Source organism: Bradyrhizobium sp. LTSP885 (genome assembly GCF_000938305.1).
Taxonomy (GTDB): Bacteria; Pseudomonadota; Alphaproteobacteria; order Rhizobiales; family Xanthobacteraceae; genus Bradyrhizobium.
Map to the genome: position 1 here is coordinate 326,663 of NZ_JYMT01000043.1, position 54,929 is coordinate 381,591.

A 54,929-nucleotide genomic window follows, 5' to 3' on the forward strand; every position below is an offset into this window, starting at 1 on the left:
CCTGGACGCGGCCGCGCTCGGCTTTCTCGGTCTCGGTGCGCAACCGCCCTTGCCGGAGTGGGGAACCATGTTGGCGGACGCGCGCGAATTCGTGCTGCGGGCTTGGTGGGTCGTCACGCTTCCAGGCTTGGCGATCCTCGTGACCGTGCTGGCCTTCAACCTTCTGGGCGACGGACTGCGCGATGCGCTCGATCCCAAGCTCAAGCGATAGCGTGTGATCACTGTCGAAAGTCGATCTGATGCCGCTCCTCGAGATTGAAAATCTATCGGTCACGTTTCCATCCCAGAACGGAATGGTGCGCGCCGTGGATGGCGTCAACATCATGCTCGAAAAAGGCGAGGTGCTGGGGATCGTTGGCGAATCCGGCTCCGGCAAGAGCGTCGGCATGTTGGCTCTGATGGGACTCGTGCCCTATCCAGGGCGCGTCCAGGCCGACAAGCTGTTGTTCGAGGGGCGGAATCTGCAGACCTTGTCTGACCGCGAACGGCGCGCGCTCACCGGCAAGGACGTCGCGATGATCTTCCAGGAGCCGACGACATCGCTTAATCCTTCTTTCACGATCGGCTATCAGCTGGCCGAGACGTTGCATATCCATGAAGGGATGGATCGCAAGGCTGCGCGGCGGCGCGTGATCGAACTCCTGGATCAAGTCGGCATTCCGGCTCCGGAGAGCCGGCTGTCGGCCTATCCGCACCAGCTCTCGGGCGGCATGAACCAGCGCGTCATGATTGCGATGGCGATCGCCTGCAATCCGAAGCTCCTGATCGCCGATGAGCCGACGACGGCGCTCGATGTCACTATCCAGGTGCAGATTCTCGATCTTCTGCTGTCTCTGCAACGCGATCGTGGCATGGCGCTGATCCTCATCACCCATAACATGGGAGTGGTCTCGGACACCACCGAGCGGGTCGCCGTCATGTATGCGGGCCAGATCATGGAACAGCGCCCGACGCAGAGCCTGTTCGCGTCGCCGCAGCATCCCTATACGGCCGCGTTGCTGGCGGCACGCCCGGAGGCGAGCGACGGCGGGCGGCTCGCTACCATTCCGGGGGTGGTGCCGGGACTCCACGATCGGCCACGAGGGTGCCTGTTTGGTCCGCGTTGCGCCCATGCGACGCTGCTGACCGACGAAGTGCGTCCCGGCCTGCGCCCCTGGATGGACGGACTGATCCGTTGTCATTATCCGCTCGGCGATCCGACACGGGACGGACGCATCGCGGCCGATCGGGGCGGCGCGCCGATTCTCAAGCGCGGGACGGTGTTATGACGGCGCTTGTCACCGCAACCGATCTCAAGCGCAGCTACGAAATCAAGCAGGGCTGGTTCCGCCGCCCGGCGCATCTGCAGGCCGTGGGCGGGGTTTCTTTCACGCTTGAAACCGGCAAGACGCTGGCAGTCGTAGGCGAATCCGGTTGCGGCAAGTCGACGCTCGCGAGGCTTGTGACTCTCATCGAGAAGCCGAGCGGCGGCAGACTGATGCTCGACGGGGTCGATGCGGTTGATCCTCCGGCCAGCACTGTGAAGACGTTGCGCCGAACCGTGCAGATTGTGTTTCAAAACCCCTATGGGTCGCTCAACCCCCGCAAACGCATTGGCGCCATACTCGAAGAGCCGCTGATCATCAACACCAAGCTGTCAAAGCCGGACCGGCGGGCGCAGGCGCTCGACATGATGGCGAAGGTCGGGCTGCGGCCGGAGCAATATGGCCGCTATCCGCACATGTTCTCGGGCGGCCAGCGTCAGCGTATCGCGATCGCGCGCGCCTTGATGTTGCGGCCGAAGCTGTTGGTTGCCGACGAGCCGGTCTCCGCGCTCGACATGTCGGTGCAGGCGCAGGTTCTCAACCTCCTGGTCGATCTGCAGCGCGAGCTGGGGCTGGCTTATCTCTTCATCTCGCACGATCTCGCCGTGGTGCGTCACATCGCCGACGACGTGATGATCATGTATCTGGGGATCGCTGTGGAGCATGGGCCGAAAGAGCGCATCTTTGCGCGGCCGCTGCATCCCTATACGCAGGCCTTGCTTGACGCGACGCCTGGCCTTCGCAAACGCCAGCGGATCGTGCCGAAGGGCGAGTTGCCTTCGCCGCTCGATCCGCCGAAGGGCTGTGTCTTTTCGACCCGCTGTCCCTCTGTGACGGATCTCTGCCGCGCGCAGCGTCCGCTCTTGCGCCCACTCGACGGCCGCCTCGTCGCCTGCCACTACGCCGAGCGTTTCCTGGAAATACAGCATTACGGTGACAGTGCACTAAACTGACGCGTTGAAGCCGGACAAGGGTTGACGGGTCGCTAATCGTCGAGCGAGGAGTTTGGTGCACTGGCACCGTAATTCGAGGGCGGTGCGAGAGGCGTCTGCGTTATTTCGGAATAATGGAAGTGTGGCTCTGAGTTGCCCGACGTGTCAAGCGGTTTCGGAACATGCGCGAGGCGTCGCCCGCGCGATCCTACTTTGCATGGGGTTGTTTTGCGGATTTTTGGGGGGCCGCCTGCACCAGCGGCCGCTCGAACGAGTCCCATCGGTCGGAGGTGGCTGCGCCAGGCGTAGCCCGGGCCAGTCCGTCTTCGCTCTCGCGCTGCTCGAGCTTCGCCGGACACGCTTCGCCGTCGCGGCCGTTTCGTGGCTGCGCCACGCGGAGCCCGCGAGGGCGTAGCGTGGTGCCCCTGGCCGGAATCGAACCAGCACTCCTTGCGGAACTCGATTTTGAGTCGAGCGCGTCTACCAGTTCCGCCACAGGGGCATTCGCGATTCAAGCCGTGAACGGCCGGGGTCGCGAAGCGGGCGGGACTATAGCGGCCGGTCGGTTGCGGTCAACCCGCGCGGATGTGATTGTCCCGCGCCTCGACAGCGGTATTTGCGCGCGATACCACCCGGATCGGGCACGGAATCCGGGTCATCCCCACCGGATCGGGTGCCTGCAGGAGACCAGCCGTGACGCTCGCCACCGCTCACCCGTCGCACGCCCCCGCCGCCGCCAATCCGGCCCTGACGGCGTCGGCGGCCATTGCCTTGATCGCGGCGGCGACGCTGGCCGGCGCCTGGTTCTTCCAGCTGGTGCTGGAGATCCTGCCCTGTCCGCTCTGCCTCGAGCAGCGCTATGCCTATTACGTCGCGGTCCCGCTCGGTGCCGTGGTCGCGTTGGCGGCCGCCCGGGGCGCGCCGCGCCCGGTGCTGCTCGCCGGCCTTCTCATTCTCGGCCTTGCCGCGCTCGCCAACGCCGGGCTCGGCACCTATCATTCCGGCGTCGAATGGGGGTTCTGGCAGGGGCCGACCGATTGCACCGGCCCGATCGTCAATCTCGGCAGCGCCGGCAGTCTCCTGGAGCGGCTCGACAAGGTGAAAGTGGTCCGCTGCGACGAGGTGCAGTGGCGCTTTCTCGGGCTCTCGCTCGCCGGCTACAACGTGCTGATCTCGCTGCTGATGGCCGTGATCGCAGGCTGGGGCGTGGTGAAGACGGCGAAGGTCTGACTACCCAATCGTACAATTCCGCCCCTAATCGTCGACGTCATCCTGCGGCCGTCCGAACAGATGGATGATGCCGGGCGTCGTGACGGTGACGAAGACGAAGCGCGACAGATGGTGCGCGCCGACGAAGATCGGGTCGATGTGCAAGGTCAGCGCCAGCGCCAGCATCGCGTCCATCGCGCCGGGCGCGAAGGCGACCACGACGTCGGACAGCCGGACATGGGTGGTGAAGGCGATCACCGCGACGAAGGCGGCGGAAACCAGGATCGCGATCACGAACGAGCCGAGCCCGGCATTGACATGGCTGAGCAGGGTCGATGTCTTCATCCGCGAGAAGCGGGTGCCGATCACGGCGCCAATCCCGACCAGGGCCACGCCGCGGAGCCAGGGCGGCAGGCCGCCATCGACCATGCCGGAGCCGTGCAGCAGGCTGGAGGCGAGCATCGCGCCGAACATCCAGCTCGCCGGAAATTTCACCCAGCGCAGCAACAAGGCTACGACGATCGAGCCGCCGACCAGGGCGGCAAGGCCGAGCGGGGAGGCGACTGCCGTCGGCAGCGGTGGCGGCGTGGCGTGCGTCACCCCGGTCAGCGCCAGCACCAGCGGCAGCGCCGCGGTCAGGATGATCACCCGGATGGTCTGCACCACGGCGATCGCCGCGACGTCAGCGCCTTTCTCGGCGGCGAGGATGGTGATCTGCGAGAGCGCGCCCGGGCTGCCGGCAAGGAACGCCGAGGTCTGGTCCCAGCCATGCACGCGCTGCAGATAGAAGCTTGAGCCGAATGTCGAGCAGAACGTCGCCAGCGCCAGTAGCCCAATGGTGAGCGGATAGGAGCTCATATGTTGCAGCAGTTGCTGCGACATCAGCGAGCCCAGCGAGATGCCGAGCAGCACCAGCACCGACTGCGTCAGCACGGCCGGCACTGTGAGCGGCCGTCCCGCGAGTGCTGCGATCGCGACCGCGGCCATCGCGCCCGAGATCAGCCCGCCCGGCAATTCCGCCCACAGGAACAGCAGGCCGCCGGCGGCCCCGATGACGAGAGTCTCGAGCCCGTTCAGGACTTTGTTACGATTGGGAATGGCCGTTGCCATCGAAGCGCGGATTGAGGTCACGCTGCGTTATGGCAAATCCGGAGCGGTGGAACAATTGCAACAGCGCGGTGCAGCAATGCGTCCGAATTCAGGATACGCGCAAAACCTTCACCCTCCCCGGTGGGGAGGGTGCAAGCCTTGAATATGTCTCTTGAAGATGTCTGAGTGCTACTTCGCCGCCGGGGCCGCCGCGGGCGCCGCACCACCGGCCGACTTCTTGCATTCGGAGCGGAATTTCTTGCGCTCCTTGCCGTGCAGCCCCTTGGCGTCGGCTTCCTTCGAGCATTCCAGCGAGGCGGCGGTATGCGGCTTGGCCTCCTTCGGCGCTTTGGCCGTGGTCGCTGCCGGGGCGGCGTCCTTGGCGGCCGGCGCTGCGGTTTGCGCGAAGGCGCCACCCATCAGCAGCAGGGAGGCAAGGGCAGTTGCGGTCGCAAGCGAGGAAATTGTCTTCATGTGGCACCTCTAGGGAAGGGAGCGGAACCGTCGCGCGGCGATGCTGAACCGCGGATGAACATGCGGCGGTTTGGCCGCCACAATATTTTGACGGCCGGGCGGGCCCGCGCGTTGTCGCACCCGCGGGTTGCGCTAGGATCATGGTCTTACGCCAATGCCCCCCAAGGGAGACCAGGGATGACCATCCAGACCAGATTGTTCACCGCGATTGCACTGTCGGGCTTTGCAGCCCTTGTGGCGAGCGCGCCGGCGCAGGCCCTGACCGCGCAGGAGTGCAGCGCCAAGTATCAGGCCGCCAAGACTGACGGCAGCCTCAACGGCCAGAAGTGGAATGATTTCCGCAAGGCCCAGTGCGGCGCCACCGCAACCCCGGCCGCGGCTCCCGCTGCGCCGCCGCCGGTCGTCGCAGCGCCTCCTCCGGCCGCGCCGAAGGAAGCCAAGAAGGAAGCTGCACCCGCCGCAGCACCGGCGCTGCCATCCGGCCCCGCCGTGTTTCCGGGCGCGGTGGATCCGAAATACTCGCAGCTGTCCGCCGGCAAGCAGCGCTTCAAGACCTGCGACGACCAATACAACGCCAACAAGGCCACCGGCGGCAATGGCGGCCTGAAGTGGATCCAGAAGGGCGGCGGCTACTACAGCGAATGCAACAAGAAGCTGAAGGGCGCCTGAGCCTTTCGACGCGGATTTAAGGAGCGGCCGGCGCAGAGCCGGCCGTTTTCTTTTTACCGGTCATCGAGCAGCCTATCCGCCGATTTGGCCAGCAGTTGCGCGCGCTTGCGCGGGCCGTGTTCGAGGAACAGCAAGCTCTGGCCGAAGATGAAGCAGTAGAATAGGAACGCCTTGGCGTCGGCTTCCTCGGCCGACAGTCCGGTTGCGCGATAGAGCTGCCCGACATTCTTCAGCCGCGCGGCGTCGACGCTCGCGACGGCCACCGCGGCGGCCTCGTCGGTGCGGGCCCATTGCCGGATCGCGAGCTCGATCGCCATCGCCTCGGTGTTCATGCGTTCCGAATAGAGCTTGATGATCGCCTTCAGCCGCTCGCGCGCGCTGGCGCCGTCGAGCGCGGTCTGCTTTTCGATCGCGGCGATGCGGCCGTCGCGCCAGTTCGCGAGCATCGCCGCGAGCAGCGCGGCGCGATCCCTGAAGCGGCGGTAGAAGCCGCCTTTGGTGACACCGAGCGCCTTTGCCAGCACCTCGACCCGCACGCCCTCGATGCCGGAATGCGCGAGTTCGGCAAAGCCGGCCGCGACCCAGGCATCGCCCTTGTCTTCAGTCATCTGCTCTCCCGTGCGTGATACGGTACCGTATTGCTAGCCCGCTTCGGTAGTGATACGCTACCGTATCAAGACTGAAAAAAGGGAGCGGCAGGATGGAGGGCGAGGCGACCTATCGCGGCACGGTCTATCCCTGGCATTGCGACCATATCGGCCACATGAATGTCATGTGGTATGTCGGCAAGTTCGACGAGGCGAACTGGAACATGTTCGCGCGTCTCGGCGTGACGCCGACCTACCTGCGCGAGTCCGGCTGCGGCATGGCCGCCGTGCAGCAGACCATCTCCTACAAGCGCGAGCTGCTCGCCGGCGACATCGTCGAGGTCAGGAGCCGGCTCCTTGAATTCCGCGACAAACTGGTCCGTATCCTGCACGAGATGCGCAACGCGGAAACCGGCGAAATCGCCGCGACCTGCGAGATATCAGCCGTGCACATCGATCGCGCCGCACGCAAATCGGCGCCGTTCGCGCCGGCGATTCGCTACGCCGCCATGCACCATCTGGTGCCGTCCGTCTCAGCAACGGTGTAACCGCCATGCCGCGCTTCGAACCCAAAAATCCAGACTACCGTGCTGTGGCGACCGACATGTTCGTGCGCCAGCGCGCGATGCAGACGCTCGGCATTTCGATCGCGCGCATGGAGCCGGGCGAGGTCGACCTCGCGATGCCCTATGCGCCCGAGTTCACCCAGCAGAACGGCTTTGTCCATGCTGGAATCATCACCGCGGGCCTCGACAATGCCTGCGGCGTTGCCGCCTTCACGCTGATGCCCGCCGGCTCGGATATCCTCACCGTGGAGTTCAAGACCAATCTGCTGGCGCCGGCCAAGGGCGAGCGGTTCGTGTTCCGCGCTACCGTCGTCAAGCCCGGCCGTACGCTGACGTTCTGCGAAGCCGGGGCCTATGCGCTCAACGACGGCGTCGAGACGCTGGTCGCGACCATGACCGGCACGCTGATGGCGCTGGCGCGGCGGGGGTAGTAGGCGGAGGGGAAAATCCACCTCCGTCATGCTGAGGAGCGCGAAGTGCGTCTCGAAGCATGCGCGGCCCGGCTGGTGGCCGTGCATCCTTCGAGACGCGCGTACCGCGCTCCTCAGGATGACGGTGAGAGAGAGTGTGTCACGGCTCTATCCACGTCATTGCGAGCGAAGCGAAGCAATCCATCGTTCGGCACGCGCGGAGCGATGGATTGCTTCGTCGCTTCGCTCCTCGCAATGACGGGTTGTGAACATTCACGGCGGATTGACAAGCCTCTCTCTCGGCGACCTGATAGGCCTCTCTCTTGGACGCCTGCCTCATGATCGCCAGCCTCAGCCTGATTCTGCTCTGCCAATTGATCGGTGAGGTCGCGGTGCGCGCGCTCGCTGTCCCGGTGCCCGGCCCAGTGATCGGCCTCGTGCTGTTGCTTGTACTGTTGCTCGGACGCGACCGCTTTCCGGCGTTCGCACGCGGGCCGCTCGGCAATGACGGCGTCGAGAGCGCGAGCCGCGCGCTGCTGGCCAATCTCTCGCTGCTGTTCGTCCCGGCCGGCGTCGGCGTGGTGCAGAAGCTCGACCTGCTGGCCGAGCATGGTGTCGCGATTCTCGTGATCCTTGTAGTCTCGGTCGTCATCACGCTGCTGGCGACGGTTGCGACCTTCGTTGCGGCCAGCAGCCTTCTTTCGCGCGGCGAGGATGGGCCGTGAGCGACAATCCGTTCTCGCTCTGGGTCTATCTTTCGCAGTCGCCGCTGCTCTGGCTAACGGTGACGCTGCTGACCTATGCCGTCACTGATGCCGTGTCGCTGGCGACCCGCCGCCATCCGCTCGCCAATCCGGTGCTGCATTCGATGTGGATCATCGGCGTATTCCTGCTGGTGACGAAGACGTCCTACACCACCTACTTTGCCGGCGCCCAGTTCGTGCATTTCCTGCTGGGGCCGGCGACCGTCGCGCTCGCGGTGCCGCTGTATGAGAATCGCAAACGCGTCGCAGCCGCGATCCTGCCGATGCTGATTGCACTCGCGGTCGGCTCGATCACGGCGATTGCCTCGGTCGTGCTGCTGGCGCAGGCCTTCGGTCTGCCGCGCGAGATTATCCTGTCGCTGGCGCCGAAATCGGTCACTGCAGGCGTCGCGATGGGCATCAGCGAATCCCTGCACGCCGATCCCTCACTGACGGCGGTGTCGGTGGTCATCACCGGCATCATGGGGGCGATCACAGTCACGCCGCTGATGAACCTGACCGGCGTCACCGACTATCGGGCCCGCGGCTTTGCGGTCGGCATCGCCGCGCATGGCATCGGCACCGCGCGCGCCTTCCAGGTCGACGAGGTCGCGGGCGTCTTCGCCGGGATCGCGATGAGCCTGAACGCGCTGGTTACCTCGCTGCTGGTGCCGCTGGCCGTGACATTTCTGGTGCACTGAATGCTGCTGCAGTGCAGTTTTGTGCTATAGGCATGGCGTAAGGCAGCAAATCCTTCTAGGATCGCGGTCACAAACGCGAGTCTGTTCCCCTTGGTCTTCTCCGCAACGCAGAGTCTGCTTGGACTGGCATCGGGCATGCTGGTCGGTTTTTCACTCGGCCTGGTCGGCGGCGGCGGGTCGATCCTCGCCGTCCCGCTGATGGTCTATGTGGTTGGCGTGCCGGAGCCGCATGTCGCGATCGGCACTTCGGCGATCGCGGTAGCGGCCAATGCCGCGGTCAACCTGTCCAACCATGCCCGCGGCGGCACGGTGATCTGGTCCTGCGCGCTGCTGTTCGCGGCCGCCGGCATGTGTGGTGCGTTCGGCGGCTCGATCCTCGGCAAGATGGTCGACGGACAGAAGCTGCTGGCGTTGTTCGCGCTGGTGATGCTCGTGATCGCCGGGTTGATGCTGAAGACACGCGCGCGGGTTGGCCTTGCCGACGTCAAGATGGACATGTCCAACATGCCGGCGATCGCCGGGCTTGGGCTCGCGACCGGAACCATGTCCGGCTTCTTCGGTATCGGCGGCGGCTTCCTGATCGTGCCGGCCCTGATGCTGGCGACCGGCATGCCGATCATGAATGCGGTCAGTTCCTCGCTGGTAGCCGTCACCGCCTTCGGCATGACGACGGCGCTAAGCTATGCGTGGTCCGGACTGGTGTCGTGGGGGTTGGCAGGGCTATTCGTCGCCGGCGGCATCGTCGGCGGGCTGGTGGGAACGCGCTCTGCACGGCATTTGTCGGTACGGCGCGGCGCCCTCAATATCGTGTTCGCCACTGTCATTATCGCGGTGGCCGTCTATATGCTGGTGCGTAACATCACGTCGCTTTGAGCGTAGAAAGGCGAGAGTTCCTCGCGAGGCCTGCACATGAATCGATCGACGATGATATCCGGGATCAATCCGGGCCTCACCCGCCGCGGCGCGCTCGGCCTGCTCGGCGGCGGCGCGGCCCTGCTGACGGCGGGGTCTGCCCGTGCGCAGGAAGACAAGGTCCTGACCGAAGCGCTGGTGCTGCGCGACCCCGAGATTCCGGCGGCGGGCAATCCCAATGGCGACCTCACCATCGTCGAATGGTTCGACTACAATTGCCCGTATTGCCGCAAGCTCGCGCCGGAGCTCCGCCAGGTGGTGCAGGATGACGGCAAGGTCCGTCTGGTGCTGAAGGACTGGCCGATCCTGGGGCCAGTGTCCAAGGTCGCGGCGCGGATGGCGCTGGCGGCACGCTACCAGGACAAGTTCCTCGTCGCCCATGAGGCGATGATATCGGTCAATTCGCGCATCACCGAGCCGCGCATTGCCGAACTGCTCTCCGGTGCCGGCCTCGATATGGACAAGCTGAAAAATGATCTCGACGCCAACGCGCCGGCGATCGACGCGCTGCTCGCGCGCAACAACGAGCAGGCGCAAGCCTTTGGTTTCAACGGCACGCCGGCCTTCATCGTCGGCAAATACCGCGTGCCCGGCGTGCTCAGCATGGACCAGTTCGAGCAGGTCATCGCCGACGCCCGCAAGGCGAATATGGGCCGCAAGACCGAGAAGAACTAAACCTGTTGAAACGAGTTACGGCCTCTCCCGTTCTGGAGAGGCCGTTCGTTTCTGGCGATTTGAATAAGGCCAGCGTTACTTCGAGGCGACCTTGGTCCACTCCTCATGCGCGCGTGCCTTCAGCGCATTCCAGTCACGGGCCGCGACATCCCAATTGACGATGGTGCGGCTGTTCTGCGCCACATCCCCATTCGCCACGCTCGACGTCTGCATGGAATCGTAGACATACACGCCGCCGATCAACAGCAGCGCGCCCAAAATCATTCCAAAAAACGTCCGCATCACAAATCCTCCGGTGTTAGCCTGACAACGTCGCGGGGGAGGGGATGGTTCCGGACCGCAGCGCGACCGATCGTCAACCTCCGCTCCGTCGTGGCCGCGGCAAGCGGGTGTTCTGCGTGGAAATTGCCGGTTGAATCGGCTACAATAGGCCATGACGGCAAATCGCCTATCGAACGATCTTCTCGAGCAATTTCGCCGCAAATATCTGTGGTGGACGCCGGTCGACGGACATCCGTTTTCCGAGGACCGCGTCATCGCGCAAACCATGAATCTCGGGACATATGACGACATCCTGCTGCTCGAGAAAGCGGTCGGCCAGGCGCATCTGGTCGAGATTATGCGCGGCGCCGAGCCTGGCTGGCTCAATGATCGGTCGTGGGTATTCTGGCGAGGCCGGCTGACGCTCGCCACGGGCATGGCAATCCCCGACAAAGCCCCCCGTAGGGGATTTTATGCCGCAGTTTGAACCGCGACTTGATATCCTTCCGGCGGCACAAAGGGAGATCTGGTCCAGTCTGGCTCCGGCGCGGCGCTTGAAGTTCGTCCTCTATGGCGGGACGGCCGTCGCACTTCAACTTGGTCACCGTGAATCGCTCGACTTCGACTTCTTCTGCACCGGGCACCTCGATAAGGACCAGCTTCGCGCCGAGTTCGGCTTCATCGCCGGCGCTGTGATCCTGCAAGATGCGCCGGACACGCTTGTCGTACTGGCCGAGATGCCATCCGGTCCGGTCAAGGTGTCGTTCTTTGGTGGCTTCAAGTTTGGTCGTATCAACGACCCGCTTCAGACCGCCGATGGCGTACTGCTCGTTGCGTCGCTCGATGACTTGATGGCGACCAAGCTCAAGGCCACGCTGGACCGCGCCGAAGCAAAAGACTACCGGGACATCGTCGCCATGTTGTCGGCAGGCTCCTCGTTACCGACGGCCTTGAGCGCCTTCAAGACGATGTTCCAAGGCGAACCGGCACAGGTGTTGCGGGCGCTCGGATTCTTCGACGATGGAGATCTGCACACACTGACTTCCGCGGATCGAGACACCCTGTCGAACGAGCGGGATCGCGTAAGCGAACTGCCCGAGGTCGATCTGAAAGTGGGGCTTTGTTGAGTTGAACTTACGCGGCCTCAACTCCGCCCAAACGCCCGCATCACATAATCGATGAACACGCGGACGCGCGGCGAGAGCTGGCGGTTGCGGGGATAGAGCAAATGCACCGGCACCGACGGCGGCCGGCAGTGCTGCAACACCTCCACCAGCGTTCCCTGCGCCAGATCGGCTTCGGCATGAAAGCGCGGCACCTGGACCAGGCCGAGGCCTAGCTTGGCTGTCGCGAGATAACTCTCCGGTCCGGTCACCGACATCGGCGCCGGCAACGGGAATTCCTTCAGCGCGCCATCGATCACGAATTCCATCGGCCGCAACCGCCCCGTGGTCAGTGAGCGGATCCCGATCATGCGATGGCCGTCGAGCGCGAGCGGATCGGTCGGCGTACCGAAGCTCGCGAAATAGTCGGGCGTTGCGCAGGTCAGCCGGTCCAGCATCACCACCTGCCGGGCGATCATGTCGCTGTCGCGCACCTCGCCGAAGCGCAGCACGCAGTCGACACCCTCGCGAATCAGATCGATCCAGCGATCGCTCTCGCTCATCGTGATCTCGATCTCAGGATATTCGGCGAGGAAGCCGGGCAGATTCGGCAGCAGGAAGTGACGCGCCAGCGTGCCCTGTACTTCGAGCCGCAACAGTCCCTTCGGCCTCGCGCCGCCGAACGCGCCTTCGGCATCTTCGAGATCCGAGATCAGTGACAGGCAGCGCCGGTAATGCGCCTCACCGTCGAGCGTCGGGCGCACCGTGCGCGTGGTGCGTTCGAGCAGCCGGACGCCGAGCCGCGCCTCCAGCCCCTTCACCGCATCGGTCGCCGTCGAGCGCGGTAGCCCAAGATCGTCGGCGGCAAGTGAGAAGCTGCGCCGCTCCACCACGCGGGTGAACACGCGCATGGCATCAAACCGGTCCATCCTATTATCCGAATATAGCGAATAGTGATGTCAGAAGATGCATGATTATTCGGGTGATGCCAAGGCGTAGGGTCCTCCCATCGAACGCGGCGCTGCCGCTCAACTGATGGGAGACTGAAAATGACCAACCAAACCAACAAGGTAGCTCTGGTGACGGGCGCCTCGCGCGGGATCGGCGCGGCGATCGCCGAGCGGCTCGCCCGGGACGGCTTCACCGTCGTGATCAACTACTCCGGCGACGCCAAGCCGGCTGAAGCCATCGCCAGCGCGATCGAGGCGGCCGGCGGCCGGGCGCTGACGGCGAAGGCCGATGTCAGCGACGCCAACGCCGTGCGCGGCCTGTTCGATGCGGCGGAGGCGGCCTTCGGCGGCGTCGACGTGCTGGTCAACAATGCCGGCATCATGAAGCTTGCAAAAATCGCCGACAGCGACGATGCGCTGTTCGACCAGCAGATCGCCGTGAATCTCAAGGGCAGCTTCAACACCATGCGCGAGGCGGCGCGGCGGCTGCGCAATGGCGGCCGCATCGTCAATTTCTCGACCAGCGTGGTCGGCACGAAGCTTGAGAGCTACGGCATCTACGTCGCGACCAAGGCGGCGATCGAATCGCTCACCGCAATCCTGTCCAAGGAATTGCGCGGACGCGGGATCACCGTGAATGCCGTCGCCCCCGGCCCGACCGCGACCGATCTGTTCCTGAACGGCAAGTCGGACGAACTGATCGATCGCTTCGCCAAGATGGTCCCGCTGGAGCGGCTCGGCACGCCCGACGACATCGCTTCGGTCGTGTCGTTCCTCGCCGGTCCCGACGGCGGGTGGATCAACGGCCAGACGCTGCGCGCCAATGGCGGCCTGGTCTGACGCCCTCAAGCACTCATTCAACCCGACATCACGAGGATATCTGTCATGAAGCAAGTCATCGTCATCACCGGCGCGTCGAGCGGTTTCGGCCGGCTCACCGCCAATGCGCTCGCCAGCGCCGGTCACACCGTCTATGCATCGATGCGCCAAACCACGGGCCGCAACGCCGCAGCAGTCGCCGACGTCGAGACATTCGCAAAAGACAACAACGTCGATCTGCGCGCGCTCGAGCTCGACGTCGGTTCGCAGGCGTCAGCCGATGCCGCGATCGCAAAAATCGTCGCCGAGCAAGGCCGTCTTGACGTCGTCATGCACAATGCCGGCCACATGGTGTTCGGCCCGGCCGAAGCTTTCACGCCCGAACAGCTCGCCGAACTCTACGACGTCAACGTGCTGTCGACCCAGCGCGTCAACCGCGCGGCGCTGCCGCAGCTGCGCAAGCAGGGCAGGGGACTCGTGGTCTGGGTGTCGAGCAGCAGCTCGGCCGGCGGCACGCCGCCCTATCTCGCGCCGTACTTCGCGGCGAAGGCCGGCATGGATGCGATGGCGGTGATTTATGCGCGCGAGCTTGCGCGCTGGGGCATTGAGACCTCGATCATCGTGCCCGGCGCCTTCACCGGCGGCACCAATCACTTCGCCCATTCCGGCCGTCCCGCCGATCAGGCGCGTATCGCCGAATACGAAGCAGGTCCCTATGCCGGGTTCGGCGAAGAGATCATGAAAGCGTTCTCGGCGATCGTGCCAGAGGATGCCGACGCATCATTGGTCGCCGACGCGATCGTCGAGGTCGTCGGCATGCCGTTCGGCAAGCGGCCGTTCCGCGTCCATATCGATCCGACGCAGGACGGTGCCGAGGTCGCATTCGGCGTGATCGACCGCGTTCGCAACGAGATGCTGCACCGGGTCGGCTTTTCCGACCTGCTTAAGCCGCGGGTGAACAGCTAGTACCGTGCAGCTCTCTCCACGTCATTGCGAGGAGCGATAGCGACGAAGCAATCCATGCCTCCGCTTGTGGTGCGATGGATTGCTTCGCTTCGCTCGCAATGACGGGGATAGGCTATGCGTCTCTCACACCCCATTCAGCCATTGCAAAATCTCCGCATTCATCTCGCGCGGATAGCAGTGGCTGAGATCGTCGAGTTCGCGGTAGGTGACGTTAGCGCCGGCGGCCGACAGCAATTGCTGGGTCTGCCGTGCAGTCTGCACCGGAAACATCCAGTCCTGCTGGCCATGGGTGATGAAGACCGGCAACCCGCGCAGCCGGTCTGCGTCAGCCATCTCGGCCATCATCGGATGGAAAGTTGCTGCAACGGGAGCAAGATGGGTGAAGCGCGAGGCGCCGTCGAGGCCGGTGACGTAGATGAACGTGCCGCCGTCACTCATGCCTGATAGCAGCATCCGCTTGCTGTCGATGGTCCAGCGGGAGTCGACCTCGTCGAGGATGCGGTTGAGGTTCGGCGTGTCGGTGTCGTTGCCCATCAGCGCCCAGGTCTGGCCGGTTGCGGTCGGCGCGATCAGGATGGCGCCACGGCTGCGGGCGTCACGCAGCCAGCTCCACAGGAAGCCGCGGCCGTTGCCGCTGCCGCCATGCAGCGCCACCACCAGCGGCCAGGTGCGGTCGGGCGTGTAATATTCCGGTACGTAGAGCGAGAACCCGCCGCGGCTGCCGGGCTCATTCTGCTCATGAAAGATGCCGGTGCTGTCGTTGGCGGGCGCTTCGAGCTTCGCCAGCAGCGCCGCATCCTCGCGCAATTCGGGCGCAATGAAGAATTGGCTCACTGGCGGCAGCTGCGCGACCAGCGGATAGAGTGCCTCCTGCGCCCGCGGCGCGTAGCGCAGCGCGCGGAATACGCTGACGAGATCGCCCTGGCCGTTCTCCACCGCGCGCAGGCCCGCATAGCCCGCGAGCGCCGCGTCGCTGGCGGCCTGAAGCGCGATCTTGATGTGCGAGAATTTTTCAGGCCAGTCGGCCAGCCGCGGCCGCACCGCGTGCAGCGCCGCGTCGGGCTCGCCCGCAATCTCCATCACGCGGCCGAACTCGGGCGGGTTGAGATTGCGCGCGACATAGGACAGCGATTCCAGCGTCTGCAACAGCGGCGGCAGCACGGCCACGATGTCATCAACCACGGCCTCGCTCATCGCGGCTGCCTCTCGTCTCTTCTAGTGCAGCCGTGGCGCCTTCAAGAGCTTGGCGCGGTCGATCGAGGTTAGCGTCACGTCGAAGGTGACGCCCTCGTGATAGACGGTCAGCGGCACATCGACGCCGGCCGAGCCGAGCGACCAGAGTTTTCGGTAGAACTCGGTCTGGCTCGTCACCGTCTCGCCGGCGACCGCGAGGATCACGTCGCCGGTCTTCAGCTCGGCGCGCGCCGCGGGGCCCTTGCCGGCAATGCCGACCACCACGACGCGGTCGTCGATTTCGGTCGTATACATGCCGAGCCACGGCCGCGCCGGCTTGTTGACGCGGCCGAACTTGCGCAGGTCGGTCAGCACCGGCTTCAACAGGTCGATCGGCACCACCATGTTGACGTGCTCGGCCTTGCCGCCCTTCTCGCGCTCGAGCTGCAACGAGCCGATGCCGATCAGCTCGCCGGTATTCGAGATCAGTCCGGTGCCGCCCCAGTTCGGATGCGACGGATAGGTGAAGATCGACTCGTCCAGCAGATATTCCCAGTAGCCAGCGAATTCCTGCTTGGCGGCGATCTGGCTCGCGACCGAGCGCGTGCGGCCGCCGGCGCCGCCGACGATGACGTTGTCGCCGATCCGCGTCGCTGCCGAGGATCCGATCGGCAGCGGGTCGACGTCGAGCCGGCCGAGCGCCTGCACCAGGCCAAAGCCGGATTCGAAATCGAGGCCGAGCGCGTGGCCCTCGACCACGCGGCCGTCGCCGAGATGCAGCCAGACCGATTCGGCTTCCGTGATCAGATAGCCGATGGTCAGCACCAGCCCGTCATCGATCAGCACGCCGTTGCCGGCACGCTCGGTGCCGAGCGTCTCGGCACTGAAGGCGTCGGATGGAATGATCGAATGCAGCCCGACCACCGAGGCCAGTGCGCGATCGAGATCAAACCGATAATCTTCCGGGCGGGGCTGGAAGGCCGGCGGCACTTTCCATTCGGTCAAGGCGGGCATCTGAGAGGTCTCCTGGCGTGCAGCGCTGGAACCCCGATTAAATCCGAGGTTCTGCCGGCAGGGAAAGTGAAAACATATACCTCTAGCGCCCACCTGCACAGCTCATGTGGCGTGCAGACCTGCATCCCGCAAGATGAATTGAACTCAATCGGCCTTCGACGACCGGCGCGCCGGCTTGATGCGGAAGGCGCGGTTCTCCTTGATCCAGGCGGCGCGCTCGTCGCGCAGCAAGGTGCGGCGGACCTTTCCGGAATCGTCGCGTGGCGCCACATTGACGCGCTCGAAACTTTCCGGATGCTTGTAGCGGCTGAGCTTGTCTTTGAGGAAATCGCCCATCCCGTCGGCGATCGCCTGCGCGTCGGCATCGTCGGCGAGCTCGAGGATCGCGTGCACGCGCTGGCCGAATTCCGGATCGGGCAGGCCGACCACGACGCAGGAGCGCACCTCGGGATGTTCGCTGACGGAGGCCTCGACCTCGGCGGGATAGATGTTGGCGCCGCCGCGCAGCACCATGTCGGCGAGGCGGTCGCCGAGATAGAGATAACCTTCAGTGTCGAGCCGTCCGATATCGCCGAGCGATTCCCAGCCGTCCGGCCGCCGCTTCGGTGCCGCGCCGAGATAGTGATAGGTCGAGCCGGCGCCGTCATTGGGCAGGAAATAGATCTCGCCGGTCTTCCCTGGCGCGACGTCGTTGCCGTCCTCGCCGATGATGCGCAGCTTCGCGGTCTCGCCGATCTTGCCGACCGAGCCCCTGTGCGCCAGCCATTCGACACCCGAGATCACGCAGGCGCCCTGCCGCTCGGTGCCGCCATAGAGCTCCCAGATCCGCTCCGGCCCGAGCCACTCGATCCATTTCTCCTTCAGCCATGGCGGCATCGGAGCGGCCATGTGAAACACGATCTGCAAACTGGAGACGTCGTAGCGGTTGCGCACTTCGTCGGGCAGCGCCCAGATCCGGTGCATCATGGTCGGCACGAAATTCACCCATTGCACGCGGTTGGCCTCGATCAACCGCAGCGTTTCCTCGGCGTCGAACTTCACCATGCCGGTGAGGCGCCCGCCACCGAACAGCGCGGAGTGCGACAGGATGAACGGTGCGTTGTGATAGAGCGGACCCGGATTGAGCAGCGAGGCCTCCTGCGGAATCCCGAGCAGCAGCGGTGCCGCGGTGTCGACGACGGCCGGATTGTGATCGAGGATCACCTTCGGCCGTCCGGTCGAGCCGCCGCTCGTCATCGCCTTCCAGTAGCGCGCGATCGGAGCCGTCAGCGGTTCGTCGGAAAATCCTTCCGGCGTGAAATCCACCGGCAGCGCATTCGGCGCATTCCAGTCGGCCTCGCCGCCGACCACCAGAGAAGGCTTCAGAATGTCGAGCACGGCGGCGGCCTCGCCGCGCGGCAACCGCCACGACAGCGAGGTCGGCGTCGCGCCGCATTTCCACACCGCGAAACTGGTCTCGAAGAATGCGTTGCTGTTGGGCAGTCCGATCGCGACGAAGTCACCGGGCTTGACGCCCTTGGCGGCAAAGGCCCGCGCCCGCGCATTGGCGCCGCGCTCGAGCTGCGTCCAGGTCAGAATGTCCTGGCCGTGACTGACGGCGATCGCCTCAGTGGGTTTGCGTTCGGCATACCAGCGCGGCACGTCGGCCAGGGGGATCAGCATGGGGCGTTTCCGAAGGACAGAGGCGTCTTGATGCCGCTCTTGTTGCAGGGACGTGGCCTGAGGCCACGTGCGCCAGTCATCAACAGCGCTCGTTTCAAGTCAAGCGACGATCATCCGTACGATTGGTATCCCACTGCCGGATTTGATGAATTTGGGTTGCCTAAAAGCCGCGTCAAGATTCCGGTAAAGTTCAAGCGATCGCGCTAAGCCGGACTTTACGGGGGAGGCGGCATGATGTCCGAAGCGGCTGTGTGCCGGGCGGCCAGCATGCCCGGCGTTCAACGTCCCAAAGGGTCACGGCGGGTCACGACGATGGCGAGCAACGGGTCACGGAGCAAGGTCAGTCGGGAGCCGCGGCGCCAGCTCAACAATCGTCCGGCCTGGATCACGGTCGACGGTGGCGCAACCGACAGCGATTGTGCCGTCGTGGACGTCTCGCCCGGTGGCGCCAAGATCGTCACCGAGGTGGAGTTCGACGTCAAGGACCGGCTCGCGCTGACGCTGCTCGCCGATCACTCCAAGCGTCACGCCTGCGAAGTGGTCTGGCGCCGCGGCAAGACCTATGGGCTGAAGTTCATCGTGGCTGAGGCGCCGGTTGAAGCGGACGCCGAGCCCGTCAGCGCGGCATAGTCCGACCGCGTCTTCGTCTCATCTTCCCGTTGTGCTACCCGTCGTCGTACTGGGCGCCCCCGGGTTCGCCGGCGGCGCGCTGCCGCCCACGCCACCCGAAGACCCGACCCGCTGTCCCGGCTGGGCCGGCAGCGCGGTGCTGCCTGAGGGAGCGGCGCGGTCTCCCGGTCTGGGAGGCAGTGCGCTGCCTCCCGTGCCTTGCGCAAGAAGCTGAGCCGGCGCGAGCGTCAGGCCGACGGCGATGATGACGGCGAACTTGGTCTTGAACATTCGATTCTCCGAATTGCGACGGGAGGCCCGCGCGACAGCGACCGTCAGGTCGAGGCAGCAAGCGCGGCCATGCTTTCAACACAGCGCTAACGTCCGCTGCGCAGGTCTCGTTCCCATCGGCGGTCACAGGTTGCGGTGCAAATATTCGTGTAGCCGATGTCATCCGGCGTGCGACCACCGAGCCGTTCCAGCAGCACGTGTCTCGGTACTTATGACCCGACAAGATCAGCCCCGATACCGCAGCGCCTGCACCAGCAGCGCGAAGGCCGGCGAGGATTGCCGTCGGCTCGGGTAATAGAGGTGATAGCCCGGAAACGGCGCGCACCAATCGTCCAGCACCTGGATCAGCTGGCCCTTGGCGAGCTGCGCGCGCACCCGATCCTCGGGCACATAGCCAAGCCCGAGTCCGGCCATGACAGCCTTGATCCGCAATGCACCGCTGTTGAACACCAATTGCCCGTCGACCCGCACCTTCATCGCGCGTCCGCGCTTCTCGAACTCCCAGGCGTAAATGTTGCCATGGGTCCGCATGCGGATATTGATGCAGGTGTGCTCGGTCAGGTCCTGGGGTTGCTTCGGCCGTTCCCGCCGCTTGAAATAGGACGGCGCTCCGACCACGACCATGCGGAAGTCCGGCGCGATCCGCACCGCGATCATGTCCTTGGCCACCTGCTCGCCGAGGCGGACGCCCGCGTCATAACGCTCCGCGACGATGTCGGTGAGCGCCTCGTCGACGGTCAGCTCGACCTTGATGTCGGGATAGCGCGGCAGGAAGTTGGCCAATGCGGGCCACAGGATCGTCTCTGCCGAATGCTCGCCGCTGGTGATGCGGATGGAGCCGGCAGGTTTATCGCGCAGCTCGCCCAGCGCGACGAGCTCGGCCTCGATCTCCTCCAGGCGCGGGCCGACGCCCTGCAGCAGCCGCTGGCCGGCCTCGGTCGGCGCGACGCTGCGCGTGGTCCGGGTCAGGAGCCGCACCCCCAAGCGCTCTTCCAGGGCGCGGACGGTGTGACTGAGCGCCGACTGCGACACGCCGAGCCGCGCGGCGGCGCGGGTGAAGCTGCGTTCCCGCGCCACCGCGAGGAAGGCGATCAGGTCATTGATGTCGTGCCGTGGCATTCATGAGTCCTGCTCATAAGTCCATCCCGATCTCTACGTCTAATCGCGCGCCCACGCACCCCCTAAATCCTGGCCAACAGCGATCGAAATGGAGAGACATCATGCAGAAACGCAAACTCGGCAACAGCAATCTGGAGGTCGCGGCGATCGGTCTCGGCTGCATGGGCCTGAGCTTCGGCTACGGGCCGGCGGTCGAGAAGGCACAGGGGATCGCGCTGATCCGCGCCGCCGTCGAGCGCGGCGTTACGTTCTTCGACACCGCCGAGGTCTACGGCCCCTTCACCAACGAGGAACTGGTCGGCGAGGCGCTGGCGCCCTACCGCGACAATGTCGTGATCGCCACCAAGTTCGGCTTCGATATCGATCTGGCGAGCGGCCAGCAGCGCGGGCTGAACAGCCGGCCCGAGCACATCAAGGCGGTGGCGGATGCCTCGCTGAAGCGGCTCAAGACCGATGTCATCGACCTGTTCTACCAGCATCGCGTCGATCCCGCCGTGCCGATCGAGGACGTCGCCGGCGCGGTGAAGGAGCTGATTGCCGCCGGCAAGGTCCGGCATTTCGGCCTCTCGGAGGCCGGCGCACAGACCATCCGCCGCGCCCATGCGGTGCAGCCGGTCACGGCGTTGCAGAGCGAATATTCGCTGTGGTGGCGCGAGCCGGAGCAGGAGATCCTGCCGACGCTCGAACAGCTCGGCATCGGCTTCGTGCCGTTCAGCCCGCTCGGCAAGGGTTTTCTCACCGGCGCGATCAACGACACCACGACGTTCGACGCGAGCGATTTCCGCAACATCGTGCCGCGGTTTTCGCCAGAGGCACGCCGGGCGAACCAGGCCCTGGTCGATCTGCTCGGCAAAATCGCCACTGGCAAGAACGTCACATCGGCGCAGATCGCGTTGGCCTGGCTGCTGGCGCAGGAGCCATGGATCGTGCCGATCCCCGGCACCACCAAGCTGCATCGCCTGGACGAAAACGTCGGCGCCGCGCAGGTCGAGCTGACATCAGGTGATCTCGCCGAGATCGCCAAGGCAGTCGCCGCGGTCGAGGTGCAGGGCGCACGCTATCCGGAGCATTTGCAGCAGCTGGTCGGACGCTGAGTCTCTCTCGTCATTCCGCTCGCCGTCATTCCGGGGCTCGCGGAGCGAGAACCCGGAATCCATTTAGCTGCAAGTTTGGTGGTGAAATGGATTCCGGGTTCATGCTGCGCATGCCCCGGAATGACGCGGGATAGAAATCGCCCTACATCTGAGTTGCCCGACGACGCAAGCCCTCGCGATAAAAATATTTCGCTTTATCGGAAGTGCAACTCAGGTGTATAAATCTCTCCGTCTCACCCGATTGAGGGGCGCTCGCGATCGTCACGGACGTTGCGGTGAGATGCGGTGGACGCCGAATGCGCAACTGACGAGTGCGCATGAGGCGGACGGTGAAATCGTGTGGTTCTGACGCCCCAGTGGCCGGTGTCTCCTCGCAAGACGCGCAAGCGTCTTTGCGAAGACGGTGACAAGCAAGCCAAGTCTCGCCGGGGAGAGCACGTATAAGCCGTAACCCATCGCGCAGGGAAAGCCGGAGTGCCTCCGCTGAACCTGTATGCTCGTGTGCACTTTCTTTCTCTCACTTTGCACACGAGACCGCGGGTGCAGCGTGCACCCGGCTTTCCCTGCGCCCTCTACCAAGTGAGAGGGCAAACGAAATGCAAAGCTCGGGCGATTCACGCCGCGAGAATGCGAATGTATGACTCACAAGCCGCGCCACAAACTCACTGTCGTCCCGGGCTTGACCCGGGACCCATAGCCACAAATGCCAATTGCTGCGCGACGCTGTGGCCCCGGCTCGTCTCACAACACAACCCTGTGGTTATGGGTCCCTGCTTTCGCAGGGACGACCGAGTGGAGAGTTGGCGCCCACCCTCACGCCGTCCAATTCATCCTCAGCACCGGCCGTCCCGAGGTCGGATTGACGTCCTCGCCGGCATGTACAAACCCGTTGCGTTCGTAGAAGCGGATGGCGCGGGTGTTGTCCTTGTTGACGAGCAGCGTGACGCCGGTGGGCGACAGGCGCTTCGCCTCGCTGACCAGCGCGCTTGCCAGCGGCGAGCCCCACTGCGCCGGATCGACCACGAGCTGGTCGAGATAACCCGCGCCGTCGATGGTCACGAAGCCGGTCAGCACGCCGGCTTGCTCGGCGACGACGATCGTAGCATTCACGACCAGCTCATTCCGCCAGCGTTCGCGCCACCATGCCACGCGCGCAGTGAAGTCGATCGACGGATAGGCCTGCTGCCAGGTCTTCAGCCACAGCTCGATCGCCGCGTCCTCGTCGGCTGCGCGATACGGGCGGAGTTGGAAGCCGCTTGCCACCTACCGTTCCGTCAGCTTCAGCTCGATGCGGCGGTTGCGCTTGTAGGCGTCTTCGGTCTGCGCGGTGTCGAGCGGCTGGAATTCTGCAAAGCCGGCGGCGACCAGGCGTTGCGCGGGCACGCCGAGCGAGACCAGATATTGCACCACCGAGATCGCGCGCGCCGACGACAACTCCCAGTTCGACTTGAACAGCGGGCTGTTGATCGGCCGTACGTCGGTGTGGCCGTCGACCCGCAGCACCCAGGCGATCTCGCTCGGGATCTGCTTGTCGAGATCGGTCAGCGCGCCCGCCACCGTGTCGAGTTCGGTCTTGCCTTCGGGCAACAGCGTCGCCTGTCCGGTGTCGAAGAACACCTCCGACTGGAACACGAAGCGATCGCCAACGACGCGAATGTCGGGGCGGTTGCCGAGGATGGCGCGCAGGCGGCCGAAGAATTCGGAGCGGTATCTCGACAGCTCCTGCACCCGCTGCGCCAGCGCGACGTTCAGGCGCGAGCCGAGATCGGCGATCCGCCCTTGCGATTCCTTGTCGCGCTTCTCGGAGGCGTCGAGCGCCTCCTCGAGCGCTGCGAGCTGGCGGCGCAGCGCGCTGATCTGCTGGTTCAGCACCTCGATCTGCGCCAGCGCGCGCGAGGTGACGCCCTTCTCGGAATCCAGCGCCTTGTTGAGCTCGTTGGCGCGGCCCTGCGCGTCATTGCCGGAACTCGCCAGTCCCTCGTAAAGCCCCTTGACGCGGTCGCGTTCGCTCTCCGCCGAGGCAAGCCCGGCGCGCAGCTGCGACACCTGGTCGTCGAGCGTCAGCTTGCTGAGCTTCTCCAGCGACAGCAGATCGTTGAGCTGGGCGAGCTTGGCGTTGAGCTGCTCCAGCGCCTTGTCCTTGCCAGTGACCTCCTGCGACAGGAAGAACTGCACCACCAGGAACACCGACAGCAGGAACACGATCGACAGCACCAGCGTCGACAGCGCGTCAACGAAGCCGGGCCAGTAGTTGAAAGCGGATTCACTGCGGCGGCTACGGGCGAGGGCCATTCAGGTTCTCATTGTTGGACGCGTTCAGTCCTGCGGCGTGTGACAGACAGCCTCGATATTGTGGCCGTCGGGGTCGAGGATGAAGGCGCCGTAGTAGTGGGCATGATAATGCGGGCGTATTCCGGGCGGCCCATTGTCCCTGCCGCCGGCCTTGATCGCATCTTCGTAGAACCGGTCGACGGTGGCGCGATCACCGGCAGTGAAGGCTATGTGAGCCCCGGTCTGCGGCGCACCGCGCATGCTGATCCAGAAGAAAGCCTTCGGGCGGATACCGTAGCCTGCGGCCTGCGTTCCTTCCGCATACAGGCGGCTGATGGCGAGCGCCCGCAGGGCCTGATCGTAGAACGCCTTCGAGCGCTCGATATCAGTGATGCCGATGGTGACGTGATCCAGCACGCTGATCTCCGTGGCTCAGCTCTTCTCGGGCTGACGGGCGAGGCGCTCGAGCAGACGCTTGATCTCGCGGTTCTGCTCGCCCTGGCCGTCGGCCCATTCGCGGATCATCTGCTGCTCGGTGCGCATATGCGCCACCAGCCCCTGGATCGCCTCGGCGAGATTGGCCATCGCGGCGGTGGTGCTGCGGTTGCTGCCGCCGTCCTCGACAGCAGTGCGCAACCGCTCGATCGCGCCCTGCAGGTCGCCGCCGCCGCTGCCGCTTTCCATGCCATCGCCGGAAATGCCGCGCACGGTGGTGGCGAGCCAGTCTTCGAGGTCGGTGTAGAAGCGGTTCTGGGCCTGGCTCGACTGCAGGTCGAGGAAGCCGAGGATCAGCGAGCCGGCGAGGCCGAACAGCGAGGACGAGAACGAGATGCCCATGCCGCCGAGCGGGGCGGCGAGGCCTTCCTTAAGCGTGTCGAACAGCGCGCCGGCGTCACCGCCGACCTTGAGCCCGTCGATCACCTTGCCAACCGAGCCGACCGTCTCGATCAAGCCCCAGAAGGTGCCGAGCAGGCCGAGGAAGACCAGGAGGCCGGTCATGTAGCGCGAAATGTCGCGGGCCTCGTCGAGGCGGGTCGCGATCGAATCGAGCAGATGCCGCATGGTCTGCTGCGAGATGGTCATCCGGCCGGTGCGCTCGCCGCCGAGAATGGCGGCCATGGGAGCCAGGAGGGTCGGGCGTCGGTCGATCGCAAGCCCGGGATCGGCGATGCGGAAATTGTTGACCCAGGCGACCTCCGGATAGAGCCGGATCACCTGCCGGAACGTCAGGATGATCCCGACCAGCAGCACCAGCCCGATCAGGGCGTTCAGCCCGGGATTGGCGAAGAAGGCGGTGACGATCTGCTTGTAGAGCACGACGCCGACCAGGCCGCACAGCACCAGGAACACCAGCATCCGCACCAGGAAAATCCGGGGCGAGGACAGTTTGCTCAGTTCGATCTCCATGTCGGAGCGGGAAGGGGGCATTGCCGGGTCATCCGTTCGCGAAGGCCGCATCAGCCAGCAATATGGCACAGCGGCGGTAGGAGGAAAGGCAGGAAAGCCAAATCAACAGCACGAAGAAGGACCCTCGGGTTGAAGCCGGAGTGGCCCGCACCCGCTTTGCGCGGGTATCCCGGCTTGTCCGGCGTACCCTTACCCGTCGCGCGGGTGGTGATCCCGCCGCGGACCGCAACGAGAAGATCAAGCCGAACGCATCGGAGGAGGAGCAGGGCGTGGCCGGCGATTCGCTCCATCGCCTCACAATGTTGCGGCATACCGCGCCGATATGCACGCAAATGCCGCGTTCCCGTTCACGCATTCCTCAATGGATCCCTACAGCCTGCGATGGAACCCGCTCACAATCCGGTGAGTCGACGAAAGAGCCCGCGAAATCAGCGCGATAGGGTTGTGTGACAATGAGCCGCCCGGCAAACGCATTGCGTTGCAGCAAGCAAAATCTATTTTCATCCCAGCAACGCAGCGGTGTCGTCGTGACGCCGCCGTTTGTTTGTTCACACCAATCTGGGGCGATCATTTTCATGTCTGGACTTCGCGCGCAATCGGCATGCATTGCATTGATGCTGGCCGTGACGGCGCCACTGCTTGGCGGCTGTGATGAAGCGAACACCGCGACTGCCGCCGCACAAGCATCCGAGCCGGACGTCAGTGTCGTCACCGTGAAGCCGCAGGCGCGCGCGATGGTGCGGGAGCTGCCGGGCCGCATCTCGCCGACGCGGGTGTCCGAGGTGCGCCCGCGCGTCTCCGGCATCATCGTCACGCGCATGTTCCATCAGGGCAGCGAGGTGAAGGCCGGCGATCCGCTCTACCAGATCGATCCGCGCCCGTTTGAAGTCGAAGTGCAGTCGACCGAGGCCGCGTTGTCGCGCGCCGAGGCCGTGCGCGAGCAGGCCTCGTCGCAGGGCCGCCGGATTGCGACGTTGACCAGCCAGCGCGCCGCGCCGGAAGCCGAGAACGAGAAGGCGATCGCGAACCTGAAGCAGGCCGAGGCCGACGTCCAGGGCCGCGAGGCGGAAGTCGCGCGCGCAAAACTCAATCTCGATTACGCCACCATCCGTGCGCCGATCGACGGCATCGTCGGCGCGGCGCTGGCGAGTGAAGGCGCGCTCGTCGTGCAGAACGACACCGCGAGCCTCGCGACGATCCAGCAGCTCGATCCGATCTATGCCGACTTCCAGCAATCGGTCACCGAGATGAATCAGCTCCGCCGCGCCTTCGAGAGCGGCGATCTCGACCGTATCTCGCCCGATGCGATGAAGGTCCGTCTCGTGCTCGATGGCGGCTCGATCTATTCGCAGCCGGGCAAGCTGCTGTTCTCCGAAGCCAAGGTCGACGCCCATACCGGGCAGGTGACGCTGCGCGGCGAGTTTCCCAATCCGAAGCGCGAATTGCTGCCGGGCATGTATGTCCGCGTGCAGATCGAGCAGGGCATCGACACCGATGCCATCGCCGTGCCGCAGCAGGCGATCCAGCGCAATGGCGGCGGCGGCAGCGAGGTGTTCATCGTCAAGGACGACAATCTCGTCGCGGTGCAGCCGGTGCGCACCGGCTCGCTGCAGGGCGGCCACTGGTTCGTCTCTGACGGCCTGAAGGCCGGCGACCGCGTCGTGGTCGAAGGTTTCCAGAAATTCGCCGCCGGTGACAAGGTGCGGCCGCAGGCTTGGAATCAGGCCGACGTATCGGCCGGGGCCGCGGACGCGCATCAAACCGCCCATATCGAGCGGTGATCTGACATGCCCGGTTTCTTCATCGACAGGCCGATCTTCGCCTGGGTCGTCGCGCTGTTCATCTGTCTGATCGGCGCGATCTCGCTTCCGCTGCTCGCGATCGCGCAATATCCGATCATCGCGCCGCCCTCGATCTCGATCTCGACCAGCTATCCCGGCGCGTCGCCGGAGAACCTCTACAACAGCGTGACGCGGCTGATCGAGGAGGAGCTGAACGGCGCCGCCAACATCCTGAACTTCGAATCGACCAGCGACTCGCTCGGCCAGGTCGAGATCATCGCCAACTTCAAGCCGGGCACCGACACCGGGTCGGCTTCGGTGGAAGTGCAGAACCGCCTCAAGCGCGTCGAGGCGCGGCTGCCGCGCGCCGTGATCCAGCAGGGCATCCTGGTCGAGGAAGCGTCCTCCGCCGTGCTGCAGATCATCACGCTGAATTCGACCGACGGCAGCCTCGACGAGGTTGGGCTGGGCGACTTCATGATCCGCAACGTGCTGGGCGAGGTCCGCCGCATTCCCGGCGTCGGCCGCGCCACGCTCTATTCGACCGAACGAAGCCTGCGGATCTGGATCGATCCGGCCAAACTGGTTGGCTATGGCCTCTCGGCCGATGACGTCAACAAGGCGATCACGGCGCAGAACGCCCAGGTTGCCTCCGGCAGCATCGGCGCCCAGCCGAGCACCGACACCCAGAAGATCTCGGCACAGGTGCTGCTGAAGGGCCAGCTCTCCTCGCCCGACGAGTTCGGCGCGATCATCCTGCGCGCCAACGCCGATGGTTCGACCGTGCGGTTGCGCGACGTCGCGCGGATCGAGGTCGGCGGCCTCAGCTACCAGTTCAATACGCGGCTTGACGGCAAGCCGACCGCGGGCCTCTCGGTGCTGCTGTCGCCAAAGGGCAACGCGCTCGCGACTGCAAGCGCGGTCGAGGCCAAGATGAAGGAGCTGTCGCGCTTCTTCCCGGCCAATATCAGCTACGAGATTCCCTACAACATCACGCCCGTGGTCGAAGCCTCGATCAAGAAGGTGCTGATGACGCTGGTCGAGGCGGTGGTGCTGGTCTTCATCGTGATGTTCCTGTTCCTGCAGAACATCCGCTACACCATCATTCCGACCATCGTGGTTCCGGTGGCGCTGCTCGGGACCTGCGCCATGCTGATGATCGCGGGCTTCTCGATCAACATGCTGACCATGTTCGGCATGGTGCTGGCGGTCGGCATCCTGGTCGACGACGCCATCGTCGTGGTCGAGAACGTCGAGCGCATCATGGCCGAAGAGGGCCTGTCGCCGAAGGAGGCGACCAAGAAGGCAATGTCGCAGATCACGAGCGCCATCATCGGCATTACGCTGGTGCTGATGGCCGTGTTCGTGCCGATGGCGTTCTTCCCCGGCTCGGTCGGCATCATCTACCGCCAGTTCTCGGTCACCATGGTGGCGGCGATCGCCTTCTCGGCGCTGCTCGCGCTGTCGCTGACGCCGGCGCTGTGCGCGACGCTGCTCAAGCCGGTCGAGAAGGGCCACGGCCACGCGCGCAAAGGCGTGTTTGGCTGGTTCAACCGCGTGCTCGACACCAGCCGCACTGGCTATACGCGGACGGTGCAGGGCTCGCTGAAGCGCACCGGACGGCTGATGCTGATCTATGCCGTGTTGCTGATCGGCGTCGGCTGGGGTTTTGTGCGGCTGCCCGGCGGCTTCCTGCCCGTCGACGACCAGGGCTTCATCACCACCGACGTGCAGACGCCGTCGGAGTCGTCCTACGCGCGCACGGAAGCGGCGGTCGAGAAGGTCGAGAAATATCTCAGGGAACGCGACGGCATCGATAACGTGACGTTCCTCACCGGCTTCAGCTTCCTCGGCCAGGGCATGAACACCGCGCAGGCCTTCATCACGCTGAAGGACTGGTCGGAGCGCGGCCCGCAGGATTCCGCAGCCGCCATCGTCACCGACATCAACCGCGAGCTGTCGTCGATCCGCGACGCCAAAATCTCGGCGTTGCAACCGCCGCCGATCGACAATCTCGGCAATTCGTCGGGCTTCTCGTTCCGCCTGCAGGACCGCGGCCAGAAGGGCTATCCAGCGCTGATAGCCGCGTCCGACCGCCTGATTGCGGAAGCCAATGCGAGCCCCAAACTGCAGAAGGTCTATGTCGAGGGCCTGCCGCCGGCGCCCCAGGTCAATCTGATGATCGACCGCGAGAAGGCCGGCGCGTTCGGCGTCACCTTCGAGGACATCAACAACACGATCTCGACCAATCTCGGTTCGAACTACATCAACGACTTCCCGAACCGCGGCCGCATGCAGCGCGTCATCGTGCAGGCCGACAAAACCAGTCGGATGAACGCGGACGACATCCTCAACTACAATGTGAAGAACAGCCGCGGCCAATTGGTGCCGTTCTCGGCCTTTGCCACCATCGAATGGTCGAAGGGGCCGACGCAAATCGCGGGCTTCAACTATTATCCGGCGGTGCGCATCTCCGGCGAGGCCAAGCCCGGCTTCACCTCGGGCGATGCGATCGCGGAGATGGAGCGGCTTGCCGACAAGCTGCCGCGCGGCTTCGGTTATGAATGGACCGGGCAATCTTTGCAGGAAAAACTGTCGGGCTCGCAGGCGCCGTTCCTGCTGGCGCTGTCGGTGCTGGTGGTGTTCCTGCTGCTCGCCGCGCTCTACGAGAGCTGGACCATTCCGCTCGCGGTGCTGCTCACGATCCCGCTCGGCATTCTCGGCGCGGTGGTGGCGGCGACGACGCGCGGCCTGTCCAACGACGTCTATTTCACCGTCGGCCTGATCACCATCATCGGTCTGGCCGCCAAGGACGCCATCCTGATCATCGAATTCGCCAAGGATCTGCGCGCGCAGGGCAAGCCGCTGGTCGAGGCGACGGTGGAGGCGTGCAGTCTCCGATTCCGCCCGATCCTGATGACGGGTCTGGCCTTCGTCTGCGGCGTGCTGCCGATGGCGATCGCGACCGGCGCCGGCGGCGCCAGCCAGCAGGCGCTCGGCACGTCAGTGACGGGCGGCATGATCGCTGTTGTGATTTTGGCGCTGCTGCTGGTCCCGGTGTTCTTCGTCAGCGTCCAGCGCGTGCTGGCGGGGGATCGAGAGAAGGTGACGGAAAGGGTTGAAGCGTATGGTCCGCCGGCGCCGGCAGGGTCCGGTCACTGATGCTCGAGGTCGGTGCTGATCAAATCAGAGCTTAGCACCGCCTCCGGCTTGCTTTCGCAAGCTGACCAATCCAGATTGCATCTCTGGATTGAACGGGAAGCATGTGGGCAACCCGAAGATTGCGAGCGTGTGATGCGTCCGACCGATATTGCGATCTCGAATTATCGCTCCATTCGGCGGCTCTTCATGCCCATTCAACCCTTATCCGTATTCGTTGGCGAAAACGGCGTTGGCAAATCCAATCTCTACAAGTCCTTGTCGCTGTTGCGCGACGCGGCGACAGGCCAGATCACGCGCACGATCGCCGACGAAGGCGGATTGAATTCCGTCTCCTGGTCCGGCATTCGCAAGCGCGGCGAGGATGGACGACTGCGATTGGCTGCCAGATTCGACCACATCCGATACTCCATCGAGCTCGGATTTCCCGGCCCGCTCGAGGCGGCATTTTCCGGCGAGCCGATGATCAAGTCGGAAACGATCGAGACGACCCACGGCAAGCGAAAAGTTCTGCTGATGGAGCGGACGAATTCACTCGTCAGCGTCCGCGGTGAGAGCGGCGCCTGGAGCAAGCACAAGGATGCGGTGCTGCCGTCGGAAACCGCGCTCGCCGGGTTTTCGGATGGCAAGGAATGCCCCGAAATCGATCTGATCAGGAACGCAATGCTCGGCTGGCGATTCTATCACGACTTCCGTACCGATCCGGCGTCGCCGATACGAAAGCCATGTCTCGCGATCACGACGCCCTCGCTGGGTGCCGATGGCCACGATCTGGCTGCCGTCCTGGCCACACTCTACGCTATCAGGCAGGATACCACCGATCTGCAGGATGCGATCGAGGACGCATTCCCGGGCGCCGAACTCCGGGCATGGGAGGAAAATGGGCGGTGTGAATTTGGGTTGCAGCTGGAGGATATGCCGCGTCCGTTCAAGGCCCATGAACTATCCGATGGGACGCTCAAATACATCTGCCTGCTCGCCGTGTTCATGGGCTATCGGCTGCCGTCGTTCATCGCGCTGAACGAACCGGAGACCAGCCTGCATCCATCGCTGTTGGCGCCGTTGGCCCGCCTGATCGCCAAGGCGTCACGCCGCGCCGACATCTGGATTGTCACCCATTCGGAGCCCCTGATGGAGGCGCTGCGCGGCGAGAGCTCGGTCCCGCCTCGCCGGGTGATCAAGGCAAAAGGCGCCACGGCCATCGAGGGCCTGATGCTCAGCGGCGAATTTCGCGATGAGGAAAACGACGATGGTGAGGATGACGAGGCTTAGATGGAGCCGTCGTATTACTGCCCCAGCGGCTTCAGCACCTTGATCAGTTCGCCATGCACGAACTCATTCCCGCACACCACGTGCCCGGTTTGCAGCGGGTCGTCGCTGCCCTGGATGCCGGAGACGGTGCCGCCGGCTTCGCGTACCATGATCTGGCCGGCTGCGATGTCCCAGGAATTGAGATTGCGCTCCCAGTAGCCGTCGAGGCGGCCGGCGGCGACGAAGGCGAGGTCGAGCGAGGCGGCGCCGAAACGGCGGAAGCCCGCGACCTTGGTCTGCAGCGCGGCCATCTCCTGCTGCGCCAGCGCGTGGTCGCCGCGGCCGATATGCGGCAGGCCGCAGGCGATCACGCATTCGTCGAGCCTGCGGCGGCCGGCGACACGCAGCCGCTGGTCGTTGAGGAACGCACCCTTGCCGCGTTCGGCGATATAGAGCTCGTCATTGGCCGGATTGTAGATCACGCCCGCGATCACCGTGTCTTCGCGCTTGAGCCCGATCGAGATCGCGAATTGCGGGATACCGTGCAGGAAGTTGGTGGTGCCGTCGAGCGGATCGACGATCCAGGTGTGGCTCTTGTCCGCGCCCTCGCGCTTGCCACCTTCCTCACCGAGGAAGCCGTAGCCGGGCCGCGCCTTGTCGAGGTCGGTGTAGAGCATTTCCTCGGCGCGCTTGTCGGCGAGCGAGACGAAATTCGCCGGCCCTTTCAGCGACACCTGGAGATGCTCGATCTCGCCGAGATCGCGCTTGAGGCTGCGGCCGGCGCGTCGCGCGGCCTTGACCATGACATTGATGACGGCGGAATAGAGCATGATGGAGGAGCTTGCGGGGTCAGAGGAACGGCCTGCGGCGCCGGTAAGTTCGGACTGGGTTGCCCTCTGGACGTGGCGCCGTCAAGGCGTCATTTGACGTTGTTTCCGATCCATTTCCGGGCGGCTTCCTCGCCCTTGGCGCGATCTTCGGGGCTCATGTTGGCGAGCGTCTCGTCGAGCGCGGGATCGCCCTTGCCGGCGGTCTTGGCCACTGTGTGCCATTTCAGCGCCTCGACCTTGTCCTGCGGCGTGCCCTGGCCGGTCGCCAGCACGAAGGCGAGCCGGTTCTGCGCGATCGGTGAGTTCTGCCGGGCCGCCTTGCGCAGCAGGGCGACCGCCGCCGGCGGGTTGCGCGGCGTGCCGGTGCCGTTGAACAGCGCGATGGCATATTCGACCTCGGCGTCGACATTGTCGGCGAGCGAGGCGGCCTGCAGCAGCCGCACCGACTTATCGAGGTCCTTCGGCACGCCGGTGCCTTCCTTGTAGAAGGTCGCGAGCGCGTATTGCGCTTCGGGGTTGCCGGCGTCGGCGGCCATGCGCAAGAGCTCCGCCGAGCGTTTCACGTCCTGCGGCAGGGTCTGGCCGTCGAGATAGAGCAGCGCGAGATTATAGGCCGCCTTGGGCTCGCCGAGCTTGACCGCCGATGCCAGCAGCTTGACCGCGCCGTCCTTGTTCACCGGGCCGCCGCGGCCCGCGATCTTCATCATGGCGAGCGCGAACATCGCCTCGCGATCGCCGGCGTCGCAGGCCTTCTGGTACCACTGATCGGCCTTGGCGTAGTCGCGCTTGACGCCGAGGCCGTTGGCGTAAAGCTCGCCCAGCATCGTCATCGATTTGGGATCGCCGTTGTACTGGACGCGCGCGGTCGCGAGATCGAACGCGGTCTTGTACATGCCGCGCTGATAGGCGCCGTAGACCAGGTCGACGTTGGGATCGTCGAAGGCCTGCTTCAGGGACGGCAAGGGGGCGGGCGTTGGCGTCGGCGTGGCCGCAGGCTTCGGCGCAGGCTTTTTGGCGACCGGGGAATGGACCTTCGGCTTGTCCTTGGGAACCTCCTTGGGGACTTCCTTCTTCGCAGGCGGTGTCTGGGCCGGCGGCGTGATCGACAGCTGCGCCATCGCACCGCCCGCCAGCATCGTGCAGCCGAGCGCAACCCCTATCGGACGCAGGCGCTTCATTCCGGCGTCATCCCTCGGCCCTGGCCCTTGTGTTGGCGTGCGCTCGCGCGATGGCCTCGCCGATCTCGGTCAGCGCCGCCTTCGCGCCGCGCGGATCGGCCCAGACGACGTCACCGACCAGCACGAAATCCGCACCGGCTGCGGCGAACTCCTCGGCCTCCTCGCGCGAGACGGCAAAGCCGACGCAGGGCGGCTCGAACAATTCGTCCCACCATTGCAGCCGCTCGGCGATCGCCTCGACCGACGGCCGCTGCCCGCTGGCATCGGGCTCGCCGAACAGCACGTAGTCGGCGCCGGCTTCACCCGCGGCCATCGAATCGTGGCGCGTCGCCAGCCCGCCGACGCCGACGATACGGTCGGGCTTCAGCGACGGCATCGCGTCTTCCATCGCAGCAATGCCGATCAGATGCGCGCCGTCGGCACCCGCGCGGGCCACCAGCTCGGCGTGGCCCTCGATCAAGACCGCAGCGCCGGCGTTCTGGATGATGGATACCAGCGCCTTGACGCGCGAGATCATGGTGCGCTGGTCGGTCTCGCGCAGCCGCACCAGCACCGCGGCGATATCGGCCGCGGCCAGCAGGCCGGGAAGGTCTGCCACAAGCTGCGCAGGCTCGTCGACTTCAGGCGTCGCGAGATAGAGGCGCGGGGCGGGGCGCGGCGGAACGGGTTTGGTGGCCAACTATGCCGCCTGTTTTTCGAGGCCGGCGTCCCATTTGCCGGTGCTCGCCAGGCTGTTCATCCTGGCGCGATGCGAGAAGGCGCGCTGGCCCGCCGCGACGTTGTCGGCCTTGCCGGACCACGCCTGCTGCGGCGCGGCCTGCAATGCGCGGCCGTAGGAGAAGGTCAGCGGCCAGGGCAAATTGCCGATCTTGTTCATGGCGTCGAGATGCGCGGTCGCCTCCTCGTCGTTCTGGCCGCCCGAGAGGAAGGCGATGCCCGGCACCGCAGCCGGCACGCAGCTCTTGAGCAGGCGGACGGTCTTCTCGGCGACCTCCTGGACCGAGGCCTGCTTCGGGCATTTTTTGCCCGAGATCGCCATGTTCGGCTTCAGGATCATGCCCTCCAGCGCGACCCGCTGCACCCGCAATTCCTGGAAGGTGCGGTTCAGCAAGCGCTGCGTCACGTCGTAGCAGCGGTCGATGTCGTGATCGCCGTCCATCAGCACTTCCGGTTCGACGATCGGCACGATCTGCGCGGCCTGGCACAGCGCCGCGTAGCGCGCCAGCGCGTGCGCATTGACGCGGATCGCGGTCATCGTCGGAACGCCGCGGCTACCCGCGCCGCCGCCGATATCGATCACCGCGCGCCATTTCGCGAAGCGCGCACCGCGCTCGTAATATTTCGCGAGGCGTTCGGCGAGCTTGTCGAGGCCAATGGTGACGAGTTCGCCCGGGCAGTTCGGCAGGGCTTGCGTGCCTTCATCGACCTTGATGCCGGGAATGGCGCCGGCCTGCTCGATCAATCTGACCAGTGGCGTGCCGTCCTTGGCATTCTGCCAGATCGTCTCGTCGTAGAGGATGACGCCGGAGATGAATTTGCTCATCGCCTCCTGCGAGCGGAGCAGCATCTCGCGATAGTCGCGGCGGCTGTCCTCGGTCGATTCGACCTTGATGGCGTCAAAACGCTTCTTGATGGTGCCCGAGGATTCGTCGGCGGCGAGCAGGCCCTTGCCCGGGGCGACCATGGCAAGCGCAACTTTGTTGAGGTCAGCGAGATTCATCGGGGCGTCCTCCAGAGCAACTTGCCTTTGCGAGCCAAAATAGGCGGTTCTCGGGCAATTGCCTAGAAAACGTTCGTCGCGGCCGGTTATTGCAGCGGCGGCAGGCTGCCGACCGAAACAGAACCGGTGTCCCGTCGCCCCAGAACTCCGTTCCGATGGAGTCGGAACGGAGTTCTGGATTCTTGTTTTGACGCGTTTTCTTCACGCGAACCGGTACCCACTTCGCTTGAAAACGCTCTCGCGATCTCAGGCGACCTTCGGATCGAGCTCGCCCTTGGCGTAGCGCTTGGCCATATCGGCGGTGGTCAGCACCTTCTTGATCTTGCTGGCCTGGCCTGCGGTGTTGAACTCCTGCAGACGCTGCTTGCAGAGCTTGGTCATCGCCTCCATCGCCGGCTTCAGGTACTTGCGCGGATCGAACTCTTCCGGATTGTCGTGCAGGACCTTGCGGATCTGGCCGGTCATCGCCATCCGGTTATCAGTGTCGATGTTGATCTTGCGCACGCCGTTCTTGATGCCGCGCTGGATCTCGGTAACCGGCACGCCCCAGGTCGCTTTCATCTTGCCGCCATGGGCGTTGATGATCTCCTGCAGATCCTGCGGCACCGACGAGGAGCCGTGCATCACCAGATGCGTGTTTGGCAGCTTGCGGTGGATCTCCTCGATCACCTTCATGGCGAGGATGTCGCCGTCGGGCTTGCGGGTGAACTTGTAGGCGCCGTGCGAGGTGCCCATCGCGATCGCCAGCGCGTCGACCTTGGTTTCCTGGACGAACTTCACGGCTTCATCGGGATTGGTGAGAAGCTGGTCATGCGACAGCTTGCCCTCGGCGCCGTGGCCGTCTTCCTTGTCGCCCATGCCGGTCTCGAGCGAACCGAGCACGCCGAGCTCGCCTTCCACCGAGATGCCGCCGAGATGGGCCATGCCGGTCACGGTCCGGGTGACGCCGACATTGTAGTCCCAGTCACCGGGGGTCTTGCCATCGGCCTTCAGTGAGCCGTCCATCATGACCGAGGTGAAACCGGCCTGGATCGCCGTCATGCAGGTGGCGGGCTCATTGCCATGGTCGAGATGCACGCAGACCGGAATCTGCGGATAGATCTCGGTGACGGCGTCCATCATGTGCTTGAGCATGACATCGTTGGCATAGGAGCGCGCGCCGCGCGAGGCCTGGATGATGACGGGGGCATCGACCTCGGAGGCTGCCGCCATGATCGCCAGCGCCTGCTCCATATTGTTGATGTTGAACGCCGGTACGCCGTAGTCGTGCTCAGCCGCGTGGTCGAGCAGTTGCCGCAACGTAATACGAGCCATTCAATTTCTCCCTGTAGTTACAGCGCTTTCGCGCGTGATCCCGGTAGATCAGCCCTTCTTCAGAACTTCGACGCCCGGCAGCGGCTTGCCTTCCATCCATTCAAGAAACGCGCCGCCCGCGGTCGAGACATAGGAAAAATCGCCGGCGACGCCCGCCTGGTTCAGCGCCGCGACGGTGTCGCCGCCGCCGGCGACCGAAATCAGCTTCTTCGCCTTGGTGCGCTCGGCGGCATGTTTGGCGGACACCATGGTGCCGCGGTCGAATGGCGTCAGCTCGAAGGCGCCGAGCGGTCCGTTCCAGACCAGGGTGGCCGCATCGTCGATCGCGGAATGGATGCGTGCAATCGACTGCGGGCCGACGTCGAGGATCATGCCGTCGGCCGGGATCGCATCCAGGCCATAGGCGTGCGAGGGGGCATTTGCGGCGAACTGGTTCGCGACCACGGCATCCACGGGAAGGATGATGGCACAATTGGCCGCTTCGGCCTTTTCCATGATCCGCAATGCGGTCGGGGCAAGGTCCTTTTCGGCGAGCGACTTGCCGACGCCGATGCCCTGCGCGTGCAGGAAGGTGTTGGCCATGCCGCCGCCGATCACCAGTGCATCGACCTTGGTCACCAGGTTTTCCAGCAGGTCGATCTTGGTCGACACCTTGGCGCCACCGATGATCGCGATCACGGGCTTGGTCGGCGCATCCAGCGCCTTGCCGAGCGCGTCGAGCTCGGCCTGCATGGTGCGGCCGGCATAGGCCGGCAGCTTGTGGCCGAGGCCTTCGGTGGAGGCGTGCGCGCGATGCGCGGCCGAGAAGGCGTCGTTGACCCAGATATCGCCGAGCTTGGCGAGCTCCGCGACAAAACCAGAATCGTTCTTCTCTTCTTCCTTGTGGAAACGCGTGTTTTCCAGGCAGAGGATGTCGCCGTCCTTCATGGCGCCGACCGCCTTGGCCGCGACGTCGCCGATGCAGTCGTCGGCGAAGGCGACGGGCCGCTTGATCACCTTCGACAGCGCCTCGGCGACGGGTTTGAGCGACTCCTTGGGATCGCGTCCCTTTGGCCGGCCGAAATGGGCGAGCAGGATCACCTTGCCGCCCTTGTCGGAGATTTCGGTGATGGTCGGGGCGACGCGCTCAAGCCGCGTGGCGTCGGTGACGCGGCCATTGTCCATGGGGACGTTGAGGTCGACGCGCAACAGCACGCGCTTGCCCTTCACATCGACGTCGTCGAGGGTACGGAATTTGCTCATGTGAGGTCTCTTGTCCCGGGCGCGGCGCAGCGCAAGGCGATGCGCTGCAGAACCGGGACCCATATCAGCACGGGTCCCGCGGTGGCATGGGTCCCGGCTCAGCAGTGCAGCGTCTCGACGCTGCACTGCTGAGCCGGGACACGAGACGTGAGTTACAGCAGCTTCCCGATCGCGACCGCGGTGTCGGCCATGCGGTTGGAGAAGCCCCACTCATTGTCGTACCACGACATCACGCGCACGAAATTGCCGTTCTGCACCTTGGTCTGATCCATGTGGAAGGTCGACGAGTGCGGGTCGTGATTGAAGTCGATCGAAACGTTCGGCGCGGTGGTGTAGCCGAGGACACCCTTGAGCTGCTGCTCGGAGGCCCGCTTCATCGCCTCGTTGATCTCATTGACGTCGGTCTTGCGCTTGGCGACGATCTTGAGGTCGATCACCGAGACGTTCGGGGTCGGTACGCGGATCGAAACGCCGTCGAGCTTGCCTTTAAGTTCTGGGAGAACCAATCCGATCGCCTTCGCCGCACCGGTCGAGGTCGGGATCATCGACATCGCCGCCGCACGGCCGCGATAGAGGTCCTTGTGCAGGGTGTCCAGCGTCGGCTGGTCGCCGGTATAGGCGTGGATCGTGGTCATGAAGCCGGTCTCGATGCCGACGGTGTCGTTCAGCACCTTGGCGACCGGCGCGAGGCAGTTGGTGGTGCAGGAGCCGTTGGAGATGACCAGATGGTCCTTGGTCAGGATGTCGTGGTTGACGCCGAAGACGATGGTCGCATCCGCGCCGTCGGCAGGCGCTGAGACCAGCACGCGCTTGGCGCCGGCGGTGAGGTGCGCGGAGGCCTTGTCCCTTGCGGTGAAGATGCCGGTGCATTCCAGCGCGATGTCGACGCCGAGTTCCTTCCAGGGCAGCTTGGTGGGATCGCGCTCGGCCGACACCTTGATCTTGCCGTTGCCGACGCTGATCGAGTCGCCATCGACGGTGACGGTGCCGGGGAAACGACCGTGCACGGAGTCGAAGCGCAGCAAGTGCGCATTGGTCTCGACCGGGCCGAGGTCGTTGATGCCGACCACTTCGATATCCTTGCGGCCGGACTCGGCGATGGCACGCAATACATTGCGGCCGATGCGGCCAAACCCGTTGATTGCGACGCGGATTGCCATGCTGTTGTCTCCTCTAAAAGCTGCTGCCAGCCCCGCGGGATGGCTCCCACGAGGATTTTACGGCGGAACGCCCGGTTCAGCCGGACGCGAGCGGAAAAGATGCAGCCTTGGTAGTCCTTTTTCGCGGCAAGCTCAACCGTCAGCGTGCGCGTTTCAGGCCAGCGTCAGACGCGTTTCAGGGCAGCATTAACGACGGCCTCAGCGGTAATTCCGAAGTGCTTGTAAAGATCCTTCGCTGGACCGCTGGCACCGAAACCGTGCATGCCCACGAATTCACCATCGCGGCCGATCACGGCATCCCAGCCCCAGCGCACCGCAGCCTCGATCGCGATCTTGACCGGGGCGTTGCCGATGATGGCGTTCTGCCGCTCGGCGGGTTGCGCCAGCAGCAATTCCAGCGATGGCACCGAGACCACCCGCGTCGCGATGCCGCGCTCGGCGAGCTGCTTCTGCGCGGCAACCGCGATCTCGACCTCGGAACCGGAGGCGAACAATGACACTTTTGCGTCACCCTGGGCCGCGACCAGTTCATAGGCGCCGTGGCTGCACGGGCTCTCATTCGGCGCCGTGGTGCGGAGCTGCGGCAGGTTCTGGCGGGTCAGCACCAGCACCGTCGGTCCGTCGATGCGGTTCAGCGCCAGCTCCCAGCACTCGGCGGTCTCCATCGCGTCGCAGGGCCGGAACACGCGCATGTTCGGGATCGCGCGCAGCGCGGCGAGATGCTCGACCGGTTGATGGGTCGGGCCGTCCTCTCCGAGGCCGATCGAGTCATGCGTCATGACATAGACGACGCCGGTGCCCATCAGCGCCGACAGCCGCATCGCGCCGCGCGCGTAGTCGGTGAACACCAGGAAGGTCGCGCCGTTCGGCGCGAAGCCACCATGCAGGAAGATGCCGTTCAAACACGCCGCCATGCCGTGCTCGCGGATGCCGTAATGGATGAAGCGGCCCTTTGGCGTCTTGGCGGCAAATCCGATCGCCGACTTGGCCTTGTTGTTGTTGGAGCCGGTAAGGTCGGCGGAGCCGGCCACGAATTCCATCGGCATCGCGGCGGCGATCACCTCGATCGCGGCTTCCGACGATTTGCGGGTTGCGATGTTGAGCGGATTTTCCAGCAGCGACTTCTTGTGCGCGCGCAGCGCCTTGGCGAGTGCCTGCGGACGCTCGTGGCGCAGGCGGCGCTCGAACTCGGCGCGCTTGCGGGTGCCGAGCTGGGCGAACTGCTCGTTCCAATCCTTGTGCGCGGCCGCGCCCCGGCTGCCGGCTTCGCGCCAGGCCTTCAGCACGTCGTCAGGCACCGAGAACGGCTCGAGCGAGATGCCGAGCTTTTCCTTGGCGCCCTTCAACTCGGCGGCGCCGAGCGCCTCGCCATGGGCTTTGTTGGTGCCGGCCCTGGTCGGCGCGCCATAGCCGATCGTGGTCTTGCAGGCGATCATCGTCGGCTTGCCGGACTTCTGCGCGCGGGTGATCGCGGCGGCGATCGCCTTCTGGTCCTGGCCGTCGATCAGCTCGGCAGCCCATCCGGCGGACTTGAAGCGCTTCACCTGGTCGACAGAGTCGGAGAGAGAAGTCGGGCCGTCGATCGAGATGCCGTTGTCGTCGTAGAGCACGATCATCTTGTTCAGCCGCCAAACGCCGGCCAGCGCGATCGCTTCCTGCGAGATGCCCTCCATCAGGTCGCCGTCCGAGGCGATCACATAGGTGTGGTGGTTGACGATCTTCTTGCTGAACTCGGCGGCGAGCATCTTCTCGGCCAGCGCCATGCCGACCGCGGTCGCGATGCCTTGGCCGAGCGGGCCGGTGGTGGTCTCGATGCCCTTGGTGTGGAAGTTCTCGGGGTGTCCCGGCGTCAGCGATCCGAGCTGGCGGAAATGCTTGATCTGGTCGAGCGTCATCTCCTTGTTGCCGGTCAAATACAGCAACGCATAGAGCAGCATCGAGCCGTGGCCGGCCGACAGCACGAAGCGGTCGCGGTCGGGCCAAGCCGGGTCTGCCGCGTCGAATTTCAGGAACTGGGTGAACAACACCGTCGCCATGTCGGCGGCGCCCATCGGCAGACCTGGATGGCCGGAGTTCGCCTTTTCGACGGCATCCATGGCGAGCCCACGGATCGCATTGGCCATACGGGTATGATCGACCTGCGTCATGATGAAAATCCGCCTGAAATGAGGAGCTTGTTGCGGTACGCGTCGGGGCGGGCAGCCGCGACACGCGCGTGATGGCCTTACGGGGTTGGCGCTGGATTAGCACCTCAATCTCGCAAGTCCAAGGCGATCAAACGCGCTGAATCGGGGAAAAGTTGCTCGAAATGGGCCATTTCGATTGATCGGTGCATAGTTCGGCGCTGGCGTTGCGCTTGCCTCGCTTGCCACGTAAATTTCGCCTCGTAACCGCTTGCCGAAACGCCGATTTTGCCGTGCGGCAGGCATGCCCAAGCAGGCCTATAAGCAGGCTTGGGTCAGGCTAATATCAAGGGTCCGCGCCGCGTCTCATGAGTGATCGTCCCGCCAACGGGTCTGGCAACACCGAGGCACCGCTTGCCGACATCGATGCCGCAACCAAGCGGCTGATGGCGGCACTCGATGCGTTGGAGAGTTCGGTGGAGCGGCGCCGTGAGGCCGACCGCGACGAGAATGAGCTCGCGAGCCGGATCCAGGCGCTCGGCGCCGACCGCTCCAGACTTGCCGATGAGCTCGACGGATCGCTGGTGAAGACGCGCAGGCTCGAACGCAGCAATCGCGAGATCGCGGAAAAACTCGACGCAGCGATCGGCACCATCCGCGCCGTGCTCGAGGGCGGAGAGAGCAAATGAGCCACATCAACGTCACCATCAACGGCCGGCAATACCGGATGGCCTGCGAGGAGGGCCAGGAGGTGCGGCTGCTCAAGCTCGCTGAGAATCTGGAATCCCGCGTGGAATCCCTGCGTGGCAAGTTCGGCGAGATCGGCGACGCCAGGCTGACGGTGATGGCCGCGCTCACCGCCTGCGACGAATTGCTCGATGCCGGGGCGCGCATCCGCAGCCTCGAGGAAGAGGTCGAGCAGCTCCGCAACGCGCGCGTTGACGCCGGCGACCGCGCCCGTGCGACCCAAATTGCCGTCTCCAACGCGCTCAATGCCGCCGCCGAGCGGATCGAGCGCACCACGCAGGTGCTCAACCGCACCATCGGCGGCGGCATCGCGATCGGGTAGTTTCCGCAATCCGCCAGCTATCGTCGTCCCGGCCTAGTGCGCAATTGCGCACGGGGGCCGGGACACATACGCCGCGGCCCATCGATTTTGGGCGGTGCCGGTTGATACCACCCAAAGCAATCAAAAGTAGTGGTAATGGGTCCCGGCCTTCGCCGGGACGACAAAATGTCTTGCCGCTGGCGCAACCTCCACTTCGTAGCTACATTGGTCGGTGCGAAGCTGCGTCGTGCGTCAGGAGCCATAATATCCCCGGGGCCTTATCGATCCTTCAGGGAACTGTCCCTGGCCGGGTCCGTGGATCCGGTCATATGGTGCCCACCTACTTTCGTAGGGAACTCCGGGATCGAGCGCTCCAACGGCCTCTGTGGCTTCGCACTTTAATTTTCTGTCCCCGGGTGGGTCTCTGCACTCGGGTTTTCTGCTGTTTCCTTGTCGTCTCTCGCTGCGGCGGTTCGATTGAGTAGCAGTGTCATGCCCCGCTTATGCGGGGGTGCCAGTACGCCGCGGCATGACCGCAGGATTGCTAGCGTTTCTGGACTATCCGATCGTCTGCTTTCGCGGATGATGACAGCGGAAGATGGGTCATGCACGCATCTCCATCGAAGGCCGAGCTTCGGGCTCTGGCGCTCGCCAAGCGCGACGCGCTCAGCGATGAGCAGCGCAGTGCCGCCGCCGAGGCGCTGGCTAAACGCGGCGCGCCGTTCGAGATCGCACAGGGCATGATCGTTTCAGGCTATGCGCCGATCCGCAGTGAAATCGACCCGGCGCCGCTGATGTTGAAGCTCGCAGCCAAAGGCGCGCGCCTCGCGCTGCCCTGCGTCAATGCGCGCGGCCAGTCGCTGACCTTTCGCGCCTGGTCGCCGCACGACCGGCTGATGCTCGGGCCGCTCGGCATCCCCGAGCCGTCGCCGGCCGCCGCTGAAGTGCAGCCGGACGTGATGCTGGTGCCGCTGGCGGCGTTCGACCGGCTCGGCCACCGCATCGGCTATGGCGCCGGCTATTACGACTATACCTTCGCGCATCTGCGCAAGAGCAACCACGTGATCGGCGTCGGGCTTGCTTTCGCCGCGCAGGAAACCAAAGTGATTCCGGCGCTGTCGCACGACGTCGCGCTGGATTATGTGCTAACGGAGCGCAAGACGTTCGATTTCCGGAGTGCCTAGCATTGCGTATTCTCTTTGTTGGTGACGTCGTCGGCAGGACCGGCCGCACCGCCATCACCGACCACCTCCCCGGCATGGTCAAGGACTGGTCGCTCGATCTCGTCATCGTCAATGGCGAGAACTCGGCCGGCGGCTTCGGCATCACCGAGGCGATCTACCAGGAGCTGCTCGACGCCGGCGCCGATGCGATCACGCTCGGCAACCACGCCTGGAATCAGAAGGAGGCGCTGGTCTTCATCGAGCGCGCGCCGCGCCTGATCCGTCCGTTGAATTTTCCGCGCCATTCGCCCGGCCGCGGCGCCACGCTGATCGACACCAAGAACGGCAAGCGCGCGCTCGTCATCAACGCGATCGGCCGCGTCTTCATGGAGCCGTCCTCCAACGATCCCTTCGCAGCGATCGACCGCGAGCTCGAGGCCTGTCCGTTGCGCGAGGGCGCCGACGCCATCGTGCTGGATTTCCATGCCGAGGCCACCAGCGAGAAGCAGGGCATCGGCTTCTTCTGCGACGGCCGCGTCAGCCTTGTGGTCGGCACCCACACCCATGTGCCGACCGCCGATCATCAGGTGCTGCCCGGCGGCACCGCCTATATGAGCGATGCCGGCATGACCGGTGACTATGATTCGGTGATCGGCATGCAGAAGGAAGAGCCGCTGCAGCGCTTCCTCACGGGCATTCCGTCCGGCCGGTTCGAGCCGGCGTCAGGCGTAGCGACGCTTAGCGGCATCGCGGTCGAGACCGACGATGCGACTGGGCTCGCCGTCAAGGTCGCGCCGGTGCGGGCCGGCGGGCGGCTCGCGCCCGCGGTGCCGGGTTTCTGGATCAGCTAGCTCGATCAGAACCCGAAGAACTTTTCGCGCAGGGCGTCTTCGTACCCGGATTTCGCCGCCTTGACCTTGCTGCGCATCGCGTCCTCGGCGAAGTGGGCGTTCTCCCACTGGTCGACCTCGGCCACGGTATGGTTTACGGAGGCAAGCGCTTCCTCGCTTCGGATCGCCGCGATCCAGGCCTCGACCGAGTTCTTGTATTCAGTCTGCAGACGATCCAGCTCTGGATATTCGTCGCTCATCTTGAAGCTCCTCGGTTCGATGTCCGTTGCGCGGCTCCCTGAAGAAGCCGGTCGGTGCGCGACGAGGTCCGAGTTGGAACTCGCCTCAGTATCGGTTCGGCACGTACATTTTCGGCGGGATCGGGCCGCGATCGTAGTCCGGGTCATAATTGCGCGGCGACAGCGCCGCCGGATCATACGGAAGCCGGCCAGCGCATCTTTGTTTTCAAATAGCTGTGTCAGCGGTGTGACACCCGCATATCGGTTGGAGCGCGTGCAGGCTGCCTGCTGCGCGACGCCGCCCTGCCGGGGTAGAACTAAAGCGTTTTCGAACGAAGTGGATGACGGTTCACGTAAAGAGAACGCATCTAAACCAGAGTCTGGAACCCCGTTCCGTTTCCATCGGAACAGAAAGGTTCCAGCCGCTTGAAAAACGCGGTTACTGCGCCGTCTGCTTGCGCAGCTCGGCCACGTCCTGCGCCGTGAGTTTCGATCCCTTGGTGCCGAACCGCGCGGTCACATAATTGGCAACCGCTGCGATCTCGTCGTCCGAATAGGCGTTGCCGAACGCCGGCATCGAGAGCGCGCCGTCGGGCGTATGCCGCTTGGTGCCCGAGATCACGATCTGCGCGACGTTGGTGGCGCCGGGATCGTTCACCGCCCATGCACCGGTCAGGGTGGCCATCGGCGAGACGGCGCTCTCACCGCTCCAGCCGTGGCAACTGACGCAAGCGCCTTCGAAGACCATCTTGCCGCGCGCATCTGATGTCACGCCGTCCTTGTGCGCCGAAGGCGCCGGCGGCGCCGTGGTCGCCGGCAGATCGGGCGAAGCAACCGGCGGCACGCTGCGCAGATAGGTCACGACCGCACGGATGTCCTCGGGCGCGAATTGGCTGAAGCTGTGGTCGACGGCTTCGCCCATCGGGCCCGACGCGGTGCCGTGGCCGGTCGCATGGCCGTTCGAGAGATAGGCGATGAGATCATCGTCGCGCCAGTCGCCGAGGCCGGTGGTCTTGTCCGACGAGATGTTGAAGGCGCGCCAGCCGGCGGTGATCGCGCCGCCGAACTTCTTGCGGTTGTTTAATGCGAAGGCGAGGTTTCGCGGCGTGTGGCACTCGCCGCAATGCGCCAGCGCTTCGGCGAGGTAGGCGCCGCGATTCCATTCCGGAGACTTCGAAATGTCAGGCTCGAACCTGATGTCCGGATTGAACACTTCGGACCAGACCGCCATCGCCCAGCGCTGGTTGAACGGAAATGCCAGCGTGTTGGCCGGCGGCTCCGCGCGCACTGGCGCTAGGCTGAACAGATAGGCCTTGATCGCCAACGCATCCGCGTCGGTGACGTAGGTATAGGACGTGTAGGGCATCGCCGGATAAAGCCGCGCGCCGTCGCGGCGGATGCCGGTATGCAAGGCGTTAAGGAAATCCTTGTCGGTATAGTTGCCGATGCCGGTTTCCTTGTCGGGCGTGATGTTGGTCGAATAGAGCACGCCGAACGGCAGCTTGAAGCCGAGGCCGCCGGCATACTCCTTGCCGCCCTGCGCGGTGTGGCAGACCATGCAGTCCGCCGCCTTTGCGAGATATTCCCCACGCGCCACGACGCTCGCACTGGTCAGTGAAGCCGGTACGCCGGTTGGATTGGCGCCCTTGTATTCGGAGAGTTCGACGTTCGGGCCGGTCCCGAACGCCATCGGTCCAGGGCCGCGAATGACCCAGACGCCGACAATGAATGCGACCAGGACGATCGCGACGATGCTTTCGAGGATACGGCGAGCGCGGCGGCTCATGATTTCTTCCCCGCGATCAGCGCGCGGTCGATCGGCAGCCTGCGCAGCGCAACGCCGGTTGCAGCATAGATCGCGTTGCGCAAAGCGGGCGGACCCGCCGTCACGCCGGCTTCGCCGATGCCGCCGGGCATCTCGCCACTCTTGATCAGATGAACGTCGATCTTTGGGGCCTGGTTGATGCGCAGCATGCGGTAGTCGTGGAAATTGGACTGCTGCACCCGTCCCTTGTCGATGGTGATTTCGCCGTAAAGCGCGGCGGTCAGGCCGAAGATCAGCCCACCTTCGATCTGCGCCATGATGGTATCGGGGTTGACGGCGATGCCGGTATCGACCGCCGTCGTCACGCGACGCAGATGCACCTCGCCTTGTTCGTCGATTTCCGCTTCCACCACGGTGGCGAGGAAGCTGCCGAATGACGGCTGCACACACACGCCGCGTCCGACCCGCGCGGGGAGCGCCTGGCCCCAGTCTGATTTTTCCACGGCGAGGTTGAGCGCGGCCAACTGGCGCGGGTTTTTGCCGAGCATGTCGCGGCGGAAGCTGACCGGATCCTTGCCGGCCTTGCGCGCCAGTTCGTCCATGAAGCACTCCATGGCGAACACGTTGTTGTTGGGGCCGACGCCGCGCCAGAAGCCGGTCGGCACCGCCGGTGGCTCGGCCCTGTTATATTCAACGTGGATGTTGGGGATGTCATAGGGAATGTCCACGGCGCCGTCGACGGCATCGATATCGATGCCCTTCTGGAACGCAGGCGGCAGCCAGCGCGCGATGATGGCGGCACCCGTGATGCGATATTTCCAGGCGGCGATCCTGCCACCCGACAGCGTGGCGGCAATGGTGTCGCGATAGACCGGGCGATAGACGTCGTGCTGGATGTCCTCCTCGCGGGTCCACACCACCTTGACCGGCCCATCGACCTGTTTGGCGATACGCACCGCCGCGACGACCATGTCGGGCTCGAGCCTGCGGCCGAAACCGCCACCGATCAGATGCTGGTTCACGGTCACCTTGTCGACCGGCAGGCCTGCGGCCTTCGCCGCCTCGGACTGCACCCGCGCCATGATCTGCGTGCCGGTCCAGATTTCGCAGGAGTCTCCCTTGAAATGGACGGTGCAGTTCAACGGCTCCATCGTGGCGTGCGCAAGAAACGGCAGCTCGTATGCCGCTTCGAGTTTGTCGCCGCTGGCAAGACCCTTGGCGATGTCGCCCTCGGATTTCGCGACTGCGCCGTCCTTCTCACTGGCGGCGCGGATATCCTGCCAAATGTCTTTCGAACTGAGGTGCGCGTTGGCGCCCTCATCCCAGGTCACGTCGAGCGCGTCGAGGCCCTTTTTCGCGGCCCACATATGATCGCCGACCACGGCGACCAGATCGTCGAGAACGACGACCTTCCGAACGCCCGGGACTTTCTTCGCCGCGGTATCGTCGACCTTGCCGATCTTGCCGCCGAAAACCGGAGACATCGCCAATGTCGCGAATGTCATGCCCGGAACCATGGCGTCGATGCCATAGATCGTCGTGCCGTCGACCTTGTTCGGGGTGTCGAAGCGCTTCACGGGCTTGCCGATCAGCACGAAATCCTTGGGGTCCTTGACCGCGACAGTCTTCGGCGGTGTCTGCGCATTTGCGTCCCGCGCCAGCGCGCCGTAGCCGAGCCTGCGCCCGCTCTGGGGATGGATCACTTCGCCATCCGACGCCGTGCATGTCCCGGGTTCGACCTGCCATTGCTGCGCGGCGACCTCGATCAGCATGGCGCGGGCCGTTGCGCCGGCTTCGCGAAGCGGTTTCCAGAATGCGCGCACGGACGTCGAGCCGCCGGTCGCCTGGATCCCGAAAATCGGATTCGCGTACAGTTTTTCGTTGGGCGGCGCGTGCTCCAGGATGACGGTCGAGAGATTCGCGTCGAGCTCCTCGGCCAGGATCATCGCGACGGAGGTATAGATCCCCTGGCCCATCTCGACCTGCGGCATCACAAGCGTGATCCGGCCGGCGGGATCAATGCGAATGAAGGCGTTGGGCGCGAATTCGCCGTCGGTCGTGTCTGGCGGCTGCGTCGGCTCGTTGGCGGCCCGGACCGGAATGTGAAAGGCAAGCACGAAGCCGGAGGCGAGAGCGCCGCCGAGCAGCGCGCGGCGGGACACGGCGTCGGAGTGTTTTTCAGTCGATGTCATGGCGCCGCTCCTACGACTGGCGGCCGGAGGCGGCCTGCTTGATCGCGGCGCGAATCCGGACATAGGTGCCGCAGCGGCAGATGTTTCCTGCCATCGCGGCGTCGATGTCTGAATCGTCAGGGCTCGGTGTCGATGCGAGCAGTGCCGCAGCCGACATGATCTGGCCTGACTGGCAATAGCCGCACTGGACCACTTCGAGATCGAGCCAGGCCTTCTGCACTTTTGCACCGGCGGACGATGCACCGATGCCCTCGATTGTGGTGACGGCCTTGTCGCGCACCGCGCCGACAGGAAGCACGCAGGACCGCACCGGCTTGCCGTCGATGTGCACCGTACATGCGCCGCACTGCGCGATGCCGCAGCCGAATTTCGTTCCGGTCATGCCGAGAATGTCGCGCAACACCCAGAGCAGCGGCATATCGGCGGGTGCATCGAAGGATTTCGCTTCGCCGTTGATGGTCAGCGTCGTTGCCATGAGCATCCCCAGATCGACGGCCGCGGGCAGCGGACACGTTGGTGCGACACTATCGCGTTACGATCAATTGGGAAGCCAGGATATTGTCCGCAAGGCTGACTTGCATAACCGAAGAGTATGCATGCCGTTCACGCGATCGTGCGGCCCGACTGCTGCAGTTTTAGGCTAATTGAAATGACGATCGTCATTTCAGTGCGTCTTCCGATCGGCAATTGCGGATCGCGGGCGCAGGAATTTGCCTGCCCTCAGCTCTGCCGGAAGCCCATCCGGAACGCGCCCCAGTGGCGGCCGCGGATGACGATCGGCGACGACAGGTCCTTCATGAGGACAAAGTTGCCGCCGCCCATGTCGCGCCGATAGGTCTGCAGCAGGAACGGTTTCGTGCTGGCGGCGACCTTCTTCACCGCGCGGTCGTTGAACAGGCGGCGGTTGCGGCAATTGGCGTTGTTCCAGACCGGGTCCGGGCCCTGCGGCAGCCGGTAGTTCGGATTGTGGGTCGGCAGATAGCCGTTCCTCGCCCACGCGACGCAGAACACGATGCGCGGGTCGCTCTTCTGGATCGGATCCTGGATCGCGGGCAGCACGCGGTCGGTGAAGGCTGTGTAGTCGGTCAGATACTGTTTCGGATTGGTGCCGGCGATCTCGCGGTACTTCTCGTCCATCAACTGGTCGAGCGTGACGTCGCCGCGCGCGACCGCGCTCTCGAACGCGTCGGAAATCCGCTTCGCGGTCTCGGTAACGACGCGGATCAGCGGCGCGTCAGATGTTTCCACGCCGCTGTCGGCGATCAGCGCGATCAGACCTTCGGAGGTCTCGAGCAGCTTTGCCACCCGCTCGTCGGCATATTTGAGATCGCGCGAAGAGAGGTCGACGCCCTTGGCGAGTTCATCGAGCTCGGTGATAACAGTGTCGCAATGGCCGAGATTGGAGGTCGCGGCGCGCGTGACGCCGTCGATCTCGGCGCCCACGGACGCGAAGCCTTGCTGCACGCGCGTGATGATGCCGGCGATCTGCTGGGCGCCTTCACCGGCGCTTTTCGCCCGCAGCGAGGCGTCGCTGCTTTCGCCGATCAGGCTGCCGATCTGGCCGTCGAGATCGCGCACGGTGTCGGAGATCTGGTGCGTGGCCTGACGGGTTGCTTCCGCCAGGTTCTTGACCTCGCTTGCGACCACGGCGAAGCCGCGGCCGGCGGCGCCGGCGCGCGCCGCTTCGATCGTGGCATTGAGCGCGAGCAGGTTGGTCTGTTTGGCGATCGCTTCGATCGAACCGGAGACTTTTGCGACTTGCGACAGCGCGGCGCCGACCGCGGCCAGCCGGGCTTCGATACGGTTCACCGCTGTGACGAGTTCCGAAATGTGGCTGACCGCCGTGTCGACCACGCTGCGCGACTGGGCGATTTCGCCGGCCGCGGCTGACGTGGTCGATTGCACCGCTTGTGACGCGTTGGCGATGTCGTGATTGGCCGTGACCATCGTCTCGGCCGTCTTCTGCAGGCGGTGGAACCGCTCCGACTGGTTCGCAACGCGGCTTGCGACCTCCTGGACGTTGCCGGCGATGTCGGCAAGCTCCACCCCAAGGCCGCCGATCCGGTCGGCGAGCTGGTCAACGACCCGTTCGGCCAGCGTTCGGCTGGACGACGTGTCCAGAACTGCAAGCTGCACGACCGACATCTTCGAACTTCCTCCCGTCAGAGCGGCCCGTTGATCCGCCGCGGCATTCCCATCTCGAAACCAAAGCGTGATTCGCGCCTTCGGTCTTGCCTGAGCGCGAACTGCGTAGCCCGGATGCAGCGCAGCGAAATCCGGGGTTCCCTCAATGGGCACATCGGTCCCGGATTGCGCTTCGCTCCATCCGGGCTACAAGAATTCCCATCAAAGTTTGTACGCGGTGCGGAAGCCGCCCCAATGCCGTCCCTGCACGCGGATCGGCACATCGATCTCGCGCATCATCACGGTGTTGCCATTGCCCATGTCGCGCGCATAGCTCTGGATCAGATAGGCGCGCTGATTGCGGCCGGCGGCGAGGCCGGCGGCATCGTTGAAGATGCGGCGATTGCGGCTGTTGGCGGTGTTGTAGGCTGTGTCGCCGGGCCGCTGCGGATGCGAATAGATCTTGTTATGCACCGGCAGATAGCCGTTCTGGTCAATCACGGCGCAGAACGCCAGGCGCTTCTCCTTGGCGAGGAATGCCTCCAGGATCGGCGGCAGCGCGCGATCGGCCCAGTCGAGCATCCTGGTGCGGTGCTGCACCGGATTGGTCCCGGCGATCTCGACATAATTGGTATCGAACATATCCTCCATCGTAACAGCACCGCTCGCCACGCCGTTCTCGAAGATCTTGGTCAGCGCCGCACCGGCCTCCATCGCGCGGGCGACGAATTCGGTGTTCTCTTCGTGGATCGCCCACATCCTGTCTTCGATCGCCTCGCGCAGTGCGGCGCTCGCCGCCTCGAAGCGTGCCCGGGCGCCGACCTTGCTGTGTTCGCCGATTCTGATCCGGCAGGCGCCGATTTCCTTAAAGTTCGCGCTGAGGCTTTCGTTGGTGGGGAGCCTGTCGGCGTCCGGACCGGCGATCAGGATGCCGTCCATCGCGATCTCGTAGACCGGCGCGGTGATCATGCGCGTTGCGGTCTTGATCTCGATGGTGAGGCTGCAGGGCAGGCGCTCGTTCTTGCGATGATCGCCGCGCTCGTTCTGGCGCAGCAGAACCGCGCAGCGTGCCTTGAGCTTCTGGGCGAAGGCGGTTACGGCCTTGCCGGCCTTCGCGACACTGTCGCCATGAACAGCCGCTTCCCTGGTCGCGCTGTCGATCTCGCCGGCGCTGTCGCCGACCGAGACGATGAAGTGGGAGGCGGAGGCCGCGTTCTGGCCCATCTCGCCGGTGATCTGGTTCTGCTCGGCGACTGCACCGTTGACGTTCTCGAATACCGGGCGAATCAACGCGATCGCCTGCGAGATGCGATGGACGGCGTCCGCGGACCCGGTGGCATCCTTCTGCAGCGCATCGATCTTCCTGGTGATCTCCTCGGTCGCGCTCTGGGTCTGCACCGCCAGCGCCTTGACCTCGGTGGCAACCACCGCAAAGCCCTTGCCGGCGGCGCCGGCGCGCGCCGCCTCGATGGTCGAGTTCAGCGCCAGCAGCGTGGTCTGGCGCGCGATCTGCGCGATCAGATTGACGACGTTGCCGATCGCGGCCGAGGATTCGCGCAGGCGGTCGACATTGGCGGTGGCCTCGCGGGCCGCCGCTGCAGCGTCGTCGGCCAGCTTGCTGGCGCTGCGCACCTGCTGGCCGATACCCTCGGCGGAATGGGTGAACCTGCCGGCGGCCTCCGAGAAGGTGGTCGCGGTGCTCTGCGCGGCGCTGGAGCGGCCGGTCAGGGCGTCGGTGCGCGCGCGGATGGTCGACAGGGTCGCAGCGGTCGCCTCGGCGCCGTCGGATACTGAACTGGCGGCGCGCTCGAGCTGGCGGATCATGCCGCCGAGCTCAAGCTCCAGCAGTTCCAGGATTTCCTTCGCCGAATCGCTCTCGGTGGAGGCGGGGGGCGCGGGTGTCACCGCCACGGCGGGAACCCTGGATTCTGTGGCAGGCGCAACCGGCTCCGGCCCTCGCCTTCGAAACAAACCGAACGCCATGGGGACTCTTGGGAGTTGATCTTGGGAGTTGAGATGGAACGCGTGATCCTCGCATCCGGGCATGAAGTCAGGGTTAACAACTGCCTGATATTTCGCCATGCGGACCTGTTCCTGTGACAGAATGCCCTGCCGATCTTTGATTTTGGCCCGCGACGGGCCTATAAGGCCGCGTTTTCCACCCCTCCGACTGACGCTTTCCAAGAGACTTCGCATGGCCGGCCATTCCCAATTCAAGAACATCATGCACCGCAAGGGCCGGCAGGATGCCCAGAAGTCGAAGCTTTTCGGCAAGCTGGCCCGCGAAATCACCGTGGCTGCCAAGCTCGGAACCCCGGATCCGGCGATGAATGCGCGGCTGCGCGCCGCCGTGGTTGCGGCCCGGGTCGAGAACATGCCCAAGGACAATATCGACCGCGCCATCAAGAAGGCCTCGGGCAGCGATGGCGAGAACTATGACGATATCCGCTACGAGGGGTATGGCCCGGGCGGCGTCGCTGTCATCGTCGAGGCGCTGACCGACAATCGCAACCGCGCCGCCTCCGACATCCGCTCCTTCTTCACCAAGTCGGGCGGCAATCTCGGCGAAACCGGCTCGGTCGCCTTCATGTTCGACCGCACGGGCATCATTGAGTATGACGCAAGCGTCGCCTCCGACGATGCCATGCTGGATGCCGCGATCGAGGCCGGTGCTGACGACGTAGCCTCCAGCGAAAGCGGCCACGAGGTCTACGCCTCGCAGGAAACCTTCCGCGAGGTCGCCAAGGCCCTGGAGTCGAAGTTCGGCGAGCCGCGCAAGGCGGCGCTGACCTGGAAGCCGCAGAACACCATCTCCGTCGACGACGAGACCGGCGAAAAGCTGTTGAAGCTGATCGACCTGCTCAACGAGCATGACGATGTGCAGAACGTGTTCGCCAATTTCGAAGTGTCCGACGCGCTGATGGCGAAGATGGGCGGCTGAGCCGCTTGCTCCGTTGTCATCGCCCGGCTTGTCCGGGCGAACCCAGGATTCCAGAGACCTGTGTTTGATCCGAGAAGCCTCGGCGTACTGGATCCCCGCCTTCGCGGGGATGACGAGTGGGGAGGCCGCCCCCGAGGCGGCCTTACTTGTTTGGCAGGAGCCCCAGGACCATCCACGGCAGGGGAAAGAGCGGAAACAGCGCCGCGCCCCAGAGGAACCAGACGCGCTTCGAGCGTCCCCTCTCGGCGGCATAGTTGGCAGTGAACCGTCCGGACAAGAACGCGACCACAAGGACCGGGATTGTGATGAAAACGATCAGGGGAAGCATGGTGGCTCCTGTCGATGCTCGTCGTTGAGCATATAGGATCGGGCTCGAGCGCGCGACAGGGGCGGGGATGACGCCCTGTTTGTGTTTCGTTCCCGGGTAGCAGGCGGTATCACTACCCCATGACATCCCAGCCGATTCGCACCCCCGTCCGCATCATCGGTATCGATCCCGGTCTCCGCCGCACCGGCTGGGGGGTGATCGAGACCGAGGGCAACCGTCTGGTCTATATCGGCTGCGGTTCGGTCGAGCCGCCGGACAATCTGCCGCTGGCGAGCCGCCTGCTCGCGATCCATGAAGGGCTTGCGGCCGTGCTCAGTGACTTCAAACCGGTGGAAGCCGCGGTGGAAGCGACCTTCGTCAACAAGGACGGCGTTGCCACGCTGAAGCTCGGCCAGGCGCGCGGCGTCGCCATGCTGGCGCCCGCGATGTTCGGTATCTCGGTCGCGGAATACGCGCCGAACCAGGTCAAGAAGACCGTGGTTGGCGCCGGACATGCCGAGAAGAGCCAGATCCAGATGATGCTGAAGATCCTCTTGCCGAAAGCGGAGCCGCGATCCGCCGACGCGGCTGACGCGCTCGCGATCGCGATCACCCACGCCCATCACCGCCAGAGCACCGCACTGCGGCTGAGGGTGGCGAGCTTATGATACCGTGTAGCGACGTTTCACGAAGTGAGGTGAGCACGCTGCTCGGGCTCCCTCCCCCCTTGTGGGGGAGGGTTGGGGAGAGGGGTAAGCCCCGGGCTCAGACGTCGGGTATGACGCAAGCTCGCGCAAGTTATGTTGGCACAACGTTCGATGACATCGACGGAGTTGTCCTCGCACCACGTCAGGCCGCTGCGCAAGCGGCACCCCTCTCCCTAACCCTCCCCCACAAGGGGGGAGGGAACCCTACCGCCGGTGCCCTCCTCACTGCGCGCGCCGCGAGCGTCGAATTTGTGGTGTTGCCATGATCGGCAAGCTCAAGGGCCTGATTGATTCCTATGGCGAGGACTACGTGATCCTCGATGTCGGCGGCGTTGGCTACCAGGTGCATTGCGCCAGCCGCACCTTGCAGGCGCTGCCGTCGCCGGGCGAGGCCGTGGTGCTCTCGATCGAGACCTATGTCCGCGAGGATCAGATCAAGCTGTTCGGCTTCCGCGGTGATCACGAGCGCGAATGGTTTCGCCTGCTGCAGACCGTGCAGGGCGTCGGCGCCAAGGTCGCGCTCGCGGTGCTCTCTACGCTGCCGCCGACTGATCTCGCCAACGCGATCGCGCTGCGCGACAAGGCCGCGGTCGCGCGGACGCCGGGGGTCGGGCCGAAGGTGGCTGAGCGCATCGTCAGCGAATTGAAGGACAAGGCGCCGGAATACTCCAATGTCGATCCGGCGGTGGTGCATCTGTCCGGCGCGCTCGACAACAACCGCGCGCCGCGCCCGGTCACCGACGCGATCTCCGCGCTGGTCAATCTCGGCTACGGCCAGCCGCAGGCCGCCGCCGCGATCGCCGCCGCCTCGCGCAGTGCGGGTGAGCATGCCGAGACCGCGCAGC

General features: G+C 64.8%; 56 protein-coding genes, 1 tRNA gene and 1 other RNA gene (2 of these 58 running past the window's edge). 28 read left to right on the forward strand and 30 right to left on the reverse strand.

Features of this window, described 5'->3' with window-relative positions; all coding sequences use genetic code 11:
* The 3 genes in view from UP09_RS35525 to UP09_RS35535 are tightly spaced (at most 28 nt apart) and all read left to right on the forward strand, a layout consistent with a single transcriptional unit that may run on beyond the window.
* Window positions 1-211 carry the 3' end of an ABC transporter permease subunit gene (locus tag UP09_RS35525; protein WP_044543046.1) on the forward strand. 701 nt of this gene lie to the left of the window's left edge, so 211 of the gene's 912 nt are visible here — the last part of the coding sequence; its start codon lies off the left edge, out of view; its stop codon occupies window positions 209-211.
* A gap of 28 nt (window positions 212-239) precedes the next feature.
* Window positions 240-1,268 (forward strand): ABC transporter ATP-binding protein, encoded by a 1,029-nt coding sequence (locus UP09_RS35530; protein ID WP_044543047.1) that lies wholly within the window; start codon window positions 240-242, stop codon window positions 1,266-1,268.
* Complete coding sequence (locus UP09_RS35535; protein WP_044543048.1) at window positions 1,265-2,257, forward strand: peptide ABC transporter ATP-binding protein; 993 nt, start codon at window positions 1,265-1,267, stop codon at window positions 2,255-2,257. Before UP09_RS35530 ends, UP09_RS35535 begins: the two co-directional genes overlap by 4 nt.
* Window positions 2,258-2,653: 396 nt before the next feature.
* Here UP09_RS35535 and UP09_RS35540 read toward each other — a convergent pair.
* Window positions 2,654-2,738 (reverse strand) — tRNA-Leu (locus UP09_RS35540).
* Window positions 2,739-2,929: 191 nt separating this feature from the next.
* On the opposite strand from UP09_RS35540, the gene UP09_RS35545 reads away from it, so the two are divergent.
* Entirely contained in the window at window positions 2,930-3,466 is a 537-nt protein-coding gene (locus tag UP09_RS35545; RefSeq protein ID WP_044543049.1) for a disulfide bond formation protein B, read from the forward strand.
* 24 nt (window positions 3,467-3,490) lie between these two features.
* Here the strand turns inward: UP09_RS35545 and UP09_RS35550 are convergent, their stop codons facing one another.
* Together UP09_RS35550 and UP09_RS35555 are read right to left on the reverse strand one after the other, a co-directional pair.
* Complete coding sequence (locus tag UP09_RS35550) at window positions 3,491-4,576, reverse strand: AbrB family transcriptional regulator (RefSeq protein ID WP_156164943.1); 1,086 nt, start codon at window positions 4,574-4,576, stop codon at window positions 3,491-3,493.
* A 147-nt stretch (window positions 4,577-4,723) separates the two neighbouring features.
* On the reverse strand, window positions 4,724-5,008 hold the full coding sequence (locus UP09_RS35555) for a PsiF family protein (RefSeq protein WP_044543051.1): 285 nt from the start codon (window positions 5,006-5,008) through the stop codon (window positions 4,724-4,726).
* A 177-nt stretch (window positions 5,009-5,185) separates the two neighbouring features.
* Here UP09_RS35555 and UP09_RS35560 point away from each other — a divergent pair, with 177 nt between their 5' ends.
* Window positions 5,186-5,677 carry a hypothetical protein gene (locus UP09_RS35560; RefSeq protein ID WP_044543052.1) on the forward strand — a complete coding sequence of 164 codons (492 nt, stop codon included), beginning with the start codon at window positions 5,186-5,188 and terminating at the stop codon, window positions 5,675-5,677.
* A gap of 53 nt (window positions 5,678-5,730) precedes the next feature.
* Here UP09_RS35560 and UP09_RS35565 read toward each other — a convergent pair whose 3' ends face one another.
* Window positions 5,731-6,285: a TetR/AcrR family transcriptional regulator gene (locus UP09_RS35565; RefSeq protein WP_044543053.1), complete on the reverse strand. Its 555-nt coding sequence runs from the start codon at window positions 6,283-6,285 to the stop codon at window positions 5,731-5,733.
* Window positions 6,286-6,377: 92 nt separating this feature from the next.
* Between UP09_RS35565 and UP09_RS35570 the strand changes: the two genes are divergently transcribed.
* The 6 genes from UP09_RS35570 (at window position 6,378) to UP09_RS35595 (ending at window position 10,271) form a co-directional block, all read left to right on the forward strand.
* Window positions 6,378-6,812 (forward strand): acyl-CoA thioesterase, encoded by a 435-nt coding sequence (locus UP09_RS35570; RefSeq protein ID WP_044543054.1) that lies wholly within the window; start codon window positions 6,378-6,380, stop codon window positions 6,810-6,812.
* 5 nt (window positions 6,813-6,817) lie between these two features.
* A complete protein-coding gene (locus UP09_RS35575) occupies window positions 6,818-7,261 on the forward strand; it encodes a PaaI family thioesterase (protein ID WP_044543055.1) in 444 nt (147 codons plus the stop codon).
* 317 nt (window positions 7,262-7,578) lie between these two features.
* Complete coding sequence (locus UP09_RS35580) at window positions 7,579-7,965, forward strand: CidA/LrgA family protein (protein ID WP_044543214.1); 387 nt, start codon at window positions 7,579-7,581, stop codon at window positions 7,963-7,965.
* Window positions 7,962-8,684 carry an LrgB family protein gene (locus UP09_RS35585; protein WP_044543056.1) on the forward strand — a complete coding sequence of 241 codons (723 nt, stop codon included), beginning with the start codon at window positions 7,962-7,964 and terminating at the stop codon, window positions 8,682-8,684. The genes UP09_RS35580 and UP09_RS35585 overlap by 4 nt, the downstream gene beginning before the upstream one ends.
* Before the next feature lie 135 nt (window positions 8,685-8,819).
* On the forward strand, window positions 8,820-9,557 hold the full coding sequence (locus tag UP09_RS35590) for a sulfite exporter TauE/SafE family protein (protein ID WP_044543057.1): 738 nt from the start codon (window positions 8,820-8,822) through the stop codon (window positions 9,555-9,557).
* Between the two features lie 36 nt (window positions 9,558-9,593).
* A complete protein-coding gene (locus UP09_RS35595; RefSeq protein ID WP_156164944.1) occupies window positions 9,594-10,271 on the forward strand; it encodes a DsbA family protein in 678 nt (225 codons plus the stop codon).
* Between the two features lie 75 nt (window positions 10,272-10,346).
* On the opposite strand, the gene UP09_RS35600 is transcribed toward UP09_RS35595, so the two are convergent.
* The gene (locus tag UP09_RS35600) at window positions 10,347-10,553 is read right to left on the reverse strand and encodes a hypothetical protein (RefSeq protein WP_044543058.1); all 207 of its coding nucleotides are present in this window, start codon (window positions 10,551-10,553) and stop codon (window positions 10,347-10,349) included.
* 151 nt (window positions 10,554-10,704) lie between these two features.
* Between UP09_RS35600 and UP09_RS35605 the strand changes: the two genes are divergently transcribed.
* Window positions 10,705-11,019: a hypothetical protein gene (locus tag UP09_RS35605; RefSeq protein WP_044543059.1), complete on the forward strand. Its 315-nt coding sequence runs from the start codon at window positions 10,705-10,707 to the stop codon at window positions 11,017-11,019.
* Window positions 11,006-11,659, forward strand: coding sequence for a nucleotidyl transferase AbiEii/AbiGii toxin family protein (locus tag UP09_RS35610; RefSeq protein WP_044543060.1), 654 nt, complete (start codon window positions 11,006-11,008; stop codon window positions 11,657-11,659). The genes UP09_RS35605 and UP09_RS35610 overlap by 14 nt, the downstream gene beginning before the upstream one ends.
* Window positions 11,660-11,676: 17 nt before the next feature.
* Here UP09_RS35610 and UP09_RS35615 read toward each other — a convergent pair whose 3' ends face one another.
* On the reverse strand, window positions 11,677-12,564 hold the full coding sequence (locus UP09_RS35615) for a LysR family transcriptional regulator (protein WP_044543061.1): 888 nt from the start codon (window positions 12,562-12,564) through the stop codon (window positions 11,677-11,679).
* A gap of 120 nt (window positions 12,565-12,684) precedes the next feature.
* On the opposite strand from UP09_RS35615, the gene UP09_RS35620 reads away from it, so the two are divergent.
* Window positions 12,685-13,425, forward strand: coding sequence for an SDR family oxidoreductase (locus UP09_RS35620; protein WP_044543062.1), 741 nt, complete (start codon window positions 12,685-12,687; stop codon window positions 13,423-13,425).
* Window positions 13,426-13,470: 45 nt separating this feature from the next.
* The gene (locus tag UP09_RS35625) at window positions 13,471-14,370 is read left to right on the forward strand and encodes an SDR family oxidoreductase (protein ID WP_044543063.1); all 900 of its coding nucleotides are present in this window, start codon (window positions 13,471-13,473) and stop codon (window positions 14,368-14,370) included.
* A gap of 123 nt (window positions 14,371-14,493) precedes the next feature.
* On the opposite strand, the gene UP09_RS35630 is transcribed toward UP09_RS35625, so the two are convergent.
* The 3 genes from UP09_RS35630 to UP09_RS35640 form a co-directional block, all read right to left on the reverse strand.
* Entirely contained in the window at window positions 14,494-15,564 is a 1,071-nt protein-coding gene (locus UP09_RS35630; protein ID WP_044543064.1) for a carboxylesterase family protein, read from the reverse strand.
* A gap of 21 nt (window positions 15,565-15,585) precedes the next feature.
* Window positions 15,586-16,557: a S1C family serine protease gene (locus tag UP09_RS35635; protein WP_044543065.1), complete on the reverse strand. Its 972-nt coding sequence runs from the start codon at window positions 16,555-16,557 to the stop codon at window positions 15,586-15,588.
* Window positions 16,558-16,701: 144 nt separating this feature from the next.
* Complete coding sequence (locus UP09_RS35640; protein ID WP_044543066.1) at window positions 16,702-18,219, reverse strand: AMP-binding protein; 1,518 nt, start codon at window positions 18,217-18,219, stop codon at window positions 16,702-16,704.
* Between the two features lie 234 nt (window positions 18,220-18,453).
* Between UP09_RS35640 and UP09_RS35645 the strand changes: the two genes are divergently transcribed.
* On the forward strand, window positions 18,454-18,849 hold the full coding sequence (locus UP09_RS35645) for a PilZ domain-containing protein (RefSeq protein WP_197082796.1): 396 nt from the start codon (window positions 18,454-18,456) through the stop codon (window positions 18,847-18,849).
* A gap of 495 nt (window positions 18,850-19,344) precedes the next feature.
* Here UP09_RS35645 and UP09_RS35650 read toward each other — a convergent pair whose 3' ends face one another.
* Window positions 19,345-20,238: a LysR family transcriptional regulator gene (locus UP09_RS35650; protein ID WP_044543068.1), complete on the reverse strand. Its 894-nt coding sequence runs from the start codon at window positions 20,236-20,238 to the stop codon at window positions 19,345-19,347.
* Window positions 20,239-20,339: 101 nt separating this feature from the next.
* Between UP09_RS35650 and UP09_RS35655 the strand changes: the two genes are divergently transcribed.
* The gene (locus UP09_RS35655; protein WP_044543069.1) at window positions 20,340-21,332 is read left to right on the forward strand and encodes an aldo/keto reductase; all 993 of its coding nucleotides are present in this window, start codon (window positions 20,340-20,342) and stop codon (window positions 21,330-21,332) included.
* Between the two features lie 813 nt (window positions 21,333-22,145).
* On the opposite strand, the gene UP09_RS35660 is transcribed toward UP09_RS35655, so the two are convergent.
* From UP09_RS35660 to UP09_RS37975, 5 genes are all read right to left on the reverse strand, one after another.
* Entirely contained in the window at window positions 22,146-22,595 is a 450-nt protein-coding gene (locus UP09_RS35660; protein ID WP_044543070.1) for a GNAT family N-acetyltransferase, read from the reverse strand.
* Entirely contained in the window at window positions 22,596-23,624 is a 1,029-nt protein-coding gene (locus UP09_RS35665; protein WP_044543071.1) for a peptidoglycan -binding protein, read from the reverse strand.
* 24 nt (window positions 23,625-23,648) lie between these two features.
* A complete protein-coding gene (locus tag UP09_RS35670) occupies window positions 23,649-24,020 on the reverse strand; it encodes a VOC family protein (protein ID WP_044543072.1) in 372 nt (123 codons plus the stop codon).
* 15 nt (window positions 24,021-24,035) lie between these two features.
* Window positions 24,036-25,031: a flagellar motor protein MotA gene (locus UP09_RS35675; RefSeq protein ID WP_156164945.1), complete on the reverse strand. Its 996-nt coding sequence runs from the start codon at window positions 25,029-25,031 to the stop codon at window positions 24,036-24,038.
* 337 nt (window positions 25,032-25,368) lie between these two features.
* A complete protein-coding gene (locus tag UP09_RS37975) occupies window positions 25,369-25,587 on the reverse strand; it encodes a hypothetical protein (protein ID WP_156164946.1) in 219 nt (72 codons plus the stop codon).
* Here UP09_RS37975 and UP09_RS35685 point away from each other — a divergent pair.
* The 3 genes from UP09_RS35685 (at window position 25,586) to UP09_RS35695 (ending at window position 31,222) form a co-directional block, all read left to right on the forward strand.
* Window positions 25,586-26,791 (forward strand): efflux RND transporter periplasmic adaptor subunit, encoded by a 1,206-nt coding sequence (locus tag UP09_RS35685; RefSeq protein WP_156164947.1) that lies wholly within the window; start codon window positions 25,586-25,588, stop codon window positions 26,789-26,791. The genes UP09_RS37975 and UP09_RS35685 overlap by 2 nt on opposite strands.
* Before the next feature lie 6 nt (window positions 26,792-26,797).
* Window positions 26,798-29,953 (forward strand): multidrug efflux RND transporter permease subunit, encoded by a 3,156-nt coding sequence (locus UP09_RS35690; RefSeq protein WP_044543076.1) that lies wholly within the window; start codon window positions 26,798-26,800, stop codon window positions 29,951-29,953.
* Between the two features lie 132 nt (window positions 29,954-30,085).
* Window positions 30,086-31,222, forward strand: a complete 1,137-nt coding sequence (locus UP09_RS35695) for an AAA family ATPase (protein WP_044543077.1) — start codon at window positions 30,086-30,088, stop codon at window positions 31,220-31,222.
* Between the two features lie 14 nt (window positions 31,223-31,236).
* Here the strand turns inward: UP09_RS35695 and UP09_RS35700 are convergent, their stop codons facing one another.
* The 8 genes from UP09_RS35700 to tkt form a co-directional block, all read right to left on the reverse strand.
* The gene (locus UP09_RS35700) at window positions 31,237-32,031 is read right to left on the reverse strand and encodes an inositol monophosphatase family protein (protein WP_044543078.1); all 795 of its coding nucleotides are present in this window, start codon (window positions 32,029-32,031) and stop codon (window positions 31,237-31,239) included.
* An 89-nt stretch (window positions 32,032-32,120) separates the two neighbouring features.
* Window positions 32,121-33,209: a tetratricopeptide repeat protein gene (locus tag UP09_RS35705; protein WP_044543079.1), complete on the reverse strand. Its 1,089-nt coding sequence runs from the start codon at window positions 33,207-33,209 to the stop codon at window positions 32,121-32,123.
* A gap of 7 nt (window positions 33,210-33,216) precedes the next feature.
* Complete coding sequence (locus UP09_RS35710) at window positions 33,217-33,888, reverse strand: thiamine phosphate synthase (RefSeq protein WP_044543080.1); 672 nt, start codon at window positions 33,886-33,888, stop codon at window positions 33,217-33,219.
* Window positions 33,889-34,929: a class I fructose-bisphosphate aldolase gene (locus UP09_RS35715; RefSeq protein WP_044543081.1), complete on the reverse strand. Its 1,041-nt coding sequence runs from the start codon at window positions 34,927-34,929 to the stop codon at window positions 33,889-33,891.
* Between the two features lie 246 nt (window positions 34,930-35,175).
* On the reverse strand, window positions 35,176-36,243 hold the full coding sequence (fba, locus tag UP09_RS35720) for a class II fructose-bisphosphate aldolase (RefSeq protein WP_044543082.1): 1,068 nt from the start codon (window positions 36,241-36,243) through the stop codon (window positions 35,176-35,178).
* A 48-nt stretch (window positions 36,244-36,291) separates the two neighbouring features.
* Complete coding sequence (locus UP09_RS35725; RefSeq protein WP_044543083.1) at window positions 36,292-37,485, reverse strand: phosphoglycerate kinase; 1,194 nt, start codon at window positions 37,483-37,485, stop codon at window positions 36,292-36,294.
* Between the two features lie 152 nt (window positions 37,486-37,637).
* Window positions 37,638-38,645 carry a type I glyceraldehyde-3-phosphate dehydrogenase gene (gene gap / locus UP09_RS35730; protein WP_044543084.1) on the reverse strand — a complete coding sequence of 336 codons (1,008 nt, stop codon included), beginning with the start codon at window positions 38,643-38,645 and terminating at the stop codon, window positions 37,638-37,640.
* Between the two features lie 164 nt (window positions 38,646-38,809).
* Window positions 38,810-40,792, reverse strand: a complete 1,983-nt coding sequence (gene tkt, locus UP09_RS35735) for a transketolase (protein WP_044543085.1) — start codon at window positions 40,790-40,792, stop codon at window positions 38,810-38,812.
* A gap of 344 nt (window positions 40,793-41,136) precedes the next feature.
* Here tkt and UP09_RS35740 point away from each other — a divergent pair, with 344 nt between their 5' ends.
* From UP09_RS35740 to UP09_RS35755, 5 genes are all read left to right on the forward strand, one after another.
* Window positions 41,137-41,457: a DUF4164 domain-containing protein gene (locus tag UP09_RS35740; protein WP_044543086.1), complete on the forward strand. Its 321-nt coding sequence runs from the start codon at window positions 41,137-41,139 to the stop codon at window positions 41,455-41,457.
* Window positions 41,454-41,837, forward strand: coding sequence for a cell division protein ZapA (locus tag UP09_RS35745; protein WP_044543087.1), 384 nt, complete (start codon window positions 41,454-41,456; stop codon window positions 41,835-41,837). The genes UP09_RS35740 and UP09_RS35745 overlap by 4 nt, the downstream gene beginning before the upstream one ends.
* A 213-nt stretch (window positions 41,838-42,050) precedes the next feature.
* Window positions 42,051-42,212: non-coding RNA, 6S RNA (gene ssrS, locus UP09_RS36670), on the forward strand.
* Between the two features lie 209 nt (window positions 42,213-42,421).
* Complete coding sequence (locus UP09_RS35750) at window positions 42,422-43,000, forward strand: 5-formyltetrahydrofolate cyclo-ligase (RefSeq protein WP_044543088.1); 579 nt, start codon at window positions 42,422-42,424, stop codon at window positions 42,998-43,000.
* Window positions 43,001-43,002: 2 nt separating this feature from the next.
* The gene (locus UP09_RS35755) at window positions 43,003-43,830 is read left to right on the forward strand and encodes a TIGR00282 family metallophosphoesterase (RefSeq protein WP_044543089.1); all 828 of its coding nucleotides are present in this window, start codon (window positions 43,003-43,005) and stop codon (window positions 43,828-43,830) included.
* Window positions 43,831-43,835: 5 nt separating this feature from the next.
* Here UP09_RS35755 and UP09_RS35760 read toward each other — a convergent pair whose 3' ends face one another.
* From UP09_RS35760 to UP09_RS35785, 6 genes are all read right to left on the reverse strand, one after another.
* Window positions 43,836-44,069 (reverse strand): hypothetical protein, encoded by a 234-nt coding sequence (locus UP09_RS35760; RefSeq protein ID WP_044543090.1) that lies wholly within the window; start codon window positions 44,067-44,069, stop codon window positions 43,836-43,838.
* A 418-nt stretch (window positions 44,070-44,487) separates the two neighbouring features.
* On the reverse strand, window positions 44,488-45,834 hold the full coding sequence (locus UP09_RS35765; protein WP_044543091.1) for a c-type cytochrome: 1,347 nt from the start codon (window positions 45,832-45,834) through the stop codon (window positions 44,488-44,490).
* Entirely contained in the window at window positions 45,831-48,005 is a 2,175-nt protein-coding gene (locus tag UP09_RS35770) for a xanthine dehydrogenase family protein molybdopterin-binding subunit (protein WP_044543092.1), read from the reverse strand. Before UP09_RS35770 ends, UP09_RS35765 begins: the two co-directional genes overlap by 4 nt.
* 10 nt (window positions 48,006-48,015) lie before the next feature.
* A complete protein-coding gene (locus UP09_RS35775; RefSeq protein ID WP_197082798.1) occupies window positions 48,016-48,480 on the reverse strand; it encodes a (2Fe-2S)-binding protein in 465 nt (154 codons plus the stop codon).
* A gap of 245 nt (window positions 48,481-48,725) precedes the next feature.
* Window positions 48,726-50,150: a methyl-accepting chemotaxis protein gene (locus UP09_RS35780; RefSeq protein ID WP_044543094.1), complete on the reverse strand. Its 1,425-nt coding sequence runs from the start codon at window positions 50,148-50,150 to the stop codon at window positions 48,726-48,728.
* 201 nt (window positions 50,151-50,351) lie between these two features.
* Window positions 50,352-52,112, reverse strand: coding sequence for a methyl-accepting chemotaxis protein (locus UP09_RS35785; protein ID WP_044543095.1), 1,761 nt, complete (start codon window positions 52,110-52,112; stop codon window positions 50,352-50,354).
* Window positions 52,113-52,323: 211 nt separating this feature from the next.
* On the opposite strand from UP09_RS35785, the gene UP09_RS35790 reads away from it, so the two are divergent.
* Window positions 52,324-53,070: a YebC/PmpR family DNA-binding transcriptional regulator gene (locus tag UP09_RS35790; RefSeq protein WP_044543096.1), complete on the forward strand. Its 747-nt coding sequence runs from the start codon at window positions 52,324-52,326 to the stop codon at window positions 53,068-53,070.
* 142 nt (window positions 53,071-53,212) lie between these two features.
* Here the strand turns inward: UP09_RS35790 and UP09_RS35795 are convergent, their stop codons facing one another.
* Window positions 53,213-53,398 carry a hypothetical protein gene (locus UP09_RS35795; RefSeq protein ID WP_044543097.1) on the reverse strand — a complete coding sequence of 62 codons (186 nt, stop codon included), beginning with the start codon at window positions 53,396-53,398 and terminating at the stop codon, window positions 53,213-53,215.
* 119 nt (window positions 53,399-53,517) lie between these two features.
* On the opposite strand from UP09_RS35795, the gene ruvC reads away from it, so the two are divergent.
* On the forward strand, window positions 53,518-54,045 hold the full coding sequence (gene ruvC / locus UP09_RS35800) for a crossover junction endodeoxyribonuclease RuvC (protein WP_044543098.1): 528 nt from the start codon (window positions 53,518-53,520) through the stop codon (window positions 54,043-54,045).
* A gap of 301 nt (window positions 54,046-54,346) precedes the next feature.
* On the forward strand, window positions 54,347-54,929 hold the 5' portion of the coding sequence (gene ruvA, locus UP09_RS35805) for a Holliday junction branch migration protein RuvA (protein WP_044543099.1). The gene runs 35 nt beyond the window's last position; only the first 583 of its 618 coding nucleotides appear in the window; it begins with the start codon at window positions 54,347-54,349; the stop codon falls past the right edge of the window.

Excerpts from the sequence above, each read along its gene's own strand:
- UP09_RS35530 (WP_044543047.1), top strand. The coding sequence starts at position 240 with ATGCCGCTCCTCGAGATTGAAAATCTATCGGTCACGTTTCCATCCCAG.
- UP09_RS35535 (WP_044543048.1), top strand. The coding sequence starts at position 1,265 with ATGACGGCGCTTGTCACCGCAACCGATCTCAAGCGCAGCTACGAAATC.
- UP09_RS35555 (WP_044543051.1), bottom strand. The coding sequence starts at position 5,008 with ATGAAGACAATTTCCTCGCTTGCGACCGCAACTGCCCTTGCCTCCCTG.
- UP09_RS35560 (WP_044543052.1), top strand. The coding sequence starts at position 5,186 with ATGACCATCCAGACCAGATTGTTCACCGCGATTGCACTGTCGGGCTTT.
- UP09_RS35565 (WP_044543053.1), bottom strand. The coding sequence starts at position 6,285 with ATGACTGAAGACAAGGGCGATGCCTGGGTCGCGGCCGGCTTTGCCGAA.
- UP09_RS35570 (WP_044543054.1), top strand. The coding sequence starts at position 6,378 with ATGGAGGGCGAGGCGACCTATCGCGGCACGGTCTATCCCTGGCATTGC.
- UP09_RS35575 (WP_044543055.1), top strand. The coding sequence starts at position 6,818 with ATGCCGCGCTTCGAACCCAAAAATCCAGACTACCGTGCTGTGGCGACC.
- UP09_RS35580 (WP_044543214.1), top strand. The coding sequence starts at position 7,579 with ATGATCGCCAGCCTCAGCCTGATTCTGCTCTGCCAATTGATCGGTGAG.
- UP09_RS35590 (WP_044543057.1), top strand. The coding sequence starts at position 8,820 with ATGCTGGTCGGTTTTTCACTCGGCCTGGTCGGCGGCGGCGGGTCGATC.
- UP09_RS35595 (WP_156164944.1), top strand. The coding sequence starts at position 9,594 with ATGAATCGATCGACGATGATATCCGGGATCAATCCGGGCCTCACCCGC.
- UP09_RS35600 (WP_044543058.1), bottom strand. The coding sequence starts at position 10,553 with ATGCGGACGTTTTTTGGAATGATTTTGGGCGCGCTGCTGTTGATCGGC.
- UP09_RS35605 (WP_044543059.1), top strand. The coding sequence starts at position 10,705 with ATGACGGCAAATCGCCTATCGAACGATCTTCTCGAGCAATTTCGCCGC.
- UP09_RS35610 (WP_044543060.1), top strand. The coding sequence starts at position 11,006 with ATGCCGCAGTTTGAACCGCGACTTGATATCCTTCCGGCGGCACAAAGG.
- UP09_RS35615 (WP_044543061.1), bottom strand. The coding sequence starts at position 12,564 with ATGGACCGGTTTGATGCCATGCGCGTGTTCACCCGCGTGGTGGAGCGG.
- UP09_RS35620 (WP_044543062.1), top strand. The coding sequence starts at position 12,685 with ATGACCAACCAAACCAACAAGGTAGCTCTGGTGACGGGCGCCTCGCGC.
- UP09_RS35625 (WP_044543063.1), top strand. The coding sequence starts at position 13,471 with ATGAAGCAAGTCATCGTCATCACCGGCGCGTCGAGCGGTTTCGGCCGG.
- UP09_RS35630 (WP_044543064.1), bottom strand. The coding sequence starts at position 15,564 with ATGAGCGAGGCCGTGGTTGATGACATCGTGGCCGTGCTGCCGCCGCTG.
- UP09_RS35635 (WP_044543065.1), bottom strand. The coding sequence starts at position 16,557 with ATGCCCGCCTTGACCGAATGGAAAGTGCCGCCGGCCTTCCAGCCCCGC.
- UP09_RS35640 (WP_044543066.1), bottom strand. The coding sequence starts at position 18,219 with ATGCTGATCCCCCTGGCCGACGTGCCGCGCTGGTATGCCGAACGCAAA.
- UP09_RS35645 (WP_197082796.1), top strand. The coding sequence starts at position 18,454 with ATGTCCGAAGCGGCTGTGTGCCGGGCGGCCAGCATGCCCGGCGTTCAA.
- UP09_RS35650 (WP_044543068.1), bottom strand. The coding sequence starts at position 20,238 with ATGCCACGGCACGACATCAATGACCTGATCGCCTTCCTCGCGGTGGCG.
- UP09_RS35655 (WP_044543069.1), top strand. The coding sequence starts at position 20,340 with ATGCAGAAACGCAAACTCGGCAACAGCAATCTGGAGGTCGCGGCGATC.
- UP09_RS35665 (WP_044543071.1), bottom strand. The coding sequence starts at position 23,624 with ATGGCCCTCGCCCGTAGCCGCCGCAGTGAATCCGCTTTCAACTACTGG.
- UP09_RS35675 (WP_156164945.1), bottom strand. The coding sequence starts at position 25,031 with ATGCCCCCTTCCCGCTCCGACATGGAGATCGAACTGAGCAAACTGTCC.
- UP09_RS35685 (WP_156164947.1), top strand. The coding sequence starts at position 25,586 with ATGTCTGGACTTCGCGCGCAATCGGCATGCATTGCATTGATGCTGGCC.
- UP09_RS37975 (WP_156164946.1), bottom strand. The coding sequence starts at position 25,587 with ATGAAAATGATCGCCCCAGATTGGTGTGAACAAACAAACGGCGGCGTC.
- UP09_RS35690 (WP_044543076.1), top strand. The coding sequence starts at position 26,798 with ATGCCCGGTTTCTTCATCGACAGGCCGATCTTCGCCTGGGTCGTCGCG.
- UP09_RS35695 (WP_044543077.1), top strand. The coding sequence starts at position 30,086 with ATGCGTCCGACCGATATTGCGATCTCGAATTATCGCTCCATTCGGCGG.
- UP09_RS35700 (WP_044543078.1), bottom strand. The coding sequence starts at position 32,031 with ATGCTCTATTCCGCCGTCATCAATGTCATGGTCAAGGCCGCGCGACGC.
- UP09_RS35705 (WP_044543079.1), bottom strand. The coding sequence starts at position 33,209 with ATGAAGCGCCTGCGTCCGATAGGGGTTGCGCTCGGCTGCACGATGCTG.
- UP09_RS35715 (WP_044543081.1), bottom strand. The coding sequence starts at position 34,929 with ATGAATCTCGCTGACCTCAACAAAGTTGCGCTTGCCATGGTCGCCCCG.
- fba (WP_044543082.1), bottom strand. The coding sequence starts at position 36,243 with ATGGCTCGTATTACGTTGCGGCAACTGCTCGACCACGCGGCTGAGCAC.
- UP09_RS35725 (WP_044543083.1), bottom strand. The coding sequence starts at position 37,485 with ATGAGCAAATTCCGTACCCTCGACGACGTCGATGTGAAGGGCAAGCGC.
- gap (WP_044543084.1), bottom strand. The coding sequence starts at position 38,645 with ATGGCAATCCGCGTCGCAATCAACGGGTTTGGCCGCATCGGCCGCAAT.
- tkt (WP_044543085.1), bottom strand. The coding sequence starts at position 40,792 with ATGACGCAGGTCGATCATACCCGTATGGCCAATGCGATCCGTGGGCTC.
- UP09_RS35740 (WP_044543086.1), top strand. The coding sequence starts at position 41,137 with ATGAGTGATCGTCCCGCCAACGGGTCTGGCAACACCGAGGCACCGCTT.
- UP09_RS35745 (WP_044543087.1), top strand. The coding sequence starts at position 41,454 with ATGAGCCACATCAACGTCACCATCAACGGCCGGCAATACCGGATGGCC.
- UP09_RS35750 (WP_044543088.1), top strand. The coding sequence starts at position 42,422 with ATGCACGCATCTCCATCGAAGGCCGAGCTTCGGGCTCTGGCGCTCGCC.
- UP09_RS35760 (WP_044543090.1), bottom strand. The coding sequence starts at position 44,069 with ATGAGCGACGAATATCCAGAGCTGGATCGTCTGCAGACTGAATACAAG.
- UP09_RS35765 (WP_044543091.1), bottom strand. The coding sequence starts at position 45,834 with ATGAGCCGCCGCGCTCGCCGTATCCTCGAAAGCATCGTCGCGATCGTC.
- UP09_RS35770 (WP_044543092.1), bottom strand. The coding sequence starts at position 48,005 with ATGACATCGACTGAAAAACACTCCGACGCCGTGTCCCGCCGCGCGCTG.
- UP09_RS35775 (WP_197082798.1), bottom strand. The coding sequence starts at position 48,480 with ATGGCAACGACGCTGACCATCAACGGCGAAGCGAAATCCTTCGATGCA.
- UP09_RS35780 (WP_044543094.1), bottom strand. The coding sequence starts at position 50,150 with ATGTCGGTCGTGCAGCTTGCAGTTCTGGACACGTCGTCCAGCCGAACG.
- UP09_RS35785 (WP_044543095.1), bottom strand. The coding sequence starts at position 52,112 with ATGGCGTTCGGTTTGTTTCGAAGGCGAGGGCCGGAGCCGGTTGCGCCT.
- UP09_RS35790 (WP_044543096.1), top strand. The coding sequence starts at position 52,324 with ATGGCCGGCCATTCCCAATTCAAGAACATCATGCACCGCAAGGGCCGG.
- UP09_RS35795 (WP_044543097.1), bottom strand. The coding sequence starts at position 53,398 with ATGCTTCCCCTGATCGTTTTCATCACAATCCCGGTCCTTGTGGTCGCG.
- ruvC (WP_044543098.1), top strand. The coding sequence starts at position 53,518 with ATGACATCCCAGCCGATTCGCACCCCCGTCCGCATCATCGGTATCGAT.